This window comes from Mesorhizobium sp. P2_F7 (genome assembly GCF_056403695.1).
The window spans coordinates 1-55723 of record NZ_JBFUFA010000011.1 but is presented as its reverse complement, the minus strand read 5'-3'; the positions used below and the strand labels follow the sequence as shown (position 1 = coordinate 55723).

The following is a 55723-nucleotide window of genomic DNA, read 5'->3' as shown; positions in this document are numbered from 1 at the left end:
GACGAGGTCGACCGGGTCGAAGCGGCCTATGGCGGCAACTATCGTCGGCTGCTGGAGATCAAGCTCCGCTACGACCCGCAGAACCTGTTCCGTATGAACCAGAATCTGCGGCCGAAGGAAGGCCTGCGCGCCGCTTGAGGCGGCAGCGCGTGATCCCGAACCGGAGATCCGTGCGTGCGAATATCGGAATCGATTTTGCCGCATTGACCTTCGGTTCGGAGCGGCCCGGGGCCGGCAATCGGATGATCGGCCAAGCTTGATCCTTGCGTCATCGGCACGGCTGGCGGAGCCTTCCGAGCCGATGGCCGCAGCTTCGACCCTGTCTGGGTCCGGACAGATTTTTGCCTTGAACGAGGCCTGTTTCATTGGCACCCTTGGCCGATGCCAGCGAGGGGCGGGGCCCAATGCCAGATAGCAAGTTCAACGTCGACGCTTGGCTTTCCCGTATCGGATACGACGGGTCGCGTGATCCGACGTTGAAAACGCTCAAAGCGGTGGTGACTGCGCACGCGACGGCCATTGCTTACGAGAGCATCGACGTTCTTCTTGATATCCCTCCCGCTCTCGATCCCGTCTCGCTGCAGGCCAAGATAATTCTTGGCGGACGAGGAGGTTACTGTTTTGAACAGAACATGCTGTTTCGCGCCGGCTTGCTGGCGCTCGGATACAGGGTGACAAGCCTTCAGGCTCGCGTGGTGCGCGGATTGGAGATCGATGCGCCTCGACCCATGCTGCACATGGTTTTGCGGGTGGAACTACCGGAGGGCTCGTTCCTTGCAGATGTGGGATTTGGAAATCTTGCGCCGACGACCGCGCTGAAGCTCTTCACGCAGGAGGAGCAGGAGACTCCCCACGAGATCATGCGGTTTTTGGAGATGGGGGATGAGTTGGTGCTGCAGTCGAGGCTGAGAACCGGATGGGAGCATATCTACAGGGTTGTCTTTCTGCCTCGTGTCGATGCCGAGTACGAGATTTGTAACTGGTTCACCGCCAGCCATCCGCAGAGCCCATACCTCAACAACCTGATCGCGGCGCGTCCCGGGCCAAACAGAACGCGACTGACCCTGTTTAATTCGCGCTTCAACAGGCGATACCCGTCAGGTGAGGTAGAACGGCGTACGATAGACGGCATCGAGGGGTTTCGCGATGTGCTTGCGAACGAGTTTGGCCTCCACCTTTCCGAGACCAAATTGCAAACGGCCGTCGCTCATATGGAACAACGAGGGACGCGCGGCGCGCCTCATCCGTTCTTCGCTTAGCGTGCCGCATCTCGACGACATTATTCTCCCTACGGATTTCCGGAGCTGACGATGCTCGATTCAGAAAAGGCCAAAACCGCGTCGCGTTTGCTGGTAGGCCATTGGGACAACGGTACTCGTCTCGACGCCATACCCCAGGAATTGCGGCCGCAAACGCGGATCGAAGGCTACGCCATCCAGTCGCATGTGGTGAATCGCTCGGCGGCGCCGCTTTTCGGCTGGAAGATTGCCGCGACCAGCCTGGCCGGACAAAGGCACATCAACGTCGACGGCCCGATGGCGGGGCGTCTGCTGGCCGAGAAAGCGGTTGAGGTTGGCGGCGTCGTTTCCCTGGCGACGAGCAAGATGCGCGTGGCCGAGATCGAATTCGCCTTCCGCTTCGGCCGCCAGTTGCCGCCTCGTCCGTCACCCTATCAAATCGCTGAAGTGATGGATGCCGTTGCGACCTTGCACCCGGCGATCGAAATACCGGACTCGCGCTATGATGATTTCTGTGCTGTCGGGGCGGCGCAACTGATCGCCGACAACGCCTGCGCCAATCTGTTTGTCATCGGCGAGGCGGTAGACGACGATTGGCGCGACGTGGACCTCGCCAAGCACCCTGTGGTGGCTTTCGTTTCCGGAAAGTCGCAGCACAACGGCACAGGGGCAGCGGTATTGGGTGATCCGCGCATCGCGCTCACCTGGATCGTCAATGAACTGTCGGGCCTGGGCATAGCCCTGCAGCCGGGACAGGTGGTGATAACCGGCACCTGCGTGACGCCGATAAGCGTCGAGGCCGGCGACGAAGTCACCGGCGATCTGGGCCGGTTTGGAAGGGTCTCGGTCAGGTTTGTCTAGTGCGGCCGCTGCCTGACGACGATGCTGCGCACGGCCAGTACCAGCACCGTGATAATGATCAGGATCACCGATAGCGCCGCGATCGCCGGGTCGATGTTGTCGCGCAGGCCCATCCACATCAGCCGGGGCAGGGTGATGGCGTTGACCGATGTGATGAACAGCGTGACGCCGATCTCCTCCCAGGACAATACGAAGGACAGCAGGGCGGCGGTGACGATGCCGAACTTGATGTTGGGCATGATGATGCGCGTTGCGCGCTCCCACACGCTGGCCCCTAAGCCGCGCGCGGCGAGGTCGATGCGGCGGTCGAGCTGGCTGAGCGAGACCAGGATCAGCACGGTGGCGAAAGGCACCGTCATCACCGAATGCGCCATGGCGACACCGAGCCAGGTGTCGTAGCCGAAGAACGAGCTCATGCCCGAGATCGAGGTGAGCAGGAAGTAGAGCGTGATCGCCGAGACCACCGGCGGCACCACCATCGGCAACAGCACGAAGCCGACCAAGGCTGCCGTGAAGCGTGGCTGGAACATCCAGACGCCAAGGCTGAAGCACAGTGCCAGCACGGTGGAGATGACGCTGCTGACGATGCCGATCCGGATCGACAGCAGTATGGCGTCGAGCCAGCGCGAATCCTCGATCAACGAGCGATAGTGGCGCAGCGACAGTTCGCCCGTCGGCATCGCCAGCATGCGGCTCGGCGTCAGCGACACAGGGATGACCGCCAGCAGCGGCAAGAGCAGGAACAGCGCCACCAGCAAGGCGAGGATCAGCGAGACGGGACCGGGGCGATAGGTCGGCATCAGATCAGCTGCTTCGGTCTGACATAACGGAACAGCACCGCCATCAGCGCGCCGACGAACAGCACCAGCACCACACTGATCGCCGCGCCCAGTCCCCAGTCGGGGCTCTGGAAGATCCTGAGATAGATCAGTTCGGCGATCATCACGCTGCGGCCGCCGCCGAGGATCGCCGGCGTGACGAAGAAGCCGAGGGAGAAGACGAACACGATCATCGCCGAGCCGATGATGCCAGAGCGCGTCATCGGCACGAACACAGTCCAGAAGGTGCGCATGCGGCTGGAGCCAAGCCCGCGCGCCGCAAGCAGCACGCGCTCGTCGAGGCTGCGCATGGCAGACGCCAGCGGAAACACCGCGAAGGGAATGAGGAAATGCGTCATGCCGACGATGACGCCGAACTCGTTGCGCACCAGCGCCAGCGGCTCGGAGATGAAGCCGATCGATTGCAGCCAGGTGTTGATCAGTCCGCGGTTGGAGAGCAGCGCCACCCAGCCGAAGGCCCGCGTCAGCACCGAGATCCAGAAAGGAACGAGAATGCAGAATTCGGCGACAATGCGCTGCGCCGGGCTGCCGCGCACCCATACCATGGTAATCGCATAGGCCGCCGCCACCGAAACCACCGTGACGATCAGTGCAATGCGCAGCGTGCGGATGAACACCGACTGCACCAGCGCGTCGGTGGCGAGCGCGCCATACTGGCCGAGCCCCGGCGTTGGCAGCGTGACGCTCCATTTGACGACGCCAAGGAACGGCCAGGCATAGGCGAGCACAAGAAACAGGAGCAGCGGCGCCATCAACAGCGCCGCGCCCATCCTGTCGGAGAGGGTGCCTCTCATCTCGGTCCGATCGTGATCAGGCCGAGATGATCTTGGTGTACTCGTCGAGCGCTGCCCCGTAATTCTTGGCGTACCAGTCCATGTCGAGCGCGATCTGCTTCTTCATGTTTTCGGGGTCGACCGGGTTGATGCGCTTCTTGTCGGCGGGGATCAGCGCGTCGGTGGCCGGATTGGCCGGACCCTGTCCGAGCTTGTCGAACATCACCAGCTGCTTTTGCGGATCCTGGGCGCTGGCGATGAACTTCATCGCCGCGTCCTTGCCGCCGGGGTTGCCCTTGAGCACGGCCAGCGCGCCGGGCGAGATCAGGCCCTGGTCCCAGATGAACTTGATCTTGCCGCCCGAGTCCTGCTCGATCAGCGAGGCGCGGGTCGACCACACGATGGCCATCGAGGCCTCGCCGTTGAGCAGCACGCTCTGGCTCTCGGCGCCGCCGCCCCAATAGGCCACGACGTTTTCCTTGAAGGCGGCGATCTTGTCATGCGCGCGCTTCAAATCGAGCGGGTAGAGCGAGGCAGGCGCGATGCCGTCGGCGAGAAGGGCTGCTTCCCAGCTCGACACGCCCCATTTGTAGAGCGAGCGCTTGCCTGGGAATTTCTTCACGTCGAAGAAATCGGCCATGCCGGTCGGCGCGTCCTTGCCGTATTTCTCGGAGTCATAGGCGATGACATAGGAGAAGAAATAGGTCGACGCGGCGTATTCCCAGCCAAAGCCGTCGCGCATCTTCTTCTTGTCGACGATGGCGTAATCGATCGGCTCCAGCGCGCCCTGGGCGCCGAGCGTGATGGCGGAGAACGGGTCGACGTCGACGAGGTCCCAGGTCGGCGCGCCGCTCTTGAACTGCGCGGCAATCGCGCCTTCAGTCGGACCCGAACCGTCCATCTTGACGGTGATGCCGGTGTCCTTGGTGAAGGCCTGGCCATAGGCGGCGTCATAAGCGGTGAGCGCATCGCCACCCCAATTGACCAGCACCAGTTCCTTGGCCTGCGCAAAGGCGCCGGTAGAGCGCAACAGCATCGGCGTGCCGGCCAGCACAAGAGCCGCAAGCTGCGTGAATTGCCGGCGCGAAATCTCGCCGCGCACTGCCCTGGCGGACAGGCCGTCGATCGCTTGTTTTTTGGTTTCGTTTGTCATGTCAGTTCCCCTTTTTTCGTTGGTCGTTCCGGTGGTTGTGGCGTGCTCCAGATTCTTTGCTGGAAGACTTCGCCGGTGTGGTCGTCATCCTCCGTCCGGAAGGAGGAAACCTTTTTCCGCCGGCCAGGTCAGCCAGACGGAATTGCCTTTGCTCAGCGCCGCGGCCGCGACCTCGTTCGGCACCGACACCGTCACCTTGGCGCCCTGGCGCGTCGTCAGGTCTAACTTGGTCGCCGCACCGAGATAGGTCGAGCCGACGGCGGTGGCGGCAATGCCGTTTTCGCCGGCGGCTGCTTCGCGCGCGATCGACATATGCTCGGGCCGGATCGCAAGGATGGCGTTGCCGTTGACTGCTTCGGCATTGCCGCGCAGTGTGATCGCACGGTCCTCGCAAAGCGCCGTGCCGCCATCATCGGCGCACTTCACACCCTTCAGCGGCAGCATGTTGATCTCGCCCAAAAACTCGGCGACGAAGCGGTTGGCGGGACGGTCGTAGACCTCGTCCGGTGCACCAACCTGCAGCAATTTGCCGTGGTTGAAGATGGCGACGCGCGACGACAACGCCAGCGCCTCGCTCTGGTCGTGGGTGACGAAGACGAAGGTGGTGCCGGTCTCCTGATGCAGCCGCTTCATCTCGGCCTGCATCTGGCCGCGCAGGCTCTTGTCCAGCGCCGAGAACGGCTCGTCGAGGAGCAGCACGCCGGGCTCGAACACCAAAGCGCGGGCCAACGCCACGCGCTGCTGCTGGCCGCCCGAAAGCTGCGCCGGAAGTTTCGTCTCGTGGCCCTTGAGGCCGACGCGCTCGACCATCTCGGCGACGCGGCGCTTGATCTCGGCTGCCGACTTTTTGCGCACCTTGAGCGGGAAGGCGATGTTGGCTTCGACCGACATATGCGGAAACAGCGCATAGCCCTGGAACACCATGCCGGCGGCGCGCTGCTCGGCCGGCCGCTCGGTGATGTCGACGCCGTCGCTGAAAAGCTTGCCGGCGGTCGGCTGAACGAAGCCGGCCAGGATCATCAGGAAGGTGGTCTTGCCCGAGCCGGAGGGGCCGAGCAGCGTCAAAAACTCGCCGCGGCCGATGTTGAGCGTCAGATCGTCCAACGCTCGGAAGGAGCCGAAGCTCTTGCCGATCCCGATTGCCTTGATCTCTGCGGCCCGGCCGGGTTGCTGCATCCTGCCTCTTCCTTGGTCGTAGCATGAGCGTAGGGCAGGGCGCCGGCTCACCGCAACCGAATAGTTTTCGCCTGATCGGCAAATTTGATTCACGGATGGCGGGTGGCGCGACGCCGAAGCTGCTGATCTCCCCCACGAGGGGGGAGATTAGCTAACTTCCGACAGTTTCGCTCTTAGCCACCCCGCAAACGCCTCCAGCACCGGGTGGTTCGCCTTGGCGTGCTCTGAAACCAAAAAGTACGAGCGCGGCGAGGGGATCGCGATGTCGAACGGTTTCACCAGCCGGCCTTCGCTCAATGCCCGACGGCTGGTCAGTTCGTCGCCCATGGCGATGCCCTGGCCGGCGATCGCGGCGGAAAAGACCAGATTCATGTCCGAGAAGAAAATACCGCCTTCGGTGTCGGGGTTTTCCACCTTGGACAGCGCCAGCCAGCGCGACCAGTCCTCGGTGTCGCCGAGATGCAGGAGGTTGGCGCGGAGCACGTCGGCCGGTTTGGAAAAGCCGCCGACCTTGTTGAGCAAGGTCGGGCTGCAGAGCGGCGTGAACGAGATTTCACACAGCGGCTCGACCGCGCGGTTCGGCCAGTTGCCGACGCCGAAAGCGATGAAGGCGTCGGCGTCGGGATTGCTGACGTCGTCGAGCCGCCTTGGCGTCAGGATCGACAGCGCCACGTCAGGATACATCTGCCGGAACTCGCCAATATGCGTGCATAAGAACAGCGAAGCGAAGCCCGGCGTGCAGGAGACGGCGAACGAGCCGCCGACGCCGGTGCCGGCCTGGCGTGTCACCGCATCGCCAAGCACGGTCAGCGCCTTCCTCACATCGGCCGCATAGCGCTGACCGCGTGGCGTCAGCGCGACACCCTTGCCGATGCGCTCCAAGAGGTCGAAGCCGAGGTCGCGTTCGAGCAGCCGCAGCTGATGGCTGACGGCGCTGCGGGTCAAATGCAGTTCGTCGGCGGCGCGCCAGACGCTGCCGTGACGGGCAAAACTGTCGAGGGCGCGCAGCGCCTGGGTGGAAGGTATTCGCAAGAAGCCTCAGGTGAACCGAATTTGCACGAACCGGGAAAACATATCACTTTTTGCAAAGCCGCTTCACTGCTTTCTTGGGCTGCATGGAGAAACCGGTGACGACCTCGGCGCAAGCCACCGCGCTTGCCTGTCTCGATGGCATCCAGCCGTCGCTGTCGGCGTGGACGCGCACCATTTTCGATTTCGGCGAGACCGCCTGGCGTGAATACCAGTCGGCGGCCTGGTATGTCGCGCGGTTGAAGCATGAGGACTTTTCGGTCGAGGAAGGCTCGGCCGGCATGCCGACCGCCTTTTGCGCGCATTGGACGAACGGACCAGGTCCGACCATCGGCATGTACGCTGAATACGACGCTGTGCCTGGCAACTGTCAGGACGCGGCGACGGTGAAGCGGCCACGCGCGGGTCTCGGCGGCGAGGCCGGCGGCCACACCGATCCGCATTCCGGGCTCGGCATCGCCAGCCTCGGCGGGCTTCTGGCCACCAAGGCGGCTATGCAGCGCCACGGCATCGAGGGCACGCTGCGCTTCACCGGCGAGCCGGCCGAGAAGGTGAGAGGCTCCAAGCCCATCCATGCGGCCAAAGGCTATTATGACGGCCTTGCCGGCATGATCTCCTTCCACCCCTTCTACATGCTGCCGCTCTGCAACACGGCGCGCTGGGACACGCATTGCGGCGCTGCCTATGCGATGGTCTACCGCTTCATCTGCGACGAACCCGAGAACTGGGTTCGCGCCGGCGATGGCGCGCCGATCCCGCAGGCGCATTCGGCGGTGCGCGCGCCCGGTGCCAACGATGCGCTGATGACGATGTACATGGCCTCCAAGGCGCTGCGCGATTCCATGCTGCCGCATCAGGGCGGCTGGTCGATCAGCGAGGCGATCCTCACCGCGGGACAGGCCACGGCCGACAATCTGCCGGCGGGCCTGGCCGAGATTCAGTACATGATCCGTGTGCCGACCATTGCCATGGCCGAGCAGGTCACCGCGGTGCTCGATCGCAATGCGCAAGCCGCTGCTACGATCAGCGGCTGCCGCTATGAGCGCCACTGGGTGTCGAAGTCGCGGCCCGGTCTCGCCAATCACGTGATGGCCGGGATCGCCTATGAAGCGCTGACCACGGTCGGCCCGCCGCACTGGGATGAGGCGGCGAAGACAATCGCCCGCGAGGTGCAGGTCAATGCCGGCGGCACGGCGACCGAAAACCCGTTTATCGATGAGATGGAGCGGCTGATCGCGCCGCAAGACGCCGAAGCCATCCTGCGCCGCGATTTGCCGCCGTCGCAGATCAACTCGACTTCTGACGATTACACCGACATGAGCTGGCACGCGCCGACGGCCCGCTTCTATGTCGCCCGCCCGGCGTTGCGCTCGGCGAATGGCCATGCCTACCCGTCTTGGGCGATGAATGCGCTGGGTGGCATCTCGGCCACCATCGATCCGATGGTCATTTGTGCTGCGAAGACTGTTGCGCTTGCGGCGCTTCGCCTGCTCGAGGACAAGGCCGCGCGCGATGCGGCGATGGACGAATTTGTCACCCGCACCGGCGGCGGCGTTGGCGGCGCGAACTGGATCGCGCCGCTTTGCGACTATGACCCGCCGATTAATTTCCGGTGGCCGGAATATGTCACCACCGCGCGTGGGCGCGACTGGTGGATTCCATCCGCCGGCACCGCATGACCAACCACCGATATCACCACGAGGAGAAGCCCATGACCGTCCATGACCGCATTGTCGCCGAACCATTCTCGCTGCAGCGCCGCAACCCCGCCGGCGGCACCAAGCCGCTGACCGCATGGGGTTTTGCCAACGAGACCGACGTGCTGACCGACGTTCTGCTCGGCTCTCCGAATTTCCTGCGCCATCTCTCGACCAGCTCGCTGTCGCGCAAGCATCTGCGCGAGGCGCCCTGCAACGTCCAGATCGCGCAGGCGCAGCACAAGGACCTCGTCGCCGCCTATGAGCATTTCGGCGTCAACATCCACTGGCACGAACCGACGCCGGAACTGCCGATGCAGGTCTATTCCCGCGATTCCAGCGTCATGACGCCCTACGGCGCCTTCATCACCGCCATGGCCAACTGGTGGCGTCGCGGCGAGAACTATGCCGCCATCCGCACCTACGAGAAGCTCGGCATTCCGATCTACGACATGGTCACCGCCGGCACTTTTGAAGGTGGCGACTTCAACGTCATCGAGGAGGGTGTGGTGCTGATCGGCTGCGGCGGCGCCCGCACGCAGGAGGAGGGCGCCCGTCAGGTGCAGGATTGGTTCGAGAAGGAAGGCTGGGAAACGCGCCTTGCCTTCATCGACGAATATTACGTCCACATCGACCTGATGGTGGTGCCGATCGCCGAAAAGCTCACCGCCGTCTGCCTCGCCTGCACCGAGCCAGGCATCGTCGACTGGCTGAAGGGCAAGGGCCACGAGATCATCGACGTGCCGTTCCAGGACACGATGGCGCTCGGCTGCAACTTCATGTCGCTGGGCAAGGACAGGGTGATCGCGCCGACGTCGAGCCAGACGCTGATCGGCCAGCTCAAGGCGCGCGGCTTCGAGGTCGCGGCCGTCGACATGAGCGAAATCTCCAAGACCGGCGGCGGCATCCACTGCATGGCGCAGGCGCTGAAGCGCGAGCCGGCGTAAGAGCCGCATTTGACAAAACAGGCCCGAGAGGGGAAATTGATTCGATCAATTGAAGGGGGATTCTGTGAAAAAAGCTTATGAAAAGCCGAGCCTGGCCAAAGCAGGCAAGCTCGGATCGGTGGTCGCCTCAATCTCGTCGAAGCCCGCTCCCTGAGCGCCTGAAGGCCAAAATTCGGCTGTCCTGGCTAACGACAACCGGATCGAACTGTATAATTTGACCGCAGCCCGCCGGCTTTGAACGGCGGGCTTTTTGCGTTGGGCCAAGCGCTGTGGGCGCATCAGCCGGCTAATCCTGTTTTCCCGAACCTGAATTGAACTTGCGCCTGGCGTTTTCCAGATGCGCACGCATCGCCTGGCCGGCGGCTTCCGGGTCATGGCGCTCGATCGCCTCGAACACCGCCAGGTGGCCGGCGAAACTCTTGCGATTCTCGATCTCGGTGTTGGCCATGTGGATGCGCTGATTGATCAGCCACTCGACCAGCGCCTCATGCGCGGCGAGGAAGATCGGATTGCCGGGGATGACGGTCAGGGCGCGGTGAAACGCGACGTCGGTGACGGCGAAGGCTCGCGCCCGGGCGATGGCACGCTCGTTTTCGGCAAGTGCTGCGGCTAGCGCGTCGATCTGTTCGCGTGTCGCCACCTCGGCGGCATGGCGCGCGATCGAGACCTCGAGAAACAGCCGCAATTGCTCGAAATGGCCGATCCCGTCGGGCTGATCCATCAAAAGATGCGCCGTGCCGGTCAGCTGCTCCAGCATGTTCTTCGGCGTCGGCCGCGTCACCTTCGGCCGCTCGCCGCTGTTGATCTTCACCAGCCCCATTTTTTCCAGTGCAAACAGCGCCTCGCGCACCGAGGGGCGGCCGACGTCGAACATCGACATCAGGTCGCGCTCGGACGGCAGCGAGGCGCCGACCGGATAGACCTCGTCGCGGATCATCGCCTCCAGGCGAAGGCGAACTTCATCCGACAATTTTTTTCGAACTGGCATATTGTGCATGGTCTACCTTTTAAGCTATTAGACCAGTTGCCGCAAGCAAGGATCTTGCGCAACCGAAGGGATGGAGGTCGCCGTCTTGCCGATGGGCACGGCGGTCGCGCGACGGGCGAAGATCTGGCGCGAAATCGGCCCGAGGCATGCCTCGATTTCGGCCGGCGAAAGCAACGGGAGGAAAATTCCATGAGAAGACTGTTGATGAGCTTTCTGTCGGCGCTGGCGCTGACCTTTGCTGCCGGCGCCGCGAAGGCAGCGGACGGTGGCACGTTCCGCTCGGCGATGCGCACCGGCTGCATCGAGATGGGCACGCTGCACACCACTTGCGGCCACAGGCTCGACGAGACAGTGCTGCAGGGTCTTGTCCACATCAAATGGACGGGCGACGGCGTGCAGCCGATGCTGGCCGAGAGCTGGAAGACGCCCGACGGCGGCAAGACCTACATCTTCAACCTGCGCCCTGGCGTCAAATGGCATGACGGCACGCCGTTCACCGCCAAGGACGTGGTGTTCAGCCTCAACCTCTACGCCAATCCCAAGGTCGGCTCGCCCTGGGCGCAGAAGCTTGGCGCGGTCGCCGGATACAAGGCTTTCCAGGATGGTTCGGCCTCCTCGCTTGCCGGGGTCAAAGCCCTCGATGACATGACCGTCCAGATCGAGCTCGACAGCGCCAAGCCGCTCTGGGTCGAGCTGCAGCTTATCGCTATCTCGATCTTTCCCGAACACATTCTGGGCAAGGTCGCACCCGGCGACATCAAGGGCAACGCCTTCTGGGTCAACCGCGTCGGCACCGGCCCGTTCATCTGGAAGAAATACGAGAGCGACCAGTATGTCGAGGTCGACCGCAACCCCGACTATTTCCTCGGCGCGCCGAAGCTCGATCGCATCATCTACCAGATCTACAAGGACGTGCCGCCGATCATTGCAGCGCTGGAGACACAGGAGGTCGACGCAATGTCCTATGAGGGCGGCGGCGTGCCGGTCTCCGAACTCGCCCGCTTGCAGAAGCTCGACTATCTGACGGTGCTGCCGAAATTCTCCGCCGGCCTGCCGACCTATCTGCAGTTCAATCTGGACAACAAGCGCTTCGCCGATGCGCGCGTGCGCCAGGCGATGCTCTATGCCATCGACCGCAAGGCCATCATCGAGACGGTCAAGCAAGGCGCCGGCGAACTGTTGAACACGCTGTTCCCGCAGGACTGGGCGCGCGCCAAGGACCTCGAACCCTACGACTACAATCCCGACAAGGCCAAGCAGTTGCTGACCGACGCTGGGTGGGATGCCAGCCAGCCGGTCGACTTCATCTACTACTATTCCGATCAGATGAACGTCGACACCGTCACCGCCATCCAGAGTTATCTCGCCGCAGTCGGCGTCAACATCCAGCCGCGCCTGCTCGATCCGGCGGCGATCAACCAGGTCTATGCCGATGGCAGCTTCCAGATGGGCTTCTTCGCGCAAGGCATGGGGCTCGATCCCTCGCTCGGCTCGCCGCTGGTCGTCTGCGGTGCCAAGCCTCTCGCCATGGGCTATTGCAATCCCAAGGTCGACGAACTCTTCAACAAGGGACTGGAATCCAACGACCGCGCCGTGCGCGCTGCGAGCTACCAGGAGGCCTCGCGCATCCTCAACCAGGACCTGCCAAAAGCCTGGCTGTGGAACGAGGTGCGGCCGCTCGCCTTCAACAACCGCATCGTCGGCCTTGCCCAGCACTTCAAGGAGCAGCCGCTCGTGATCTTCAACCACCCGGTCTACAACGAAGTCGAGAAGTGGGAAGTGGCGAAATAGACGCTGCGGAACGTCCTCGCTCACCGATCATGGAGTTCCGTCGAAGCCCCTTGATCCATCGCCTCAAAAGCCTCGCTCGAACATAGGAGAGGCCGGTGCTCAGCTATCTCCTGCGAAAACTGCTGTTCAGCATTCCGGTGCTGTTCGGCGTCACCGTGATCGTCTTTGCCATTGCGCATGCCATGCCGGGCGATGCCGTGCTGGCGATGATCACGGCGGAGGCGCCGTCGAGCGAGGCGCTGATCGCCATGCGGCGCGGCGAGCTCGGCCTCGACCAGCCGGTTTACATCCAGTACCTCAACTGGATCGGCCAGATTCTGCACGGCAATCTCGGCCGCTCCTTCGTCAATGGCCGCAGCGTCGGCGACATCATAGCAGAACGGCTGCCGATGACGCTGGAACTGATGGGCGCGGCACTTCTCGCAGCCTTCATCATCGGCACCACGCTCGGCGTGATCTCGGCGCTGCGGCAATACAAGGCCACCGACTATTCGCTGACGCTTGCCGGCTTTGTCGGCGTCTCGATCCCGGATTTCTTCATGGGGCTGCTGCTGGTCTATGTCTTTGCGCTGGAGCTGCGTTGGCTGCCTTCGTCGGGCATTTCCACGGCTGGCGACAGCTTCTCGCTCATCGACAATCTCAAACACCTGATCCTGCCGGCGGCAGCACTCGCTTTGTTCCGCGCCGCCATCTTCATGCGTTATGCCCGCGCCGGCATGCTCGAAGTGCTGAACCAGAGCTATATGCGCACCGCCAAGGCCAAGGGCCTGCGCCCCAGCACCATCACGCTGCGCCACGGCCTGCGCAACGCACTGATCCCGCTGGTCACCGTCTTCGGCCTGGCGCTGCCGACCTTGTTCGGCGGTTCGGTGGTGATCGAGACCATTTTTCAATGGCCGGGCATCGGCCTTGTGTTCATCGATTCTGTGGTCAACCGGGATAGCCCCGTCATCATGGGCTACGTGCTGATCACCGCCATCATTGTGATGCTGGCCAACCTCGCCACAGACCTTGCCTATAGCGTGCTCGACCCCAGGGTGAGCTATGACTGACGCCACCGCCGCCGACATCGCGGTCACTGCTGGGGCCTCGCGTGGCCTGTGGGGCGAGGCGGCGCGCCGCTTCCTGCAGCACCGCTTGGCGACGCTCGGCCTGATCATGCTCGCCTTCATCGTGCTCGCTTGCGTGCTGGCGCCGCTGATCGCGCATTACGGCCCGAACGACATCGACCTGAGGGGCCGCAACCAGCCGCCCGGTGGCGTACATTGGCTGGGCACGGACGGCACCGGCAGGGATATCTTTGCCCGCATCCTCTATGGCGGCCGCATCTCGCTGACGGTCGGCTTCGTCGCAGTAGCGATCTCGTCGGCGATAGGCATCTTCATCGGCTGCATCGCCGGCTATTTCGGCGGCAAGGTCGATCTCTTGCTGATGGGCCTGATCGACATGGTGCTGACCTTTCCGCGCCTGGTTATCATCATCGCCTTCGTCGCTGTCGTCGGCCCCAGCATCTTCAACACCATGGTGGTGATCGGCCTGCTCAGCTGGCCCTCCATCGCCCGACTGACGCGCGGCGAGATCCTGGCGCTGCGCAACCAGGAATTCATCCTTGCCGCGCGTTCGCTCGGCACCTCGCCATCGGTCATCATCCTCGAACACATATTGCCCAATGTGCTGAGCCCGATCCTGGTGGCGATCACGCTCGATGTCGCGACCGTCATCCTGCTCGAGGCGTCGCTCTCCTTCCTCGGTCTCGGCGCACAGGCGCCGGCTGCAAGCTGGGGCAACATGCTGCGCGATGCGCGCACACTGTCCATCCTCGAGAGCCAGCCCTGGATGTGGATTCCGCCCGGCGCCATGATCGCCATGGCCGTGCTCAGCATCAACTTCGTCGGCGACGGCCTGCGCGACGCGCTCGACCCGCAGCACGTCATGGGTGGCAAATGATGGGTGCCGACGCACTTGCCGTTGAAAGGGCCGCCAAGGGGATCGGACAGCAGTCGGTGCTTTCCGTGCAAGGGCTGGGCGTTCAGTTCGGTCCGCAAGGCAACTCCGTCTATGCCGTCAACGACGTTTCCTTCGAGCTTGCCGAAGGCGAGTCGCTGGCCATTGTCGGCGAGAGCGGTTCGGGAAAATCGGTCACCGTGCAGACGCTGATGGGCCTGATCCGCAAGCCGCCCGGCCGTGTTACAGCGGGCCGGGCGCTGTTTCGCGGCCGCGATCTGCTGGCCATGCCCGACAGCGAGTTGCGCCAGATCCGTGGCCGAGACATCGCCATGATCTTCCAGGACCCGATGTCGTCGCTGAACCCCGTGCTTACCATCGGCCTGCAGCTGACCGAGGCGCTGAGCGAGCATCAGGGCCTGAACGAAGCCGAGGCTGAACGCCAGGCGCTCGACATGCTGGCGCTCGTCGGCATCGCCAACGGCCCGCAGCGCATGCGCGCCTTTCCGCACCAGTTCTCCGGCGGCCAGTTGCAACGCATCGGCATCGCCATGGCGCTGGTCTGCAAGCCGTCGATCCTGATCGCCGACGAGCCGACGACGGCGCTCGACGTCACCATCCAGGCGCAGATCGTCGAACTGGTCGCGCGCCTGCAAAAGCAACTCGGCATGGCGATCATCTGGATCAGCCATGACCTCAGCCTGGTCGCCGGCTTCGTCGACCGCGTCGCAGTCATGTATGCCGGCTCGATCGTCGAATGCGCGCCGGTCGATGCGCTCTTCTCGTCAACGACGCACCCCTACACGATCGGCCTGTTGAACTCGATCCCGTCGCTGACGGCCGACAACGCCAGGCTGGTGCCCATCAAGGGCGCGCCGCCCAATGTCACGTTGCCGCCGACCTTCTGCGCCTTCGCGCCGCGCTGCGACTACGCCGAGGCGCGTTGCCGTGAGGCGAAGCCGCCACTGGAAGCGGTTGGCGCCGGCCACACCACCGCCTGCTGGCGCTGGCGCGAGGTCGACCATCTGCCACGGCCGACGGCCGCGGCACAAAGCGCGAAGCCTGCTGCCGCGGCCGGGAAGGACGCGCTGCTCTCCGTCACCGATCTCAAAGTGCATTTCCCGATCCGGCGCGGCGTGCTCAGGCGGCAGGTCGGCGCGGTGCACGCCGTCGACGGCGTCAGCTTCGAGGTGCTGCGTGGCGAGACACTGGCGCTGGTCGGCGAAAGCGGCTGCGGCAAATCGACGACCGGCCGCGCCGTGCTTGGGCTGGAGCGGCCAAGTGCTGGCCGCATCGTGTTCGAGGGCAGGGACTATGCCGGCGCAACCGGCGAAGAATTGAAGCAGCGCCGCCGCGATATGCAGATGGTGTTCCAGAACCCGTTCGGCTCGCTCAATCCGCGCATGACCGTCGGCCGCATCATCGGCGAGGGCCTGCGCGCGCAGAAGATCGGCACCCGCGCCACGCGCGATGCAAGGGTCAGCGAATTGCTGGCGCTGGTCGGCTTGCGGGAAGCGCTGCGCAACCGCTATCCTTTCGAGCTCTCCGGCGGCCAGCGCCAGCGCGTGGGCATTGCCCGTGCGCTGGCAGCCAATCCGAAATTCATCATCGCCGACGAGCCGATCTCGGCGCTCGACGTCTCCATCCAGGCGCAGATTGTCAACCTGCTTGATGACCTCAAGACACGCCTTGGCCTGACCTATCTGTTCGTCGGCCACGATCTGTCGATGATCCGCTATCTCAGCGACCGTGTCGCGGTGATGTATCTTGGTCGCATCGTCGAGATCGGTACCACCGCCACCGTGTTCGGCAGCCCGCTGCACCCCTATATGCGTGCGCTGCTGTCGGCGATCCCGGTGCCCGACCCGAAGGCCGGCGGCACCCGCCGGCGCATCGTGCTTGGCGGCGGCGTGCCCGATCCGTCGAAGCCGCCGTCCGGCTGCCATTTCCATCCGCGCTGTCCGAAAGCGACCGACATTTGCAGCAAGGTGGACCCGCAACCGCGCGATTTTGGCTCGATCGCAGCGGGCCGGCACCTCGTTGCCTGCCACCACGCCGGTGAGGCCTGACCGATGCCTCCGAACCCAATCCGGTTGTCGAAAAAGATCATGCCGAAACAACACCATAGAGCCGGAACCGGAATCAGAGGTTCAGGCTCAGGTTTCCCCGAGACAATCCTGACAGCACCGAGGACTTAAGCAATGAGCAAAGAATTGGCGGGCATGTATGCCGCCTTGATGACCGGCCTCAGCGATGCCGGCGAGTTCGACCCGCAACGCCAGCGCAACATCAATGATTACGTCCTGCGCCAGGGCCTGGCCGGCCTCTATGTCGGCGGCTCAAGCGGCGAGTCCGGACTGCTGACGGTGGATGAATTGCTGGCCCAGCAGGAGGTGGTGTCCGCCGGCGCCGCTGGGGCGGGCGTCAATCTGATCGCCCATGTCGGCATGCCGAATCTGCGCGATTCCATCCGCCTGGCGCGGCACGCGAAAAAGCTCGGCTATCACGCGCTGTCGGCGCTGCCGCCGCATTCCTATCCCTTCTCCGACGAGGAGGTGTACGGCTATTACCAGGCGCTGGCGGCGGCGACGGACCTGCGGTTGATCGTCTACGAAATCCCGTTGCGAACCGGCCGCCCCTTGCCGCTTGCCTTGCTGGTCAGGCTTCTCGATCTCGGCAATGTCGTCGGCATCAAATACACCTCCACCGACCTGTTCAAATACTCGATGCTGCGCAAGCGGCAGCCGCAAAAACTGTTCTTCTACGGCTTCGACGAGATCTACGCCGCCGCCGGCATGCTGGGCACCGAAGGTGGCATCGGCACCACCTACAATCTGCTCGGGCGGCTCTATCTCTCGATCGACCAGGCTGTCCGCGCCGGCGACCTGGCGCAGGCGAAAACCTTGCAGATGGTGTCGCAGGATTTCGTCGAAGCGCTGCTCGAGACCGGCGTGCTGCCGGGCATGAAAGCGGCCTTCCGTGTCATCGGCGTCGATTGCGGCCCGACCCGCGCGCCGATGGCGCCAGCCGTCAAGGACGCCGAGGATCGGATGCGCGCCGTTCTCGCCCGCCCGGCGATCAGGGAGTGGCTGGCGTGACAGGCAGCCTCACTCGGCCTTCTGCCTGAACTTCGAATGACAGGCCGAGCAATCCTGCAGGATAAGGTGCAGAATATGCTCCGCCGGCAGTTTGGCCGGATCCGCTGGGGTCGCGCGCTTGCCGAGCAGGCTGCCGCCGCCCATCGCCAGACCGGCACCCATGCGCATGTCGTTGGTGATGACGGCGGGAGCGCTTTCGGCCTTGGCGGCCAGCGCGCTGGCCAGCGTCCCGATGTGATTTGCCAGCGCTTCGAAGTCCGCCCGCGACTGATCGATCTCCTGCCTGGCCTGCGAAGGTGGCCCCAGCGATGCGCTCGGAAACTCGGCAATCAGGGCAGGGCCGGTGCGTGCGCGCAGGGTTTGCGCCGCCGCCTTGAAAGTCGCGGTGTCATAGGCTTGCCGGCCGTCGAACATGCCGGCGATGGTTTTCGCCGCCGCCGCCATCTCCTTCATCGACGCTTGGCGCGCTTTCACAATCGGCCCGTCGCCGGCGGAGGCCGCCATCGTGAGGGCACAGACCAGCCACGGCAGTGCCGCTTTCACAGTCCATCTCACCGCGCCATGTCCTCGCCGCCCCATCCATCCGTGATCAGCCAGCCGCAGCAGGAGTTCGATTTGAGGTCGGATTCTTCGGTCGTGATGGCGATACGCATCGATAAAAATCCGTCGTCGGAGGCCTCTGTCTCGGAGACGGATAGACCTTCCAGCCACCGGAAGGTCAACTGCTTGAAACAGTCGATCGGCGGGCAGTCAGCCCAGGCTTGCAGAGACCTGACGCAGCGTTTTCTTGACTTGGATCACAAAAACGGGCAGCAAGGGCGAGGTGAGGGAGAGCATTTCTACCGTGGCAGAGACCATGGAGATCTCTTTTTTCGTATCGGGCACCGTATAATCGGTGGCTGATGGAGGGATTGGTTAACCAACTTTGTCCATCTTTTGATTCAATCGGCAACAGACGCGAAAGGTGCAGGGGGCACCAGCGAACTGTGGATGTCACGGATGCGAGGGTCGCAAGCCTGCATGCCGATTGAGAGTGGTTGTATGGCGTTTTTGCGTTTGAAAAACCGGGGCGACAATCCTGAACGGGATTTGACTTCGAAGAGATCCGGCCAGCGCTGGGTGGTGGTGCCGGTCGTCGGCGCGGCCCTTGCGCTGTGGTCGGTGGCGACCATGGCCGGCCTCTATTCGCTGGGCACCTCGCTCACCGCCGCGTCCAGCAGCCTTCCGCAAAGCCTGCTTCTGCCAAACGCTGCACTTGCCGATTCGCGCCGCAGCCTCGCCAATTCGTGGGCGCCGCGGCTTTCGGCGCAAAAGTTCCAGGCCTCGCTGCTCAGCCAATGCGACGCCGGCTGCAGGCGCGCTGCCGCCAGCTTCGCGCATGACGGTAAGACGGCGCGGCTGCACCTCGCCGCCCACGATGCAGCGCCGGCCGCCACAAACACGATCGCTGCAAACACCGGCGCCGCACCAAACACCAGCATCGCATTTGTCACCCCGCGCGATGCGCGCTTTGACGGCGTGGTGGCCAAGGCAAAGCTGTCGCCGCAAAAGCTGGCCGCAGCCTTCGCCAAGGCCTCGAATGCGCCCTTCATGCTTGCCAGCCTTCCGGCCGCTGCCCGTTTCGCCGAAGTCCGCATGCCCGACCAGAATGGCCCGGCCTCGGAGCGCTTTGGGCCGGAAGTGGCCGAGGTCGAACGCTCGTCCCGCCTGGCGCTCGCGCTCGCGAACAGTCTGCCGGAAGGCGCTGATATGCTGGCGCCGCCGCCGGCCGTCGCGGCAATCGCCAGTGCGCAAGATCCTGAGCAGGCCGAGGTTCAGGTCGCTTCGTTGCCGCCGCAGGACGATCTGCCGGGCAGCATTGCGCTGCCGGGTCGGCGTCCGCGCGCCGAAACCGCTCAGCCTGCCGAGGCGCCCAGCAAACCCAGGGCACAAGCGGCCAAGCCTCAGGCGGCCAAGCCACAGACCGACAGGGCGGCCGGGACCGCGGCATCCCAGTCGCCAGGCTTTGTGTCACCGCGCTCACCGCGCAATTCCCAGGACGTCGCCGCACTGCCGGGCGTGCCAGGCAGCGAGACCATTCGCACCAAGCCGGGCAAGCGCGTGAAGGCGCAAGCCGGCGAGATGCTGGCCTATGCCAAACCGGATGTCCCGGCTGGCGGTGTCGGCCGGGCCTTCAAGGATCTGTTCGCCACGCCCAACATGGGCAACGGCGTCGCCATCTACGATATCTCGGCCAAGACCGTCTACATGCCGGACGGCTCGCGGCTCGAGGCGCATTCGGGAATTGGCGCGATGGCCGACCAGCCGCGCTACGCCAACCGTAAGAATGTCGGCCCGACACCGCCCGGCACCTATGACTTGAAGCTGCGCGAATCGCGCTTCTACGGTGTCGAGGCGATACGTCTCACCCCAACCAGCGGCAGCAACCAATATGGCCGCGCCGGCCTGCTCGCCCACTCCTACCTGCTGCGCGGCGGCCGTGCGGAATCCCATGGCTGCGTGGCCTTCAAGGACTATGCGCGCTTCCTAGCCGCCTACAAGAAGGGCAAGATCAAGCGCCTCGTCGTGGTGCCGCGCATGTCGAAAACGCTGAAGCAAGTCGCCTCGAATGGCAGCCGCGCCTGAATCGGTTTAGCAGGATGAGCCTCTATCATCCTGTTTAAAATGGTATTTTCCGCAAGGCTACTCCGAGATCGATGATCTCGACGTTCTCCGCAATTGTCAGCAGCCGGCATTGAAAGCGTTTTCAATTCCGGCTGGGGATACTATGAGTGGACCGCGGCGGCTCCAGCTTCAAACAGTCAAGAGGACATCATGACAATACGCGCTGTCGTTTGGGGCGAGAACATCCATGAGCGGACCAATGAAGTGGTCGCCGCCCTCTATCCCGAGGGCATGCACACGACCATCGCCAAGGCGCTGAATGCCGACAAGGCGATCTCCGCCTCGACCGCCACGCTCGAACAGCCCGAGCATGGCCTGCCGGCCGATCGCCTGGCCGAGACCGACGTGCTGGTCTGGTGGGGCCACAAGGACCATGGCGCGGTTGCCGACGAAGTCGTCGAGCGCGTCGCCCGCCGTGTCTGGGAAGGCATGGGGCTGATCGTTCTGCATTCCGGCCATTTCTCGAAAATCTTCAAGCGGCTGATGGGCACGCCCTGCACGCTGAAATGGCGGGAGGCAGGCGAGCGCGAGCGGCTCTGGGTCACCAGCCCCAGCCATCCGATCGCCGAAGGCGTTGGCGAGTTTTTCGAGCTTGAGAATGAAGAAATGTATGGCGAGCAGTTCGCCGTGCCGGAGCCGCTGGAGACGGTCTTCATCTCCTGGTTCCAGGGCGGCGAGGTGTTCCGCTCAGGGCTGACCTACCGTCGCGGCGCCGGCAACGTCTTCTACTTCCGCCCGGGTCATGAGACCTATCCGACCTATCATGACGCCACTGTGCACAAGGTGCTGCGCAACGCGGTGAAGTGGGCGCACAACCCGCAAGGCACCAAGTCAGCCATTCTCGACGCGCCGAATGTGCCTGTGGAGAAAGCGCTGGAGCCGATCGTCGAGCGCGGCGGCAAGCTGCATGCCTCTGGCGAGGCCGGCTTCCGCTAAAACAACCCCAGGAAAAAGGCGCGGCGGCTTCCCTATGGATTCGGCTAGACCGCGTTTGTCTCATATGTTTGAATCGAACCAATTCGCTCGGAGTGTAAGAAAATGCGGCTTTTGATACTCGGTACCGGCTGGATGGCGCAGGAACATGCCCGGCAGTTCGGCAAGATCAAGGGCGTCGACCTCGTCGCCGCCGTCGATGTCGACGCCAAGCGTGTCGGTGAATTCGCCGACGGCTTCAAGATTCCGAAACGCTTCACATCGCTGGAGGAAGCGCTTGCCTGGGGCGGCTTCGATGCCGTGGCCAACGTCACGCCCGACCGCATCCACCATCCGACAACCATGGCGCTGATCGCCGCCGGCAAGCCGGTGCTGTGCGAAAAGCCGCTGGCCGAAAACTTCGGCAAGGCGAGCGAGATGGCTGACGCGGCGCAAGCCGCTGGCATCGTCAACATGGTCAACCTCACCTATCGCAACGTCGCTCCCCTGCAGAAGGCGCGGCATATGGTGCTGGCTGGCGACATCGGCACCGTCCGCCATGTCGAGGCGTCCTATCTGCAGAGCTGGCTGGTGTCGAAATTCTGGGGCGACTGGCGCACCGATCCGAAATGGCTGTGGCGGCTGTCGCGCAGCCACGGCTCCAACGGCGTGCTCGGCGATGTCGGAATCCACATCCTCGATTTCGCCAGCTATGGCGCCGCACTCGACATCGACCACGTCTTCTGCCGGCTGCGCGCCTTCGACAAGGCGCCGGGCAACCGCATCGGCGAATACGACCTCGACGCCAATGACAGTTTCGCCATGACGCTGGATTTTTCCAACGGCGCCTTTGGCGTCGTGCATGCCAGTCGCTGGGCGACCGGCCATATGAACGAACTGCGCCTGCGCATCTATGGCGACAAGGGCGGCATCGAGGTCGTGCACAATCTGGAGGGCTCGGAGCTGAAGGCGTGCATCGGCGAGGATATCGAGACCGCCAAATGGCAGGTGATCGACGCCGGCACCGTGCCGACCAACTACCAGCGCTTCGTCGATGCGGTCGCAAGCGGCGTGCAGACCGAACCGTCATTCCATCATGCCGCCGAACTGCAGAAGGTGCTGGATCTGGCTATGATGTCGGAAGAGAAAAGGACCGAGCTCAGGGCCGGCGCCGACACGCAGTAACGTCCTTCGAGGGAGGAGCAAGCCATGGTCACGCGCCGCGCGCAATGTCTCTGCGGCCAGTTGTCAGCCGTCTGTTCGGGCGAGCCGGTGCGCATCTCGGTCTGCCACTGCCTGGACTGCAAGCGCCGCACCGGCAGCGCCTTCAGCTACAATGTCCGGTTTGCCGAAGCCGATGTAACGGTCGAAGGAAAGTCGACGCAGTTCATCCGCACCGGTGAGCAGGGCGGCCGCGTCATCTACGATTTCTGCCCGCAGTGCGGCGCCAGCGTCCACTACCGGATTGACACGCAGCCCGGTGTGATCGCCATTCCCGTCGGCGCCTTCGCCGATCCGTCCTTCCCGCCGCCCTTCCAGTCCTTCTATCACGACAGCCGGCGCTGCGACTGGGTCGAGATCAAGGCAGAGCCGCTGTCGACGTTTGACTGAAGACGCAGTCAACCCGGCGGTGGGACCGCGACCCCGGCGTAGTGACTTCCCAGCTGCCAGAAGAGCAGCGGAAATCGCCGGCGCTCCCCATGGACGAGCCGAAAGCCGGCCCCGCCGACCAGACGCAATGGATCGCGATTGAGCTGGCAGCCGCCGGCGAGCACTCCCCACATCCGGTTCAGGCGCTCCTGCCACCTGCGGCAACGCGGCCCCTCGGCCTGGCCGTGCTCGATGAAGATCAGCTGGCCGGTTGACTTCAAGATGCGCCGGATTTCGCTCAGCGCCGCTTCCGGGTCCGGAATGGTGCAGAAAGCGTAGGTGACGACGACCGTGTCGGCAAAGTCATCGGCCAATGGCAGAGTTTCGCCTCTGGCCCGAAGGCATTCGACATCGAAGGGCATGGAACGGCTCTTCGGTTCGGCCAGGCCGAGCATCGTGCCGTCGGGATCGACGCCCACCAGCCGCTCCACTTTGGCCGGGTCGTAGTAGGGAAGGTTCAGGCCAGACCCGAAGCCGACTTCCACAACAATGCCCTCTGCCTGCGGGATCATGCGCCTTCGCATGTGGGCGAATGCGTTGGCCGAACAGCCGGCGTGGACAAAGTAGGGAGCAACGCAGCGTGCGTACCAGGAGAGACAGGATTGGCACATGTCTCAGCCTCCTTGCCCGGTGTTCGATACCCCGACAGGGCCGCCAGCCTCGGGTATGCGTTGACAGGTGAGAGTATTGACCAGTGACATTTATCGCTCCAAGTCTGTCTTCAGACGGGCCAAATCGGCCCAACGTCGTGGGGATGGATAGAAGGCCTGCGTCCCCTCAACGTCCCCGCTCGACGCATACGGATCGATGGAGCGATTAGAGTTCCGACTTCTGGGTTTCCCGGAGTTCCGTCTGAACGGGCGGCGGGTGGAGCTTGCCTTGCGCAAGGCAGCCGCGCTCGTCATCTACCTTGCCGAGGCCGGTAGGCCCGTGGCGCGCGAGGTTGCCGCTACACTGTTGTGGCCCGAAACCGACGAGGAAGCCGCACGGGCACGGCTTCGGCGCACGCTGTATAAAACCCGCATCGCATTCGGCAGGGATGTTATCGCCGCCAGCGGCACATCGCTCAGCCTGCACCCGGCGCTGTCCGTCGAGGTCGACTCCAGGGTTTTCGAGCATGCCTGTGATGTCGGCCCTCTCGACGCGGCCGCCGACACCTACAAGGGCGACTATCTCGCCGGCTTTTCACTGCCGGACTGTCTGGAATTCGAGGAATGGGTCTTCTTCAGGCGCGAGGCCCTGCGCAGCCGGTTGGTGCAGGCGCTGGAGCGGCTCGTCGAAGCCAAGATCGCCGGCGGCGAGCCGCGCAGCGCGGTCGTGCACGCGACGCGCCTTGCGGCACTGGACCCTTTGAGCGAAAGCGCGCACCGCCACCTGATCCGCGCATACCTGGCGGCCGGAGACAGGGCGGCAGCCGAGCGCCAGGCCGAGACCTGTGTTCGCTTGCTGCGCGAAGAACTCGGCATAGCGCCGGACTCCGCCACGCTTGCCCTGCTGCACGAGCCAACGCGCGATATTAGCCTGGACGTGCCCAGAACCCGCTATGTCGACGTGGACGGCGTCCATATCGCCTACCAGATCGTCGGCAGCGGCCCGATCGATATCGTGGTTGTTCCGGGGTTCATTTCGCATGTCGAGCGGGTTTGGGAAGACAGAAGCTGCCGCTCCTGGATCACCGCGGTTTCGCGTCTCGGCCGCCTTATCCTTTTCGACCGGCGCGGCATGGGACTTTCCGATCGCGTCGGTGCCCGCCCGACTGTTGAAGCGACGGCGCAGGATATTCTGTCGGTCATGGATGCAGCCGGTAGCCGTAGGGCCTTGCTCATCGGCGCATCGGAGGGTGGGCCGGGTTGTGTCCGCTTCGCCGTGGACCACCCCGATCGCCTGGTCGGCCTTGTTCTGTGGGGGTCCCTGGCGAAGGGCAGCCGCACACCCGACTATCCTTTTGCGCTGACCGCCGCGCAATACGATTTGTGGAAGCAACGCCTGCTCGCCGGCTGGGGTGGCCCGGCGGAAATCCAGACATTCGCACCGAGCCTGGCCGAAGACCGCCAGGCGCAGAGCTGGTGGGCCGGATTGCTCAGGGCAGCCTCCAGTCCCGGCGCGGTCGCAGGCCTGCTCGAAGCGCTGCGTGATACCGATGTCCGCCATCTCCTGGCAAAAGTCTCGGCGAGGACGATGGTTCTGCACCGCTCCGGCGACCGCGCCGTGCGCATCGAGGCCGGACGGTTCCTCGCAGCCAAAATCCCGGACGCACGTTTCATCGAGCTTGCCGGTGACGACCACTGGTTCTGGGTCGGCGACCAGCAGCCGCTGCTCGACACCATCAGCGCGTTTGCACGAAACAGCTGACGCGCAGCCGGGGACGATCAGGGGACACTCCCTGTGCAGGGTGACGCTCACAACTCTCGATGTCGGTTGTGAAGCACAGCGCTCTACAAAGGAATGATCATGTTTGCTGTCTCAGGAGACGGAACCCGCATTGCCTATGAGGTGGTCGGGACGGGAAGACCGCTTGTGCTGCTGCACGGCTTTACAGCAGATCTCACGATCTGGCGTGAGGCAGGCTACGTCGAGCGGTTGGCAGGGCGGCAACTGATACTGATCGACGGTCGCGGTCACGGCAGAAGCGACAAGCCGCATGCGCCCGAAGCGTATGACCTCGCACGATGCGCGACAGATGTCGCTGCTGTTCTGAATGACATCGGCGCAGCGAAGGCGGACATCTGTGGGCATTCCTTGGGCGGCACGATTGCGCTGGCGTTCGCTGCCCATCACCGGAACCGGGTGCGCTCACTTGTCGTCAACGGCGCACATCCCTTCGGTCAGGATCTGAGTCTGCTCAGGGCGGTCACGAGCGTCGACATGGAACCCTGGATCTCGTATCTGCGCGCCCAGAACTGGCCGTTGACAGACGGGAACATCAGGCAACTCAGAAGCAATGATCTTGAGGCCTTGCGAGCATCCGTTGCACTGGACCGGCCCGATCGGTCGGCGCCGTTTGTCGGCTTTGATCGACCCATTCTTGCGATCAGCGGCGAGGCGGATTCGATGTGTCCGAGAGTCCGTGATTTTGCCGCCCTTGCCGGCGCCGACTATCTCGAACTCGTCGGATGCAATCATTTCCAGACGTTTTTGGCGGTTGACCCGATATGCGCGCGCATGGACGAGTTTTTGTCTCTCCTCTAGTGCCTCAAAATCTTGCTCAGAAAAGCCCGGCTGCGGTCGGTCTTGGGGGCGGAGAAGAACTCCTCCGGCGTGCCGCTTTCGACGATGGCGCCGGCGTCCATGAACACCACGCGTTGCGCCACCTTGCGGGCAAAGCCCATTTCGTGCGTCACCACCATCATGGTCATGCCTTCTTCGGCCACCGCGACCATCACGTCGAGCACTTCCGAAATCATCTCGGGGTCGAGCGCCGAGGTCGGCTCGTCGAACAGCATGATCTTGGGCCGCATGCCGAGGCAGCGCGCGATCGCCACGCGCTGCTGCTGGCCGCCGGACAGCTGTGAGGGATAGGCATTGACCTTGTCGGCGAGACCGACCTTGGCCAGCAAGTCGCGCCCGGCCTGCTCGGCTTCGGCGCGGGGGATCTTGCGCACATGGATCGGCGCCAGCGTGACATTCTCCAGCGCTGTCTTGTGCGGGTAGAGGTTGAACGACTGGAAGACGAAGCCGATCTCGGTGCGCAACTGCGTCATGTTGGTGGCGGGGTCGCCGAGGCGCTGGCCGTCGACGATGAGGTCGCCGTCCTTGATCGCCTCCAGGCCGTTGATGCAGCGTATCAGCGTGCTCTTGCCCGAGCCGCTCGGGCCGCAGACGACCACCACTTCGCGCGGCTCGACGCTCAGCGTGATGTCCTTCAGCACGTTGAGCGCGCCGAACCATTTGTTGACGCCGCGAAAGTCGATCATGCCCGTTGTGGTCAGGTTTGGTTTGGCCTGGCTTGGCGTGCTCATATTCGTGCACCCTTTGGGGTTCGATGTCACAGCTGCACCTCGCCATGCGCCGCGCCCATGCGGCGCTCCAGCCGGCGGGCGAGCATGATCAGCGGATAGCAGACGATGAAATAGCCGACGCCGACGAGGAAGAAGACCAGCAGGCCGTTCGGCACGCGCTGCACCACCAGCCAGCCGACGCGGGTGAGGTCGGTCAGGCCAATGGCGGAGACGACGGAAGAATCCTTGATCAACAGCACATATTGCCCGACCAGCGGCGGCAAAACGATGCGCATCGCTTGCGGCAGCACCACCTGGCGCATGCGCTGCCAGCGTGACAGGCCCGACGCAAGCGCTGCCTCGACCTGGCCGGTCGGCACCGAGCGGATCCCGGCGGCGACGATCTCGCAGATGAAGCAAGCGGCGAGATTGGTGAGCGCGATGATGCCGGCGGTGAAGGCGTCGAGCTCGATGCCGAATTCCGGCAGGATGAAGAAGATCAGAAAAATCTGCACCAGGAACGGCGTGCCGCGGATCAGGTCGACCCAGGCGCCGATGACGCTTGAGATCAGCCGGTTGCCGCCGGTGCGCAATATGCCGAGGCCGAAGCCGAGAGCCGTGCCCAGCACCAGGCTGATCAGCGACAACATCACGGTCATGCCGAGGCCGCGCAAGGCGAGGGGATAGCTGCCGGCGAGGCTTTGCAGCTGCTGCCAGATCATGTGCTGCTCCTTGCCGGCTGCAAGCCGAGCCAGCGACTGGACAGCGCCGCCAGTCCTTTCAGTCCGTAGTAGAGCAGCAGATAGAAAGCGGCGATGGTGAGAAAACCTTCCGCCGGCATGAAGCGGTCGGACGCCAGCAACTGGCCGGCGCGCGTCAGTTCGGACACCGAGATCAGCGACAGCAGTGCGGAATCCTTGACCAGTACGATCGCCTGGCCGAGCAGCGGCGGGATCGTCACCTTGAACGCCTGCGGCAGGATGACGAGGCGCATGCGTTGGACATAGGTCATGCCCGAGGCGACACCCGCTTCGACCTGGCCGCGCGGGATCGACAGGATGCCGGCGCGAATGATTTCGGCGACATAGGCGCCGCTGTTCAGCGACAGAGCGATGATGCCGACAACCAACTCGGGCAGGACCAGGCCGAGACGCGGCAGGCCGAAATAGAGGAAATAGAGCTGCGCCAGCAAGGGCGTGGCGCGCACGGCGTCGATATAGGCCTTGGCCGCAATCCGAAACAGTTGGCCGCGTTGCAGGTTCATGGCGGCGAGAACGATGCCGACTGCAAGCGCACCGGCAAAGGACAGCGCCGACAGCCAGACGGTCGTGATCAGACCCTGCCCGAACAGCGGCAGATACTCGACGATGGTGCGGAAGCTGAAGTTTTCGAGCATGGGCTGTGAATGGGGAATAGGCAGTAGGCAGTAGTGAGTAGGTTTTAGGAACGGATAATTGATGCTCCCTACTGCCTAGCCCCTACTGCCTACTCCCCAATTCCTATTCCTCAGTGATCCTTCTTCCAGGCGTCGGAGTTGACCCAGTAGTCGAGGTTCTTCTGCAGGCGGCCGTCGATGGTGACCTGGTTGAGGAACAGGTTCATCCAGATCAGCAGGTCCGGCTCGTCATAGCGGGTGGCGAAGGCAAGCGGTTCCTTCGACAGGAGGTCCGGCATGATGGTGAAGGTGCCGGCGGGATAAGCGGTAGACTGACCTGTGACCGCCGAGACGTCATTGACGCCGCAATCGGCCTGGCCGTTGTTGACGGCGTCGAGCAGCAGCGGGCCGCCGCCCTTGTAGCTCTTGATGTCGGCGTCCGGGAAAGCGTTCTTGGCTTCCTTCTCGCCGGTGGCGCCGAGCAACACGGCGATCTTGGTGCCCTTGGCCTTGCAGTCCTCGGTGGTCTTGAACTTGCTGTCGGCCTTGGTGAAGACGGTGCTGCCCGTATACATATAGGGCGTGGTGAAGGCGACCTTCATGCCGCGCGCCAGCGTCGGCGTCATGTCGGCGACCAGCAGATCGGCCTTGCCCGAAAGCAGCGCCGGGATCAGCCCGTCCCAGTCATAGTCGAGGAAGGTGACCTTGACGCCCATTTCCTTGGCCATCAGCTCGGCGAGTTCGACCGAACTGCCGGTGCGTTCGCCATTGGCGCCGACCAGCGAGAAGGGCGGTCCCTGTGTCTGCACGGCGACACGCAATTCGCCGCGCTTGGTGATCTCGTCCAGGGTTCCGGCACTGGCCGCCGTGGTGAGCCCGGCGAGCGCAAGTCCGGCGATAAAAAGCTTTGCAATTTTCATGTGGCATTCCTCCCGTTGTGGTTGTCATTTTTCGCCCGCGAATTCCCGTGGGCTCTTTTTGAGCGGCAGCACCGTTGCCGGCGGCGCCACCGTTCGAAAATCGTCAGTCCCAGGACACCGTTTCGGAAACCCTGATGCCGCGCCTGCCCAGCTCATCGAAGAAGCTGGTGTCGGGCACATGCTGCAGCGGGTTCAAAAGCCCTGGCGTGGTGATCTCGCGCCGCGCCAGCATCTGCGCCACGATGCTGGCGGGATAGCCGACGCCGAGGCTCATGCCGAACAGCCCCGAGGCAAGATTGCGTTCGATGATCAGGTCCGATGTCACCGTCTTGCGGCGACCGCCTTCGAGACCGGAAAAGACATTGCGCATCACGCAAAGGTCCTTCTCGCCGGCGCCATACTGGAGTTGCGGGCCGAGCAGCCGGCCGAGAAATTCGCGCGGGCTGGCGCCGGTGCCGGGCACCTTGTCTTCGGAGAGGAAGCCGAGTTCTTTCAGCGGCGCCCAGAACGCCGACCAGCCCGGCCAGCGCAGCGTGTAGCGGCCCGAGCGCCGCAAGCCTTTGGCCGCGGGAAGCATCTCGACATAGTGCAGCGCGTCGCCATTGGGGAAAGCCTCCAGCCGGCCGAGGCTGGCGACGTCGATCTCGTGGATGAAGCGGTTGTCGTGCTGCTGCCTGGCCGACACTTCGACGCGTTCGCCATCCTCGATCATCACGCTGTCGCGGTTCTGGCTGACCAGAACCATGTCGAAGTTCCAGCTCACCTTGTAGCAGAGCGGCTTGGCCATCGCCTTCGGCTCGGGGATGCCGCCGCAATAGGAATCGATCGAGGAAATGCTGTCGAATTGCTTTGCGGCGCGCGCGTAAAGCACGAGGTCGATGCCGGGGTCGAGCCCGCATTCGGTCATGATCGAAACGCCGGCCTGTTGGGCTGCGGGGGCCAGATCGGCGATGGCCTTGCCGTAATTGGTGGTGACCAGCGGCGTGCGCGTCGCGATCGCGGCCTGCACCGCTTCGCGCATCAGCGGTTGCGGCAAGAGATCGATGACGGCGTCGACATCGGCCAGCACAGTGGCCAGCGCCGGACCGATGGCGCCTTCGGGCGCCATGAAACGCACGCGAGAAAGATCGGTCAGGCCGCCGAGCCGGGCAGGGCCGTCAGCGGCTGTGTCGACGCAGACGATTTCCCCGACGCCGGCGCTGGCGACGAGATCGGCGATGGCTGCCCGGCCCTGCAGGCCGAGGCCGCCGAGAACCGCTATTCTCATGCCGGCTCCTTGCGCGCCGGGGCGTCTTCCGACCAGCAGCCTTCGGGAAGGCTGACCCATTTGTTGCAGGAGCCCATGACGACGAAAGTCTCGCTGCGCACGACTTCGCCGGGAATACCCGCGCCCGGGATCAACTCGCTCGTGATGCGATAGAGGTCGGCGACATCGCCGGCGACGGTGACGTCGACAATGATGTCGAAGCGCCCGGTGACCACCGAGGCCGAGTTGACGAAAGGCAGTTCCGAGATTCGCTGCGCCAGCTCGCGGGCGCGGCCGCGCCCTTGCGCATTGATGCCGACAATGGCCGAGATCAGCTCCGGGCGCTCTGTCAGATTGAGCAGCCCGACGATTTTCAGCAGGTTGCGATCAAGCAGATTGCGCAGCCGCGAGCGCACCGTCGGCACCGAGATCGCCATCGTCTCGGCGAGCTTGTTGATGCCCGGCTGAGCATCCTGCGACAACAGCTTGACCAGCCGTCGATCGGTTTGATCGAGATGTTCACGCAAAAGGCCAGGCTTTCATAAAGGAGAAAAATTGGAGGAAATTTCTTGCATATATGAAAACAGCCTATGAGAAATTTTTAATAACAGCAAGAGGGGAGTTGCGGCTCGCTCTTGTGCCAGCTTCGGGAACATGGCGATCTCCCTCGCGAGGGCGAGGTCAGGCGCTATCGACGCATTCGTCAGCCGCTACGCCGATCGGCTGGCCCTGAAGATCGCCACCGCGGCCGCCACCAGCGCCGCATTGCCGGAGGCCACCGTGCCATCCGGCAGGTCCTTGCCGTCTTCCAGCCCGACGCGCGTCGACCAGTTGCGCTGCGCGGCGCGGCGCACGAAAGGCCAGACCGTGGCGTCGGACCCATGCAGCAGGATGGCGCGGCTGATACCGGCACGTTCCAGTACCTTTTTGATGCCGTTCGAAATGGCAAAGGCTTCGTCCAGCGTTTGCTCCGAAATCTCGATCAGGATGCGCAGCACGCGTCCGCCATGGTCGAGGCTGACGAGACGCTCGGCGTCGGCGATCGACGCCAGACCCGCCTCGATGCCAATGCCGCGCTGGCGCAGGCTTTCCATGACGATGGGCGCCGCCGTCTCGCTGAGATTGACCGAGGCATAGTCCGGCAATTCGCGCCAGCCGGCGATGGCGACCAGCGTGCTGGTATCGTCGTTCTCGATCCAGGCGCCGGTGGAGACGCCGATCAGCGTGCCGGGGCAGGCGCGGCGAAGTGCTGCGATCGTCGGATCCATCGCTGCCGGCGAAAGGCTTTCGCGCCTGTCGGCTCCGCGCGCATGGACGTGCAGTTCGGCCGCGCCCGCGGCAATCGAAGCCGCCCCGTCGCGCGCCATGGCTTCGGCGTCGAGCGGCAGAGTGGGATGAAAATCGGCGGCACGCGCGCCGTTGATGCAGGCCTGGACGATCATGGTTCTCGCGATCCTGTTGCGGATGAAGCGAGCCTAGCAAAGGGCAAGGCGGAGAGGGAACGGGCGCGGTGAAGGCTCCTGACAGGCGCATCGGCAATTTGAGCCAGGTAGCGTTCCTTCGCGCCCCCCTCTGTCCTGCCGGACATCTCCCCCACTTGGGGGGAGATTAGCAGCTTCGGCGCGCGGCCATCTTCTTGCAACGCTGATGATTAAGTGCGATCACCGCATCGAAGTCGGCCATCGCGTGGTCGTCATCGCCTCTAGCGCCGAAGACGCTGCCGCGCTTGTAATAGGCGGTTGCGCGGTTATCCGGCGGCTCTGTCGGGTCTTCGATCATGCGCGTGCAGGCGGCAATCCGCACCGCCGGCTCGACCTCGTAGTCGCTGACGCAGTCACTGCTGGCGGCAAGCGCGGGAAGCGTAGAGACAACTAGGACAGCAAGGCCGGCGGGCGCCAGCCGCGGCAGCCTGCGCCAATCCTGAACCAGACGACCCAACGCGCCCTCCCAATTCATCAAGAAGTCCGGCTCCTGTCTCACGGCGCCCGGAGCGCAGCTTCGGCGGCGATGTATTCGTAATAGTCCCTGGGGCAATCGCTGGCAGCGAGCCGGTAGAGCCGCAAGGCTTCGACGTTGTTTCCCTGCAACCGGTTGAACTCGGCGGTGAACAGGTTCGCTTCGCACAGATTGCCGCGCTTCGTGATCGGGTCCGGATCGTCGGCAGCCGCCTCCATCTCCGCCGGCGTCTGTTGGCCAAGCAGCATACGGACAACCGGCGCCGGCCATTTCGTCATGTCGAGCTTGTCTGCTGCCCGCTGCAAATGGCCGGCCACGCCGTTGCGCCGCTCGGCCATTTCAAGCCAGATCGCAAGATAGGCATTGTCGGGCTCGATCGCTGCGCCCTGTTCGAAGTCGGCCTGTGCGTCGGACAAAGCGCCTGAATAGAAACGGACAATGCCTCGACCGAGATAAGCGTAGATGTGTTTTGGATCGAGGCCGATTGCCTGATCGTAGTCGAGAGCTCCGCGGGCGTAGTCGCCTTTCGTCGACCAGACATCGCCCCGGCCGCTGTAGGCAACGGCGCTTTTCGGGTCGAGCAGGATCGCCTGGTCATAGTCGGCGATAGCGTGCTCTAGATCGCCCTTTCTCTGCCAGATGCGGGCTCGGCTTCGGTAGGTTGCGGCATCCGCCGGATCGATCGCGATCGTCTGGCTGAAATCGGCAAAAGCGCGGTCGTACTCGCCCTTGTGCGTCCAGGCGATTCCACGGCTGTCATAGGCGTTGGCGTGTTTCGGGTTGAGGCTGATGGCTTCCGTGTAGTCGGCGATGGCGCGATCATAGTCCCGCTTTTTCGCCCAAATGTTGCCTCTGTTGTAGAAGGCGCTGTCGTCTTTCGGGTCGAGGCCGATTGCCTGCGTGTAGTCGGCGATGGCGCGGTCATTTTCCCCCTTCTTCGCCCAACTGTTGCCTCTGTTGTAGAAGGCGCCGGCCTCTTTCGGGTCGAGGCTGATTGCCTGGTTGTAGTCCTCGATGGCGCGGTCATGCTCGCCCTTGCGTGCCCATGCCAGTCCGCGATTGTTGTAGGCACTGGCATCTTTCGGATCGAGGCTGATCGCCTGGTTGGAATCGGCGAGGGCGCGGTCGTAGTCACCCTTGGCTTTCCAGGCCAGGCTTCGATTGTCATAGGCATCGGCGTTCTTCGGATCGAGACTTATCGCCTGGCCGTAGTCGGCGATCGCACGGTCGTAGTCGCCTTTCTTTTTCCAGGCCAATCCTCTGTTGACGTAGGCTCTGGCGTTTCGGGGATCGAGGCTGATCGCCTGGTCGTAGTCGGTAATGGCGCGGTCGTAGTCACCCTTGCGCGCCCAGGTTGCGCCTCGGCCAATGTAAGCGTCGGGATCCTTGGGATCGAGACTGATCGCATGATCGTAGTCGGCGATGGCGCGATCATTGTCGCCCTTCCTTCTCCAGGTCAGGCCTCTGTTGTAATAGACGTTGGGGTCTTTCAGGCCAAGGCTGATCGCTCGATCGTAGTCGGCAATGGCGCGGTCATTGTCACCCTTGTGCGACCAGGCGATGCCCCGCTTTGCATAATTATAGGCATATTGGGGATCGAGGCTGATCGCTTGATTGTAATCGGCAATGGCGCGATCGTAGTCGCCCTTCTGCTCCCAAGCCGTGCCGCGATTGCTATAAGCCCTGGTCTGTTTGGGATCGAGACTGATTGACTGGGTGTAGTCGGCGATGGCGCGGTCGATATCGCCCTTTTTTCTCCAGACGATGCCACGATTGTTGTAGGCATTGGAATATTTCGGATCGAGGCTGATGGCCTTATCATAATCGGCGATAGCTCGGTCGTAGTCGCCCTTGTTCTCCCACGCTCCGCCCCGGCTGTTGTAGGTGCTGGCATATGTCGGATCGAGACTGATCACCTCGCCGAAATCGGCAATGGCGCGATCATTGTCGCCCTTGTCCATCCATGTGAAGCCTCTCACATAATAGGCGCCGGCAAGTTTCGGATCGAGCTCGATCGCCTGGTCGAGATCGGCAATCGCCCGGTCGTAGTCGCCTTGCGATTCCCGCGCACCGCCGCGTTTGTAATAGGCGGTCGCGCGGTTGGCGACGGGTTCTGTAGGGTCTTCGATCATGCGCGTGCATGCGGCAATCCGCACCGCCGCATCAACCTCGTCGTCGCTAACGCAGTCGCTGCTGGCGGCCAGCGCCGGCAGGGCAAGGACAAGTAAGACCGCAAGACCAGCCAGCAACTGCCAGAAAAGCCACTTCCGAACCAGCCCGCTCAACTCGCCCCCCAACGTCATCGACGGCCTCGCAGCGACAGCTGCTGCGCAGACTGACTGTAATCGATGGGATTTTTTGGGCAATCGCCGATGGCGTCGCTCGGGCTGCCTTCAGTCGATTTCCTCGCTCCAGATCAGCCGCAACAGGCGCAGCAGCGTTGCGCGCTCTTTTTTCGTCAGCCGCTGCAAGAACCGGTCCTCGTGCCGGCGCACCTGCCTGCGCCATGCCGGCATGGCCGCCTTGGCTGCCTTGGTCAGAGCGAGCACCTGCACGCGCTTGTCCTGCGCATGGTCGTCGCGTTCGACCAGCCCGCGCTCTTCGAGTTCGGCAAGCAGGGGCGCCATGTTGGCGCTCTTCATGCCGAGCAGGCGGCACAGCTCGGCGGCACGAATGCCGGGCCGTTCGTCGATCAGCGCCAGCATGCCGTAGGTGACTGGGCGCAGCGCCGCATCGTCCATCTCGACCGCGAAATCATTGAGCGCCAGGGCCGAAGCACGCCGCAGATTGTAGCCGATCTGCGCGTCCAGCCTGTCTTCGGGCGCGACCCTCTTGCCGGATTTGGTGCGATCTGCCGTGTCGTTCATGCTGCCAGCGATCACCGCGATCAAAGCTCTTGTCAAGGAGAAAATACTATGCGACATAGCAACTATGAAAGCTATGTCACATAGCTATTAACGCAAGGCAGGTCAGGGAGGAGCGCAGCTCCTGGCTCGTCACGCAGGACTGCAAGCGGGAGGAGAGTTGCCATGACCGACGAGACCGTTGCCTTCGACATCGAGGACGGCATCGCCTGGGTGCGCTTCAACCGGCCGGAAAAACGCAACTGCATGAACCCGGCGCTCAACCGGCGCATGATGGAAGTGCTGGATGGGCTGGAGTACCGCGACGATGTCGGCGTGCTGGTGCTGTCGGGCGAGGGCAATGCCTGGTCGGCCGGCATGGACCTCAAGGAGTATTTTCGCGAGACCGAGGCCAAGGGGCTGGGCGCCGTCCGCAAGGCGCAAGGCGAAGCCTATGGCTGGTGGCGGCGGCTGCGCTGGTATCGCAAGCCGACCATCGCCATGGTCAATGGCTGGTGCTTTGGCGGTGGCTATGGCCCGCTGTTTGCCTGCGACCTCGCCTTCGCGGCCGACGAGGCGCAGTTCGCGCTGTCCGAGATCAACTGGGGCATTCTGCCCGGCGGCGGCGCCACCAAGGTGGTGGTCGACCTCCTGTCGATGCGCGACGCCATGTACCACGCGCTGACCGGCGAGCTGATCGACGGCAGGAAGGCGGCGGCCTGGAAGCTGGTCAATGAAAGCCTGCCATTGGAGAAGCTGAAGGCGCGCGTCACCGAGGTGGCGAACATGTTGCTGACGAAAAATCCGGTGGCGCTGAAAGCGACCAAGGACGCCATCCGCCGCGTCGCCGAGATGACCTACGACAATGCCGAGGACTATCTGGTGCGCGCGCAGGAGGCGGCCAATTCCTACGACAATGACGGCCGCAAGGAAGGCATCCGCCAGTTCATCGACGAGAAGAGCTACAAGCCCGGCCTCGGCGCCTACGACAAGGCAAGGTAAGACATCCGAGCGAGGAGATGCGAGATGCCGGCCTGGACGACGCCCGATCCCGTGGCCTTGCATGCGGCAACGCAGCCCGAGCGCCTCGCTTGCGTCGACCTCGCTTCCGGGCGGCGCTGGACCTACAGCAGGCTCGACGAAGCGATCCAGCGCACTGTCGCGGTGCTCGAACGCGGCTACGGCATCGAGCCGGGGCAGCGCATCGCCACCGTCGCCCGCAACAGTGCCGACCTCCTGATCCTGCAGCAGGCCGCCATGCGGCTCGGCGCTGTCTTCGTGCCGGTGAACTGGCGCCTCGCTGCGCCTGAGCAGCAGGCGATCCTCGCCGATTGCGATCCCGCGCTGCTGCTGCACGATGCCGCGCTCGATGCGGTGCTGCCCAAGAGCTGCATGCCGGTCGAGGTCGCTGCCTTCGTGGCGGCGGTGGAAGCGCAGGCGCCGGCGCCGCGCCGGCCCTTGCCTGCGGCCGACCAGCCATCGATCATCCTCTACACCTCGGGCACATCGGGTCGTCCCAAGGGTGTCATCATCACCGAGGCCAACGCCTTCGCCACCGCGGTCAATTTCGGCGTCCTGGGACGCGTAGGCAATTCAAGCGTCTTCCTCTGCGACGCGCCGATGTTCCATGTCATCGGCCTCATCACCAACCTGCGTCCGCCCTTGCTGCAAGGCGGCACCGTGCTGATCTCGCCCGGCTTCGAGGCCAGCGCCACCAACCGCCGGCTGGCCGATCCGGAACTCGGCATCACCCACTATTTCTGCGTCCCGCAAATGGCCAAAATGCTGCGCGAGGACGCTGCGTTCGCGCCGGCGAACTGGACCACGCTCACCGCCATCTTCACCGGCGGTGCCCCCAATCCCGCCGCCGATATCCTTTGGTGGCTGGAGCAGGGCGTGCGCATGGTCGACGGTTTCGGCATGACCGAGGCCGGCACCGTGCTCGGCATGCCGCTCGAGGCCGGCCAGATCGCCCGCAAGGCAGGTTCCGCCGGCCTGCCGGGACCTTCGGTCTGCCTGCGCGTCGTCGACGAAGACGGCCAGGATGCCGCAGCCGGCGAGGCGGGCGAGATCTGGCTCAACGGCCCCAACGTCACGCCGGGTTACTGGAACCGGCCGGACGAGACGGCGCAGGCCTTCACATCAGATGGTTGGTTCCGCACCGGCGACATAGCGCGCCGGGACGATGACGGCTTCGTCACCCTGGTCGACCGCCGCAAGGACATGTTCATTTCCGGCGGCGAAAACGTCTATCCTGCCGAGGTCGAGATGGCGCTGCTCGACCATCCCGACATCTCGGAAGTCGCAGTCATCGGCATTGCTGACGAGCGCTGGGGTGAGGTCGGGCGCGCCTTCGTCGTGCTGAAGGCCGGTCGTGTCCTCGACCCGGCAGCGCTCGCGGTCCACTGCGCCGGCCGCATCGCCCGCTACAAGGTGCCGAAGGATTTTCGGCTCACCGACACCCTGCCACGCACCGCGTCCGGCAAGATCCAGAAACACATTTTGCGCGGGTGGCGGTGAGCTGGAGCATCGCCGCCAGGCTTCATTGCGCACGCGCCTTCGCAACGTCCGCTGGCGTGATGGCGGATTGCCTGCCGCCGAAATGCGCCAGCACATAATTGCCGAGCGCCGCGATCTCGACATCCGAATAGGCATTGGCGAAGGCCGGCATCGACTGTTTGCCGAGCGTCGTCGTCGTATGGGCGCCCTTGAGCATGACCTGAATGAGGTTGGTGCCATCGGGGTCGTTGACCGTGCGGCTGCCGCGCAGTGCTGCATAAGGTGTCTGCAACCCTTCGCCATTCCATCCATGACAGCTGGCGCAGGCGCCTTGGAACAGCTTGAGGCCGAGCCCGCCTTGCGCTGCCGCGTCTGCGGCCGGCGCATAGGCAGTTGAAGCCTTCAGCGTAGCCGGCTCCGCTTCGACGATCGCCTTGTCGCTGCTTGTCTGCGGCGGAACGGTTTTCACATAAGCGACGATCGCCTTGATGTCTTCCGGCGTCAGGTGGCGCAAGCTGAAGTCGACGGCTTCGCCCATGCTGCCGGTGGCGGAGCCGCGGCCATCGGCATGACCCTTGGACAGATAGTCGACGAGTTGCTCGTCGCTCCAACTGCCGATGCCGGTCGTCTTGTCCGAGCTGATATTGTAGGCCTTCCAGCCTTGCAGTTCGGCGCCGGCGAATTTCTTGCCGTTGTCGAGCCCATAGAGCAGATTGCGCGGCGTGTGGCATTCGCCGCAATGCGCCATGGCTTCGGTGAGATAGGCGCCGCGGTTCCACTCCGCGGTCTGCTTTTCGTCTTGCGGCAACGGCCCGTTGGGAACGAACAGCAGGTTCCAGAACCGCAGGACATAACGCTGGTTGAACGGGAAGCCGAGATCGTTCTTGGGCGCCTCGGCGTGCACCGGCGGCAGGCTGAACAGATAGGCCTTGATCGCCAGCGCATCTTCCGTGGTCATCCGCGCATAGGCGGCATAGGAAAACGCCGGGTAGAGATTGCGGCCTTCTCTGTCGATGCCTTGATGCAGCGCGCGCACGAACTCCGCGTCGCTCCAGTCGCCAATGCCGGTCTCCTTGTCGGCGGTGATGTTGGGCGAATAGACGGTGCCGAACGGCAGCTTGAAGGCAAGGCCGCCTGCATAGGGCTGGCCGCCTGATGTCGTGTGGCAGGCAACGCAATCGGCGGCGCGCGTCAGATATTCGCCGCGATCGATCAGCGTCTGGCCGGTCGGCAGCTTTGCCGCAGCCGCCGAAACATCAGGCAGCGGCGCCGGCTTGAACAGGAAAATCGCAACGCCGACGGCGACGACGACCACGATGGCGAGGAGGATGCGGACCAATCGTTTCATGGCTCGGTCCTCACAGCGTTTCGGCTTCGGTTTCGACGCCGCTCTCGGCGCGCTCCTCGCTATTTGCCAGCGCCGCCAGCACGGGTACTGCCAGCGGCGGCATCATCGATACGCTGGTCTTGTCGGCGCCTTCGCTCTTCAGCTGGTTGCGGTTTATGGGCAGGCTGCGCAGGCGTTTTCCCGTTGCGGCAAAGATCGCGTTGGCAAGGGCAGGGCCGGCCGAAACCGTTGCCGTCTCACCGATACCGCCGGGCGATTCCAGGCTCTTGACGTGATAGACCTCGATCTTAGGCGCCTCATTGTTGCGCAGGATGCGGTAGTCGTGAAAATTGCTCTGTTCGACGCGGCCATTGCTGAAGGTGATGCCGCTGTAGAGCGCCGCCGACAAGCCGAAGATCAATCCGCCTTCGATCTGGGCCTCGACCGTGTTGGGGTTGATGGCGATGCCGCAATCGACGGCGACCACCGCACGCTGCAGCGTGATTTCGCCGGCCGGTGACACCGAGATCTCGAGCACCGCGGCCATGAAGCTGCCGAAGGCATCGTGCACGGAAATGCCGCGGCCGCTGCCCGCCGGAAGCGGCGAGCCCCAGCCCGACTTTTCGGCCGCAAGCTCGAGCACACCCGCGGCTCGCGGTTGGTTTTTCGTCAGCGCCCGGCGATACTCCACCGGGTCCTTGCCCGCCGCATGGGCGAGTTCGTCCATAAAGCTTTCGACCACGAAGACATTGTGCGTCGGCCCGACACCGCGCCACCAGGTGATCGGCATCGGCGGGTCCTCGCGCACCCAGTCGACCTGAATGACGGGCAGGTCGTAAGGCGGTTTGGCTGCGCCGTCGACGGCGTCGTCATCTAGCTTGTCCTGCGGCCAGCCGCCCGGAATGTAGTTGCCGAGCACCGAGCCGCCGGCGACATGGTCGATCCACACCGTTGGCAGGCCGTCGGCACCGAGACCGGCGGAGAGGCGATCGAAATAGGTGGGCCGGTAAAGGTCGTGCTGGATGTCTTCTTCACGCGTCCAGATGACCTTGACCGGATAGCTCACCTGTTTGGCGATCGCCACCGCCTGGCCGACATATTCAGCGACGAGCCGGCGGCCGAAACCGCCGCCGATCAGATGATTGTGCACGATGATCTTGTCGAGCGGAAAGCCCGTGACCTGGGCGGCCCAGCCTTGCGCCTGGGTGGGGACCTGGGTGCCGAGCCAGATCTCGCATTCATCCGCGCGCACATGCACGACGCAGTTGATCGGCTCCATCGGCGCATGCGCCAGGAACGGCAATTCATAGCTTGCCTCGACCGTTTTGACGGCGGCTTTCAGCGCGCCGGCGACGTCGCCTTCCTGGCGCGCCATGATCGGCGTCTTGTTTTTGGACGCCGCTTTCAAGGTGTTCATGATGTCGGCGGTTGAAAGCGTGGCGTTGGCGCCTTCGTCCCAGGTGATGGTAAGGGCGTCGAGGCCTTTCTTGGCCGCCCAGAAATGATCGCCGATGACGGCGACCGCGTTGTCCAACTTGACGATGTCGCGCACGCCGGGGACGGCACGCGCCGCCGCCTCGTCGACAGCGCCGAGCTTGCCGCCGATGACCGGGCAGGCGGCGACCGTCGCCACCTTCATGTCGGGCACGCGCACGTCGATGCCGTAGATCACCGCGCCATTGACCTTGCCTGCCGTGTCGACCCGGCGCAGCGATTTGCCGATCAGCTGAAAGTCCTTGGGATCCTTCAGCTTGACGTCGCTCGGCACCGGCTGCTTGCCCGCTGCGTCAGCGAGCGCGCCATAGGCCAGTTGCCGGCCTGTCGGCTGATGGGTGACCACACCAAGCTTGGCGCTGCATTCCGAAACCGGAACCGACCATTGCGCGGCTGCTGCCGAAATCAGCATGGTGCGGGCTGCAGCACCTGCCTTGCGCAACGGCTCCCATGTGGCGCGCATCGATGTCGAGCCGCCCGTCGCCTGGCCGCCCAGCAGCGCGGTCGTATAAAGCTTCTCGTTGGGCGGCGCGTCGACGACCTTCACCTGGTCGAGGCCGACTTCCAGTTCCTCGGCAATCAGCGTCGCTTCGCCGGTGTGGGTGCCTTGTCCCATCTCGATATTGGGCAGGATGAACGTGATCTTGCCGTCGCTGTCGACACGGATGAAGGCATCGGGTGAAAAGGCGGCGGTGACGTCGCCCTCGACGGGCTCGGCCGCGGCAAAACCGGGCCTGATGCCGGCGCCCAGCATCGTGAAGCCGAGCAGAAGTCCGCTGCCTTGCAGGAAGGCCCGGCGCGAGGTGACTTTTTGGGTGGAGGACGGCTTGCTCATGGCTGGCTATCTCCCTCAGGCCTTAGCGGCCTGTTTGATGGCCGCTCTTATGCGTGTGTAGGTGCCGCACCGGCAGATATTGCCGGACATCGCCGCATCGATATCGCTGTCGCTCGGGTTGGGGTTGCGGTCCAGCAGCGCCGAGGCCGACATGATCTGGCCGGACTGGCAATAGCCGCACTGGATTACTTCGAGGTCGAGCCATGCATCCTGTACCTTCTTGCCGCTTGGCGTCGCGCCGATCGCTTCGACCGTGGTGACATGGCGCTGGCCGACAGCAGCCACCGGCAACACGCAGGAGCGCACAGGTTGTCCGTCAAGCTGCACCGTACAGGCGCCGCACTGGGCGATGCCGCAACCGAACTTCGTGCCGGTCAGGCCGATGACGTCGCGCAACACCCACAATAACGGCATGTCGTCCGGCACGTCGACGCTGCGATCCTCGCCGTTTACATTGAGCGCAATCATGGGTCACTCCTCGGTTATCCGCATCCCCGTGGATAAGGCAGTAGGCACAAATTTGCCTTTTGTGTCTAATCAAATGCGTTGTGTTTTCCGAAGCATAACGCGTGTGCGACCACGGTAGCTGGAGCATCGCCGGACTGCCAGCTAGCCGGCGGGCTAGGTGTCATTCGATCAGCAGCAAGCCGCGCTTCTTGTCGCCGTCGCTGTCGATTGTGTCCATGGCGGAGAACAGGCGTTCACGCTCGATCAGCCAAGGCTTGTAGCGCTCGTTGACGTCGAGAACGAAGACCAGGTCCTCGGCCTCCAGATAGCCGCCGATCGGGGAAAAATGACCACTGCCGGCGCCAAATATCGTCTCTCGGGTAAAGTTGATGATGTAGCGGCGGCCGGGGTCGTTGGCGTGCTTCATGTGCTCGCGGAACTCGTCGGCGCTCAAATTCCGAAGCACGGAGACTTTGCGCCCGGTTTTCGCCTGAGCGACGTCGGCAAGCTCGTCCAGCGTCAGACCGACGATGCAAAAGCCGGTCCAGCACTTTCCGGTTCCCGCGAGCACTTCGGCTTCGGTCGTCTCCTCTTCGCCGATCGAGCGGAATGTGTTTGCAACACTTGCCGGACCGCAGCGCGACCCGTTCGATTGCCAGTCAAGGTTGGCATTGAAGGTAGCGGCCACGGGCAACTTCCAGGCCCTGTCGATCAATGCCGGGGTACGAACAACCGACGACTGGATGGCGTCTGGCGAGACTGGGGACGCACCGACAATCAAAAATGCGGCACCGCAGAGCAGGCCAACGCCGGCAATCACAGCCAAAATGAAACTGCGCTTCATTGCTGAACCTCGAAGCAGACGATTGTTCGTCGGTCGATGTTGCGATGTCGGCCCAGAGACTACCATATACCGGCATTGCGTGGCAGGGCGCGCCGCCAGGCGGCTGCGCCTTGCATCTTGCCCGGCCCGAAAGGATAGTTGAAATGGCGGAACTCAAGATCAGGACCCGTGTCACCGGCGCGACGGCGACACTGCAGCCGGGCGGCTTGCCTTCCATCACCACGCCGACCGGCGGCGCGATCGATGTCGTCACCGGGGTCAGTGCGCCGGGCTTCAATCCGCTCGACCTGCTCTATGCCTCGCTCGCCGCCTGTATCGTGCTGAGCGCCCGCATTGCAGCCTCCAAGCTTGGCGTTGCCGCCGAGCTTGGCGAGGTGCGCGCCGAGGTCAGCGGCGAGAAGGCGAAGGACGAGCCGTCGCGTGTCGAAAGGTTCAACATCAGGCTCGACATCTCAGGCGATCTCGACGCGGTGACCAAGCAGCGGATCGTCGACGATGCCGAGGCGATCTGCACGGTGTCCAACACGCTGCGCACCGCGCCGGAACTGCACGCGACGCTTGGGTGAGGTTCCTCGCCCGCCGCCAACCAAGGACCATCCGATGGCCATGATTCCGCCGATCGATTACGCCACGGCATCGCCCGAAATCCGCGCCGAGCACGACAGGGAGCTTGGCCTGCGCGGGCGCATGACCAACATGAAGCGCATCTTGCTGCATTCGCCCGCGGCGCACCGCATCTATGCCGAATGGTTCACGCTGCGCGATCTGCTAAGGCCGACGCTCGACGACCGCGCCATCTGGCTGTTGTCCCTGGCGATCGCTGAGATGTGTCGCGCCGAGATTCCCGTCACCTTCTTCCGCCGCGCGCTGATCGACGGCGGCTTGGAGCCCGAGGCTGTCACGCCCAGCACCGATGAAGCGCTGCTGATCGCCTTCGGCAAGGCGGTCGCGGCCGGCGGCAACGCGGTTCCCGACGATATCTGGGCGGCACTCAAGACCCGCTACGACGACACGCTGCTGGTCAATCTCGCCGCCTTCGCCGGTATCATGGTGGCGACCTGCGTGTTCACCAACGCGGTGCGTGTTGATCTCGACCCGGAGTTGGAAGCGTATCGGAAGCGGTGAAACCGCCAATCTCCCCCCTCGTGGGGGAGATGTCCGGCAGGACAGAGGGGGGCGCTGTCCCGCCGGCCTATCAATCCATCACAGTGTGCCCGTCAGGCCTGGAACAGGCGAGGTAGGCGATCCTTCGCGCGCCCCTCTGGCCTGCCGGCCATCTCCCCCACTTGGGGGGAGATCGGCAGTTCCACCTCCGCATGAAACGGGTGGCTCTCATCCGCCATCCGCCCCACTTTGATCGTATCAAAGGAGGCGACCATGACCGTCCATTCCCTAACCACCCAACGCGTAACCCGTTCGGCCGAAGCGCGCGTTGCCGCGCAGGACTGGCGCGCGCTCGTCGCCGAACTGAACAGCTATGGCAGCGCCGTCATGCCGGCCTTGCTCTCACCTCAGGAGTGCGCCGACATCGCCGCGCTCTATCCGCATGAGGAACATTTCCGCAGCCATGTGGTGATGGCGCGTCACGGCTTCGGCAAGGGCGAGTACCGCTATTTCCGCTACCCGCTGCCGGATCTTATCGGCGGCCTGCGCACCGCGCTCTACCCCAGGCTGGCCGCCGTCGCCAACGACTGGAACGAGCGCATGGGCATTGCCCAGCGCTATCCCGAGGATCACGCCGCCTTCCTCCAGCTTTGCCACGAAAACGGCCAGACGCGGCCGACGCCGCTTCTCCTCCAGTACGGTCCCGGCGACTTCAACTGCTTGCACCAGGACCTCTATGGCGATCTCGCCTTTCCTCTGCAGGTGGCGGTCCTGCTCTCCCAACCGGGCGAGGATTTCACCGGCGGCGAATTCGTGCTGACCGAGCAACGCCCGCGCATGCAGAGCCGCGCCGAGGTAGTGCCGCTGACCCAGGGCGATGCGGTGATTTTTGCTGTCCACAACCGGCCAGTGCAAGGCACGAAGGGCCACTACCGCGTCAATCTCAGGCACGGTGTCAGCCGCCTGCGCTCGGGACGGCGGCATACGGTGGGGATCATCTTCCACGACGCGAAGTAACGTCGTCCGCTCCGGCGCGGCTCCTTCGTTTCGCTCCGAGACAGGCGAAGGCTCACACTTCGTCGACGTCGAACAGCAGCATCGTCAAGTCGTCGTCTCCTGGCGCGAGTATCCGCCGGTCAGCGGCGCAGGCAATGCCGATTTCGGTGGCAAATGCGCTCTGCATATCGGCGAGGCTGTCGAAATAGAGCGTCCCCACCAGATACGGCATCTCGCCCGCCGAGCGCTTGATGATGGGCCGCCTGCTGATGTCGTAGCGCCGCAGGCCGGGAAGCTTCTTGGCCAGCGGCACATGAACCTCGAAATAGTGCCGGTCGAATGCCTCCGGATCGGCCGGGGTTTTGTAGATCACGAGCATCTTGGCCATCGTCATATTCCTGCCCTGTTGGTGTCGCTGTTCGGGGGCCCTGCAGGCCGCCGTGCCAATGTCGTTCCGTGACGGCAGTTTTCGACAATCGCTGGATTTTTGTTTTCGGGCGCGATGACGGGGTCCTCGCCACCATCTGCGGCGCTTCTGCCTCTTCCCTCCTTGCGCTCATTCGCGTATGGCCCCGGGCAAATCCCTCAACTTTGCACCAACTCCCCCGGACCGCCCCATGATCCGTCTTGAAAGCATCGGCAAGCAGAACGGCCGCCAGATCGTCTTCATCGAGGCCTCGGCCGCCTTGCAGAAAGGCGAGAAGGTCGGCCTCGTCGGGCCGAACGGCGCCGGCAAGACGACGCTCTTTCGCATGATCACCGGCCAGGAGCAGCCGGACGAGGGCCAGGTCCAGGTCGATCGCGGCGTCACCATCGGCTATTTCAGCCAGGATGTCGGCGACATGGCGGGCCATAGCGCCGTCGCCGAAGTGATGAACGGCGCTGGGCCGGTCAGCGACGTGGCGGCCGAAATGGCCGAACTCGAGGCGGCCATGGCCGATCCCGACCAGGCCGACCGGATGGACGAGATCATCGAACAATATGGCGAGGCGCAGCATCGCTTTGAGGAACTCGACGGCTACGCGCTGGACGGCCGTGCCCGCGAAGTGCTCGACGGCCTCGGCTTCAGCCAAGAGATGATGGACGGCGATGTCGGCAAGCTCTCCGGCGGCTGGAAGATGCGTGTCGCACTCGCCCGCATCCTGTTGATGCGGCCCGACGTCATGCTGCTCGACGAACCGTCGAACCATCTCGATCTCGAAAGTCTGATCTGGCTGGAGCAGTTTTTGAAGGGCTATGACGGTGCGCTGTTGATGACCTCGCACGACCGCGAGTTCATGAACCGCATCGTCAACAAGGTGGTCGAGATCGATGCCGGTTCGCTCACCGCCTATTCCGGCAATTACGAATTCTACCAGCAGCAGCGGGCGATCGCCGACAAGCAGCAGCAGGCGCAGTTCGAGCGCCAGCAGGCGATGCTGGCCAAGGAGATCGCCTTCATCGAGCGCTTCAAGGCCCGTGCTTCGCATGCTGCACAGGTGCAGAGCCGGGTGAAGAAGCTCGACAAGATCGATCGCGTCGAGCCGCCCAAGCGCCGCCAGATCGTGAATTTCGACTTCCAGCCGGCGCCGCGCTGCGGCGAGGATGTCGTGACGCTGAAGAACGTCCACAAGTGCTATGGCAGCCGGTCCATTTATGAAGGGCTCGACTTCCAGGTCCGCCGCCGCGAGCGCTGGTGCATCATGGGCGTCAACGGCGCCGGCAAGTCGACGCTGCTGAAGCTGGTCGCCGGCGCGTCCGACCCCGATGCCGGCACGGTCGCGCGCGGGCCGAGCGTGAAGATGGGCTATTTCGCCCAGCACGCCATGGAGGTTCTGGAGGGCGAGCGCACCGTGTTCCAGACACTGGAGGACGCGTTTCCGCAGGCCGGCCAGGCGCCGCTCAGGGCACTCGCCGGCTGCTTCGGCTTTTCCGGCGACGAGATCGAGAAGAAATGCCGCGTGCTGTCGGGCGGCGAGAAGGCGCGGCTGGTGATGGCGCTGATGCTGTTCGATCCGCCCAATCTTCTGGTGCTGGACGAACCGACCAACCATCTCGACATCGCCACCAAGGAGATGCTGATCACGGCGCTGTCGCAGTATGAAGGCACCATGCTGTTCGTCTCGCACGACCGCCATTTCCTGGCAGCCCTCTCCAACCGCGTGTTGGAACTGACTGCGGAAGGCATCCACACCTATGGCGGCGGCTACACCGAATATGTCGAGCGCACCGGGCAGGAAGCGCCGGGACTGCGGAGCTAAGAGCGCCGGGCCAACCCTTTCTGCTTCACGGCCGAGCAAGCATTGGCCTACCCAGAGCCGGCCTGTACTATGGCAGGCGAATACAGGGGAGGAGGCGCGAGCGTGCGGCTGGATCGGAATCTCTGCCATTGGAGGATTTGGGCCTTCTTCGCCGTAGTAGTGCTTTGGCCGCATGCGGCGGCGGCCGACACAATCACGCCTGAGCGCATCACCGCCGCCATGTCGAAGCTCGAAGCGCTCGCCGAAGGCGCCGTCGCGGACGGTGCCGTACCTGGTCTCGCCATCGGGATCGTGCATGGCGACGAGGTGATCTTCCTGAAAGGGTTCGGGCATTGCGATGCCGGCAAGCCGGAGGCGGTCGACGCCGACACGGTGTTCCAGATCGCCTCCCTGTCCAAGCCGGTCTCCGCCACGGTGGTGGCGGCACTGGTCAGCGACGGGATTGTGTCTTGGGATTCGAAGGTCGCCGACCTCGATCCGGCCTTCCGGCTGGCCGAGCCCTATCCGACCAGCGAACTCACGGTGCGCGACCTGTTTTCGCACCGCAGCGGCCTTCCGGGCACCGCCGGAGACGACCTCGAGGATATCGGTTACGACCGCGCCGAGATCCTGCATCGCCTGCGCTTCGTGCCGCCATCGTCGAGCTTTCGCGCCGGCTACGCCTACTCCAATTTCGGACTGACCGAGGGCGCCATTGCTGCCGCCAAGCAGACAGGCAAATCCTGGGAGGATGTCGCCGAGGAGAAGCTCTACCGTCGGCTTGGAATGGCCTCGACCAGCTCGCGCCATGCGGATTTCGCCAAACATGCCAACCGCGCCGCGCTGCACGTCAAGGTCGATGGCGTCTGGGCCGCGAAGGTAAGGCGCGATCCGGATGCGCAGGCACCCGCCGGCGGCGTCAGCTCCACCGCGCGCGATCTCTCGCAATGGGTGCGCCTCATAGTCGGCAACGGGGTCTATGACGGCAAGACGCTGATTGCCGCCGATGCGCTGGACCAGACGCATGTTCCCCTGATGGCGCGCGGCAAAAACCCCGTCTCGGGCGGCGCGTCATTCTACGGCCTCGGATGGAATGTGGAATTCGGTCGCCACGGCCTTAGCTGGGGTCATGCCGGCGCCTTCAGCGTCGGCGCCCGAACCCTGGTGACAATCTTCCCCAAGGAGAGGCTTGGCATCGTCATCATCGCCAACGCCTTTCCGACAGGGTTGCCGGAGGGTCTGTCCGACAGCTTCGCCGATCTCGTCTTCGAGGGTTCTGTCGAGAGGGACTGGATCAAGGCATGGGACGGGATCTACGCCAGTCTGTTCGGTCCGGCGGTCGAGGCGGCCAAGGCCACTTATGCCGCGCCGCCGTCCCCGGCAAGGCCGGCCGCACCGGCCAGCGCCTATGCCGGCCGTTACGCCAACGACTTCATCGGCGATGCTGTCGTGGTGAGCGCGGGAGACGGCCTTGTGCTCAAGGTCGGCCCGGCTGGCGCCCGGTCCTATTCCTTGACGCATTACGACGGCGACCTGTTCCTGACCTTCCCCGATACCGAGACGCCGGATCGGCCCACCGGCGTGAGCTTCGTCGTCGGCCCCGACGGCAAGGCGTCGGCCATGACCATAGGTTTTCTCAACGACAATCATCTCGGCACGCTGCGGCGGGTGGGTGACTAGCCACCAGGTACGGGGCCGTACTGGAGCAGTGTGAAGCAATCGCCGCTGCCCGACTTTGACTGCGTCAGCAGTGGTTTCGACCGCTCGATCCATTCCTGGTGCGACTTGGTATCGGCTTCAATCTCGTCGGCCGGTCGAAGGGTGACGAAGCTCTTCCCCTTGCTGAACAGCCAGCACGCGCGGCCGAGAAATCGCCTGCTGCGCTGGCGCAGCAGGTCGGCATCATAGAAGATGTCGAGCACCTCGTGCTTGATCCGGCGCTCCTTTTCAGGATTGGCGACCGCAACCTCAATCGACTCGCCGCCGATCGCATCCTGCAGGTCCTTGTAATCGAGGGCGAGCTGGGTGGTGGCATATTTGATCTCGCTCTCGTCGCGCACGATGTTGAACCACAGCGTCGGATCGAGCTCGTTGACGACGAACGAGGATTCGAAATCGCGCGACAGGTTAAGGAGATCGAAGTCGCGCACGTCGACATCGCGCTCGACCAGAAGTATCTCGCCGACCTGCTTGCCGAGCTCGGTTCCCTGGGCGCTGACCGCGGCGTTCGCTCCCCCAAGCACCGGACTGACATAGGGCCCGCCTTGATCCAGAAATTCGTCGAATTCGCCAAGCGAGCCGGCGACAGGGGCGCCGCGGGCAATGCGTGCCGCCAGCTTTGCCATGACCTGCTGCAGTTCCGTCTCGCGCCTGCGCTGGTCCTGATAATTCTGCTGGAAAAAGAAGATGAACAAGGAGACGCCGATGCCGATCAGGATCACGCCGAGCTGCGAAAAGATGTTGCGATAGTATTCCAGGAGCTTTTCACGATGGCGCACGTCGTCGCGCACGCTGTGTGCCACGCGAAGATTGACGATCAGCGACAGGATCAGCAGCCCGGCGCCGACCAGGATGAGACCGCCGATGAGGAGGTAGCCATGCCCTGTGCCGAAATCCATTCCTTTGCCCCAAGAACCCGTACTGCGCAGATTAATACCAATTCGCTCAAACACCTATGTTTCCTGACACGCCGCTGGTCGATCGGGGGCCAGCCTGCGAGAAGCCGCATTTCCAATGCGAAAACTCGCCGGTGCCGCGTAGAGCAATTCCAGGAAAAGTGTGAAGCGGTTTTCCGTCCGGAATTGCGTCAAAACAAGGAGATAGAGCGGTTCTGCGTTTCCGTGAAACGATGAACCGCTCTAGGGTTGCTGCTCATACGCGGCAAGTGCTTTGGCGACACCGGCAACGAGATGTTCCACATCACTTGCATGTTCGTACGCAATCCCGGTCTGCGCAAACTGCATCGGCGAAAAGTCAGGTGCTATCCGCTTGACCTCTGCCATAACGCGCTGGGCTTCCTTCAGTTCGCCGAGTTGCGCGTGGCACCCCGCCAGCCTTGTCAGTCGCCAGGGCGACTTCGAGGGGACCTTGCACATGCAGACAAGCGCGGCCTTGTAGTCTCCAGCCGAGTATAGCGCGATGGCGCGATCATAGTGGTACCAATCAGGATGGATCGGGTTGATCCGTATCGCACTGTCAATCGCCGCGAGCGCTTCAAGAGGCCGGCCTCTCATCGACAGCAAGAACCCCATTTGCGCAATCGTATCGGCGTCATAGGGATTGAGGTCGAGCGCGCGCTGAAGGTGATGTTCGGCCGCGTCGAACTGACGGGCAGAGATTAAAGCCTGGGCGAGCACGCGATGGCAGCGCGGCTCTTCCGGCGCCAGGGTCACCGCACACTCTGCGCGATCGATCAGCGAACCAAGCAATGCCGGGGATGCCTCGGCATAGCCACCGATAATGAGATCGGCCAGCGCGATGTAGGAATGCGCCAGGGCATAGGTCGGGTCCTTTTCGACCGCAGCCTGGAAAAGATCGCGCGCAGCCTTATTGTCATCATCGCCATAACCGCGCAGCCGGGCCAGTCCACGCAGGAGAAGCTCATACGCGGCCAGGCTGTCGGGAGGCTTTGGGGTGGCTTGCTTGACGCCTGCGTCGTCGAGCCGAGCGACCAGCCGGTTCACCACACGGCGAGCGATTTCTTCCTGAATGTCGAAGATCTCGCCGCCGGACGCGGAAAAAGTATCGCTCCAGAGGACTCCACCCGTCGAGGCAGCAACGAGGCTGATCGTGACCCGCATGCCGTCTGGGCGAGTCGTCGCTCGGCCGCGGACCAGATAGGTTGCGCCTAGGCTGTCGCCAACGGCACGCCAATCGGAAGCGGAATCCGAGACAAATGCAAATCCGGAATTGCGCGCCAGCACGACGACCGTTCCGAAGCGAGCCAACGCATTGACAATGTCTTCGGCGAAACCGTCGATCAAAGGGGTATCTTCCGGCGCACCTTCATTGCTGAAACGCAGTACCGCAACGCTCGGCTGCCCGGCGCGCTCTTGCTCCGGCATATCGAGAACGGAGAGGATGTAGCCGCGTTTGGCGACCGTGCGGATAATAGTTTGGCTTTCGTCGTGCAGCGCCTTTCGCAACTCCCTGACCGCCTGCGTCAGTGAGTCCTCGGTCACAAAGACATCGGGCCACACCGCTGACATCAGTTCCGACTTGGCCGCGACACGCCCGACATTCCTGCTGAGATAGGTCAACAGGTCAAAAGCCTTGGAGCGCAGAGCAACAGGTTTGCCGTCGCACAGCAGCAGCCCGCGGGCAAGATCAAGCTCGCAACTGCCAAGTGCCAGTGGCACGTGCCCTGGGTTTTCTCGCGACATTCAATGCCGATCTGACCAGTTCGACCAAACGCTGCCTGATTGGGGTCCCAATCGGCGCGGACGTCAAGGGATCAGGAGAATTTGATCCACCTTCACTTTGGCTGGAAGTCATGCGCCTCTCCACGGCCATGATCTCCAGCATTTCGAACATTGTTCCAGGCATGGGCGCACAAGGGGACCCAGCCATGACGGTGGATGCAAATTCCAGGAGTTCCTGCCGGGCGGCTTGGCGCGTGTTCTCATTCAGTGACATGTTCGACCTCCTCCGGTTCGTTGCTGAGAACAATGAAGCCAAGGAACGGGCGCGTACCGGCAGATTTCTGAAATTCTGCTGAATCTCTACGTCGATCCACATGTCAAGCGCACGGGGCAGAGTGCGCCGGGGCTACGCAGTTAGAGCAATTTCAGGAAACGGTTCTGCGCCAGCGATTGCGGCCAGCAGGGTTTGTCAGCTCGCCGCCAGCCATTTGCGTGACTGGGCGAACGTCTTGAAGGCTTTTGCGTCCATCGGGTAGCCGAACAGGAAGCCTTGCAGGATATCGCAGCCAAGCTCTTTCAGGATCTGGGCGTGCTCCATCGTCTCGACACCCTCGGCGACCACTTCGATACCGAGCGACTTTCCGATGTCGATGATGGACGACACCAGCTGCCGCTGCGCGGTTGAGCTGGTGATGGGTGTGACCAGCTGGCGATCGATCTTGAGGCGACGCGGCCGCAACTTCAGGAGCGAGACGATCGAGGCATGTCCGGTGCCGAAATCGTCGATCTCGATGTCGATGCCGAGCCCCTTTATGTGCTCGATGTTCCAGGTGACCAGTTCGTCGTTCTCGTCGAGGAAAATCGACTCCACCAGCTCGAACGACACGGTCCCCTTCTTGATGGCAAGCTTGCGCAACCCTTTGATCAGTCCCTTGTCCTCCAGCCGCCTGGCGGAGACGTTGACCGACACGCGCGGGATGTTGAGGTGGCTACGCGACCAGCGCTCGAAATTATCAAGCGCCTGCGTCAGGACTGTGCGATCGATAAGCGCCACGACATTGAGTTCTTCAGCCGCCTTGATGTAGGCGTCGGGGGTCAGCACGCCGCGTTGCGGATGATCCCAGCGCGACAGCGCTTCGACGCCGACGATCTCCAGCGTCCTGGCGTCGAACTGCGGCTGATAGTAGACAACGAATTCGTTGCGCTCGAGTCCGCCCAGAATCTCGTCGGCGGTCTGCTTGGTCCGAACGATCTCGCTCTGCAGCTCTTCGTTGAAAAACTCGTAGCGGTTGCGGCCACGGCCTTTCGCCCGGTACAGCGCCAGATCGGTATTGACCAGCAGCTGTTTGGCATCGACGCCGCTGTTGGCTGCAATGCCGATGCTGACGCCGAACCGGCACTGGTGACCCAGATAGTCGACCGGCTGGCGCATGGCGTCGATGATGTGGTCGGCAAGCGCGGCGAGTTCCTTGTCGTCGCGTCCATGGCTCAGCACGACAAACTCGTCGCCGCCGATGCGCGCAACGAAATCGGAGCTGCCGACGCTGGCCTTGATGACTTTCGAAGCATGCACCAGCAATGCATCGCCTGCTGCGTGGCCGAGCGTGTCGTTGATCTGCTTGAAGCGGTCAAGGTCGAGATGCAGCAATGCTGCGCGGCCCTCGGCTTCGGGGTTTTCGGCAAGCATCTCGTCCAGATACCGACGGTTGGGCAGGCCGGTCAGCGAATCGTGCAGCGCGACATGCTCGATGCGGGCCTTGGCCATATTCAGTTCGGCATTTTTCGATTCTGAAAGGCGACGTTCGCGCACGAGATTCTCGTTGAGTAGCACGTCCCAGGTCACGTCCCATTCAGCGCCGATCATTTTCGATCCGCCGTTGATGTCCTGGAAGAAACTGGCGCGTGTGCGGACATGACGAATGGTGCCGTCCGGTCGCAGTATCCGATACTGCGAAGAGTAGGGGCCTTGTATCGCGGCAGCCGAATCGAAGTCCGCTTTCGCCCGCTCGAAATCTTCAGGGTGGATCGCCAGCGCCCAGTCGTCATAGCCGCGGGTCTTGCCGTCGGCGGGCTTGCCATAGATTTCGTTGATGCGGTCGTCCCATACGAGCTCGTTGCTGACGAGGTCGTGCTCCCAAACGCCTATCCCTGAGGCTTCCAATGCCAGCTCCAGCCGCCTCGACAGGCGCCTCAACTCGGCGTCATTTTTCTGTCGCTCACCGAAAAGACGTCCTGCCGCGAGGATCGGCAGCACCACCAGCGCGCCGGCGAGCGCCATGAGCCCCCGCAACAGCCACTCATTTTTCGGACCGGTCGGCCAGCCGCCTTTCGGTATCGCCGAAATCTGCCAGGAGCCTGAAGGCAGTTGCACCTCTGCCGTCACCGGATTGCTGGCCACGACATTGTCGCCGCCGAAGAACAGTTCGCCACCGCCCCCCAGCGCATCCTTGCCGATGAGCGCCACATCGATATCCAGGTCGGGCTCGGTCAGACCGCTCGCGCTGTAGAGCCGGTCGATATCGATCACGGCCGAGACAATCCCCCAAAAACGGTCGCCGCCACCCGCCGTCGGCACGAAGACCGGGATACGGCCGATGAAGCCACGCCCGCCTTGCGCCAGTTTGACCGGCCCGGCGAGCACCAGCGCGCGCTGGTCGCGAGCCCGAAGCGCAGCCATGCGTTGCGTATCGCTCTTGCGGTAGTCCAGCCCGATGGCTTTTTCATTGCCTTCCAGCGGGTATATCAGCGCGATGACGAGATCGGGCGCGCCGGCAACGTCGCGCAACTGCGATTTTTGCTCGAAGAGATTGCGGGCGAGTGCCGCAAATCTCTGCTGGCCCATATAGGGCTCGGTAACGATCGTGGATACGAGACCCTGAACCAGTTGGAGATTGCCGGTAATGTTGCCTTCAAGCTTGGCGCGTATGATGTTGACCTTGGCCAGGACGCCAGCGCGCGCCAACTGATCGGAGACTTCGCTGTTCCTCTGGTCGGCAACCAGGGCGCAGACGAGAAGCACAACAAAGGCAATCGCCGCCGGCAAGTTGGCGGAAGAAAAAATGGCCCGTTTCAACCGGCCGGGATTGAATTTCGCTCCTGCCAATTCGATCCGAATACCTTTCCAGGACAGTAGTCCGTCGGTCGACCGTAGTAGCTAAAGCTTAAATTTGGACTTCAAGGCGACCCTGAGAATAAACGTTGAGGTCTCGGTTGTCAGCATAGGTGCGAAAGCTGACTGGTCCCAGACAAAAACAAAGGTCGGTTCCCTGAACGATGAATTGAGCCAGCGGCATCGGACGGCCGCTCGCATCCTTCGCATCCAAATCGAAAAAGCCGACTGACCTTGCCGCGCAGGGCCTGTCCCGAAGCCTTACTTTCCCGCCATCTGATCGGCCAGCGCCTGCGCCTGGGCAAGCAGCGCCGGAAAGGCCGGGTCTCCCGGCAAATGTTGGCCCATGCAGGCGCGGTAGTCGCTGTCGCCCTTGTCCCAGGCTGCATTGGAGGAATCGAATGCTTTTTCGTCCTTGAGGTCCGAAGCCTGGTAGGCCTCCTGGAATTTCTGCGCAGCAGCGTCCGCAGCAGCCCAGACGGCGTCGCAGGTGGCGATCTTCGCAACGGCAGGGGCCGCCGGCGCCGCCATGATTCTAACGCTGTCGCCTTTGACGAGCGTAACGATGACTTCCTGCTCGTAGATCGGCCCGACATCCTGCGTCCAGCCGCCGAGCCGGGCGAAGGCGATGTCGGCGCCTTGCGGGGTCTTCAGCGGGAAGTCGAGCGTTCCCTCAAAGGCGGCGTCGCTGTTGATCGCCTGGGTATAGAAAGCATCCACCTTCAGCGCGGCATCGATGCCGGCGGGCAGTTTGAAACTCTCGTCGGTCTCGGCGGCTTTGGCCTTGAGCCAGCGCTCCAGCAGCCCTCGCGTCGTTGCCACCAGGCTGGGGCCGTCGTCGCCTTTGGTGTAGCGCAGTCCATCGAGCATGCCGGAGCCGATGTCGGAGTCGCTGAGGCTTTCGATATCGATCGTACCGCTTGCCGGAAAGTCCTTGACCGCCAGCGGGCCGATGATGCCGGCAAGCCTCTGTTGCAGGTCGGCCAGCGCCTTCTCGTTCTGGGCGTCGATCGTTTCGATGGCCGCATTGGCGCTGTTCAGCGCAGCGATCGCCGCAATCGCCTTGTCGCGCGCGGCGATATAGTCATCCTCCGGCGAAGCCGCGAAAGCAACGCTGCTCACGAGCGCGAACAGAAACGTCCAGACCATGCGCATGATTTAAACCCCGCTCTACGTTCGATTCCAAGGATACATGACAACATTGGGCCGAAAAAAGACGGCGTCGGAGCTGCAGATCTCCCCCTTGAGGGCAGGGGAATCGCATATGCGGAACAAAGATGGAATCTCGCGACGTTTGTTCTCGACGCGATTCCGATTTGTTCGCCGTTCGATTCCTCGAAAGAGTCCATATGCGATTGCCCTGCCCTTGAGGGGGAGATGGCCGGCAGGCCAGAGGGGGTCGTTGCGCGTGAAGCGCTGACTCCTTTTGCAGCGCGAGACGACGTTTGCG

The 55723-nt window shown here is 63.4% G+C and carries 53 protein-coding genes (1 of these 53 cut by a window edge); 24 read left to right on the top strand and 29 right to left on the bottom strand.

Annotated elements, in window-relative coordinates; translation table 11 throughout:
* From AC1DZ8_RS26475 to AC1DZ8_RS26465, 3 genes are all read left to right on the top strand, one after another.
* On the top strand, positions 1 to 138 hold the 3' portion of the coding sequence (locus AC1DZ8_RS26475) for an FAD-binding oxidoreductase (protein ID WP_477301750.1). Its footprint begins 1302 nt before the window's first position; the window shows 138 of its 1440 coding nt (coding positions 1303-1440); its start codon lies beyond the left edge, outside the window; its stop codon occupies positions 136 to 138.
* 266 nt (positions 139 to 404) lie between these two features.
* A complete protein-coding gene (locus AC1DZ8_RS26470; RefSeq protein ID WP_477301748.1) occupies positions 405 to 1259 on the top strand; it encodes an arylamine N-acetyltransferase family protein in 855 nt (284 codons plus the stop codon).
* 51 nt (positions 1260 to 1310) lie between these two features.
* Positions 1311 to 2099 carry a 2-keto-4-pentenoate hydratase gene (locus tag AC1DZ8_RS26465; protein WP_477301746.1) on the top strand — a complete coding sequence of 263 codons (789 nt, stop codon included), beginning with the start codon at positions 1311 to 1313 and terminating at the stop codon, positions 2097 to 2099.
* Here AC1DZ8_RS26465 and AC1DZ8_RS26460 read toward each other — a convergent pair.
* From AC1DZ8_RS26460 to AC1DZ8_RS26440, 5 genes are all read right to left on the bottom strand, one after another.
* A complete protein-coding gene (locus tag AC1DZ8_RS26460; RefSeq protein WP_477301744.1) occupies positions 2096 to 2899 on the bottom strand; it encodes an ABC transporter permease in 804 nt (267 codons plus the stop codon). The two genes, AC1DZ8_RS26465 and AC1DZ8_RS26460, sit on opposite strands and share 4 nt — an antisense overlap.
* Positions 2899 to 3732 carry an ABC transporter permease gene (locus AC1DZ8_RS26455; RefSeq protein WP_477301742.1) on the bottom strand — a complete coding sequence of 278 codons (834 nt, stop codon included), beginning with the start codon at positions 3730 to 3732 and terminating at the stop codon, positions 2899 to 2901. Before AC1DZ8_RS26455 ends, AC1DZ8_RS26460 begins: the two co-directional genes overlap by 1 nt.
* A gap of 16 nt (positions 3733 to 3748) precedes the next feature.
* Positions 3749 to 4864, bottom strand: a complete 1116-nt coding sequence (locus AC1DZ8_RS26450; protein WP_477301740.1) for an ABC transporter substrate-binding protein — start codon at positions 4862 to 4864, stop codon at positions 3749 to 3751.
* Between the two features lie 84 nt (positions 4865 to 4948).
* Positions 4949 to 6040 carry an ABC transporter ATP-binding protein gene (locus AC1DZ8_RS26445; RefSeq protein ID WP_477301738.1) on the bottom strand — a complete coding sequence of 364 codons (1092 nt, stop codon included), beginning with the start codon at positions 6038 to 6040 and terminating at the stop codon, positions 4949 to 4951.
* 147 nt (positions 6041 to 6187) lie between these two features.
* On the bottom strand, positions 6188 to 7072 hold the full coding sequence (locus AC1DZ8_RS26440; RefSeq protein WP_477301736.1) for a LysR substrate-binding domain-containing protein: 885 nt from the start codon (positions 7070 to 7072) through the stop codon (positions 6188 to 6190).
* Positions 7073 to 7155: 83 nt separating this feature from the next.
* On the opposite strand from AC1DZ8_RS26440, the gene AC1DZ8_RS26435 reads away from it, so the two are divergent.
* Entirely contained in the window at positions 7156 to 8748 is a 1593-nt protein-coding gene (locus AC1DZ8_RS26435; RefSeq protein ID WP_477301734.1) for a zinc-binding metallopeptidase family protein, read from the top strand.
* A gap of 32 nt (positions 8749 to 8780) precedes the next feature.
* Positions 8781 to 9713, top strand: a complete 933-nt coding sequence (locus AC1DZ8_RS26430) for a dimethylarginine dimethylaminohydrolase family protein (protein WP_477301732.1) — start codon at positions 8781 to 8783, stop codon at positions 9711 to 9713.
* Between the two features lie 286 nt (positions 9714 to 9999).
* On the opposite strand, the gene nanR is transcribed toward AC1DZ8_RS26430, so the two are convergent.
* Positions 10000 to 10701, bottom strand: coding sequence for a transcriptional regulator NanR (nanR, locus tag AC1DZ8_RS26425; protein WP_477301972.1), 702 nt, complete (start codon positions 10699 to 10701; stop codon positions 10000 to 10002).
* 189 nt (positions 10702 to 10890) lie between these two features.
* Here nanR and AC1DZ8_RS26420 point away from each other — a divergent pair, with 189 nt between their 5' ends.
* From AC1DZ8_RS26420 to AC1DZ8_RS26400, 5 genes are all read left to right on the top strand, one after another.
* The gene (locus AC1DZ8_RS26420; RefSeq protein ID WP_477301730.1) at positions 10891 to 12492 is read left to right on the top strand and encodes an ABC transporter substrate-binding protein; all 1602 of its coding nucleotides are present in this window, start codon (positions 10891 to 10893) and stop codon (positions 12490 to 12492) included.
* Between the two features lie 95 nt (positions 12493 to 12587).
* A complete protein-coding gene (locus AC1DZ8_RS26415; RefSeq protein WP_477301728.1) occupies positions 12588 to 13544 on the top strand; it encodes an ABC transporter permease in 957 nt (318 codons plus the stop codon).
* A complete protein-coding gene (gene opp4C / locus AC1DZ8_RS26410) occupies positions 13537 to 14439 on the top strand; it encodes an oligopeptide ABC transporter permease (RefSeq protein ID WP_477301726.1) in 903 nt (300 codons plus the stop codon). The genes AC1DZ8_RS26415 and opp4C overlap by 8 nt, the downstream gene beginning before the upstream one ends.
* Positions 14436 to 16505, top strand: a complete 2070-nt coding sequence (locus AC1DZ8_RS26405; protein ID WP_477301724.1) for an ABC transporter ATP-binding protein — start codon at positions 14436 to 14438, stop codon at positions 16503 to 16505. Before opp4C ends, AC1DZ8_RS26405 begins: the two co-directional genes overlap by 4 nt.
* 132 nt (positions 16506 to 16637) lie before the next feature.
* Positions 16638 to 17534 carry a dihydrodipicolinate synthase family protein gene (locus AC1DZ8_RS26400; RefSeq protein ID WP_477301722.1) on the top strand — a complete coding sequence of 299 codons (897 nt, stop codon included), beginning with the start codon at positions 16638 to 16640 and terminating at the stop codon, positions 17532 to 17534.
* 9 nt (positions 17535 to 17543) lie between these two features.
* On the opposite strand, the gene AC1DZ8_RS26395 is transcribed toward AC1DZ8_RS26400, so the two are convergent.
* Together AC1DZ8_RS26395 and AC1DZ8_RS26390 are read right to left on the bottom strand one after the other, a co-directional pair.
* Positions 17544 to 18089, bottom strand: a complete 546-nt coding sequence (locus AC1DZ8_RS26395) for a cytochrome c (RefSeq protein WP_477301721.1) — start codon at positions 18087 to 18089, stop codon at positions 17544 to 17546.
* 195 nt (positions 18090 to 18284) lie between these two features.
* Positions 18285 to 18419, bottom strand: a complete 135-nt coding sequence (locus AC1DZ8_RS26390; protein WP_477401860.1) for a hypothetical protein — start codon at positions 18417 to 18419, stop codon at positions 18285 to 18287.
* A 204-nt stretch (positions 18420 to 18623) separates the two neighbouring features.
* On the opposite strand from AC1DZ8_RS26390, the gene AC1DZ8_RS26385 reads away from it, so the two are divergent.
* From AC1DZ8_RS26385 to AC1DZ8_RS26370, 4 genes are all read left to right on the top strand, one after another.
* Complete coding sequence (locus AC1DZ8_RS26385) at positions 18624 to 20159, top strand: DUF2778 domain-containing protein (RefSeq protein ID WP_477301719.1); 1536 nt, start codon at positions 18624 to 18626, stop codon at positions 20157 to 20159.
* 189 nt (positions 20160 to 20348) lie between these two features.
* Positions 20349 to 21134, top strand: a complete 786-nt coding sequence (locus tag AC1DZ8_RS26380; RefSeq protein WP_477301717.1) for a ThuA domain-containing protein — start codon at positions 20349 to 20351, stop codon at positions 21132 to 21134.
* 102 nt (positions 21135 to 21236) lie between these two features.
* Positions 21237 to 22295, top strand: a complete 1059-nt coding sequence (locus AC1DZ8_RS26375) for a Gfo/Idh/MocA family protein (RefSeq protein ID WP_477301715.1) — start codon at positions 21237 to 21239, stop codon at positions 22293 to 22295.
* 24 nt (positions 22296 to 22319) lie between these two features.
* Positions 22320 to 22721, top strand: coding sequence for a GFA family protein (locus tag AC1DZ8_RS26370; protein WP_477301713.1), 402 nt, complete (start codon positions 22320 to 22322; stop codon positions 22719 to 22721).
* An 8-nt stretch (positions 22722 to 22729) separates the two neighbouring features.
* Here AC1DZ8_RS26370 and AC1DZ8_RS26365 read toward each other — a convergent pair whose 3' ends face one another.
* Positions 22730 to 23272: a class I SAM-dependent methyltransferase gene (locus AC1DZ8_RS26365; RefSeq protein ID WP_477301711.1), complete on the bottom strand. Its 543-nt coding sequence runs from the start codon at positions 23270 to 23272 to the stop codon at positions 22730 to 22732.
* Between the two features lie 295 nt (positions 23273 to 23567).
* On the opposite strand from AC1DZ8_RS26365, the gene AC1DZ8_RS26360 reads away from it, so the two are divergent.
* Entirely contained in the window at positions 23568 to 25112 is a 1545-nt protein-coding gene (locus AC1DZ8_RS26360) for a bifunctional AfsR/SARP family transcriptional regulator/alpha/beta hydrolase (protein ID WP_477301709.1), read from the top strand.
* A gap of 99 nt (positions 25113 to 25211) precedes the next feature.
* Positions 25212 to 25949, top strand: coding sequence for an alpha/beta fold hydrolase (locus AC1DZ8_RS26355; protein ID WP_477301707.1), 738 nt, complete (start codon positions 25212 to 25214; stop codon positions 25947 to 25949).
* Here the strand turns inward: AC1DZ8_RS26355 and AC1DZ8_RS26350 are convergent.
* From AC1DZ8_RS26350 to AC1DZ8_RS26305, 10 genes are all read right to left on the bottom strand, one after another.
* Positions 25946 to 26674 (bottom strand): amino acid ABC transporter ATP-binding protein, encoded by a 729-nt coding sequence (locus tag AC1DZ8_RS26350; RefSeq protein ID WP_477301970.1) that lies wholly within the window; start codon positions 26672 to 26674, stop codon positions 25946 to 25948. The genes AC1DZ8_RS26355 and AC1DZ8_RS26350 overlap by 4 nt on opposite strands.
* A 71-nt stretch (positions 26675 to 26745) precedes the next feature.
* Entirely contained in the window at positions 26746 to 27420 is a 675-nt protein-coding gene (locus AC1DZ8_RS26345; protein ID WP_142869840.1) for an amino acid ABC transporter permease, read from the bottom strand.
* On the bottom strand, positions 27417 to 28094 hold the full coding sequence (locus AC1DZ8_RS26340; protein ID WP_477301705.1) for an amino acid ABC transporter permease: 678 nt from the start codon (positions 28092 to 28094) through the stop codon (positions 27417 to 27419). Before AC1DZ8_RS26340 ends, AC1DZ8_RS26345 begins: the two co-directional genes overlap by 4 nt.
* Positions 28095 to 28204: 110 nt before the next feature.
* Entirely contained in the window at positions 28205 to 28993 is a 789-nt protein-coding gene (locus AC1DZ8_RS26335) for an ABC transporter substrate-binding protein (protein ID WP_477301703.1), read from the bottom strand.
* A 103-nt stretch (positions 28994 to 29096) separates the two neighbouring features.
* Positions 29097 to 30260: a saccharopine dehydrogenase C-terminal domain-containing protein gene (locus tag AC1DZ8_RS26330; protein ID WP_477301700.1), complete on the bottom strand. Its 1164-nt coding sequence runs from the start codon at positions 30258 to 30260 to the stop codon at positions 29097 to 29099.
* Positions 30257 to 30766: an Lrp/AsnC family transcriptional regulator gene (locus AC1DZ8_RS26325; protein WP_477301699.1), complete on the bottom strand. Its 510-nt coding sequence runs from the start codon at positions 30764 to 30766 to the stop codon at positions 30257 to 30259. The genes AC1DZ8_RS26330 and AC1DZ8_RS26325 overlap by 4 nt, the downstream gene beginning before the upstream one ends.
* 183 nt (positions 30767 to 30949) lie before the next feature.
* Positions 30950 to 31681: a 3-keto-5-aminohexanoate cleavage protein gene (locus AC1DZ8_RS26320; RefSeq protein WP_477301697.1), complete on the bottom strand. Its 732-nt coding sequence runs from the start codon at positions 31679 to 31681 to the stop codon at positions 30950 to 30952.
* A 166-nt stretch (positions 31682 to 31847) separates the two neighbouring features.
* On the bottom strand, positions 31848 to 32198 hold the full coding sequence (locus tag AC1DZ8_RS26315; RefSeq protein ID WP_477301695.1) for a tetratricopeptide repeat protein: 351 nt from the start codon (positions 32196 to 32198) through the stop codon (positions 31848 to 31850).
* A gap of 17 nt (positions 32199 to 32215) precedes the next feature.
* A complete protein-coding gene (locus AC1DZ8_RS26310; RefSeq protein ID WP_477301693.1) occupies positions 32216 to 34498 on the bottom strand; it encodes a tetratricopeptide repeat protein in 2283 nt (760 codons plus the stop codon).
* A gap of 90 nt (positions 34499 to 34588) precedes the next feature.
* The gene (locus AC1DZ8_RS26305; RefSeq protein WP_477301692.1) at positions 34589 to 35062 is read right to left on the bottom strand and encodes a MarR family winged helix-turn-helix transcriptional regulator; all 474 of its coding nucleotides are present in this window, start codon (positions 35060 to 35062) and stop codon (positions 34589 to 34591) included.
* Between the two features lie 162 nt (positions 35063 to 35224).
* On the opposite strand from AC1DZ8_RS26305, the gene AC1DZ8_RS26300 reads away from it, so the two are divergent.
* Positions 35225 to 36040, top strand: a complete 816-nt coding sequence (locus AC1DZ8_RS26300; protein WP_477301691.1) for a p-hydroxycinnamoyl CoA hydratase/lyase — start codon at positions 35225 to 35227, stop codon at positions 36038 to 36040.
* Between the two features lie 24 nt (positions 36041 to 36064).
* Positions 36065 to 37558: an AMP-binding protein gene (locus AC1DZ8_RS26295; RefSeq protein ID WP_477301689.1), complete on the top strand. Its 1494-nt coding sequence runs from the start codon at positions 36065 to 36067 to the stop codon at positions 37556 to 37558.
* A gap of 22 nt (positions 37559 to 37580) precedes the next feature.
* Here the strand turns inward: AC1DZ8_RS26295 and AC1DZ8_RS26290 are convergent, their stop codons facing one another.
* From AC1DZ8_RS26290 to AC1DZ8_RS26275, 4 genes are all read right to left on the bottom strand, one after another.
* Positions 37581 to 38885, bottom strand: a complete 1305-nt coding sequence (locus tag AC1DZ8_RS26290; protein WP_477301687.1) for a c-type cytochrome — start codon at positions 38883 to 38885, stop codon at positions 37581 to 37583.
* 10 nt (positions 38886 to 38895) lie between these two features.
* Positions 38896 to 41193: a xanthine dehydrogenase family protein molybdopterin-binding subunit gene (locus tag AC1DZ8_RS26285; protein ID WP_477301685.1), complete on the bottom strand. Its 2298-nt coding sequence runs from the start codon at positions 41191 to 41193 to the stop codon at positions 38896 to 38898.
* A gap of 15 nt (positions 41194 to 41208) precedes the next feature.
* Entirely contained in the window at positions 41209 to 41661 is a 453-nt protein-coding gene (locus AC1DZ8_RS26280) for a (2Fe-2S)-binding protein (RefSeq protein WP_477301683.1), read from the bottom strand.
* Between the two features lie 160 nt (positions 41662 to 41821).
* Positions 41822 to 42484, bottom strand: coding sequence for a phytochelatin synthase family protein (locus AC1DZ8_RS26275; protein WP_477301681.1), 663 nt, complete (start codon positions 42482 to 42484; stop codon positions 41822 to 41824).
* A 143-nt stretch (positions 42485 to 42627) separates the two neighbouring features.
* Between AC1DZ8_RS26275 and AC1DZ8_RS26270 the strand changes: the two genes are divergently transcribed.
* Both AC1DZ8_RS26270 and AC1DZ8_RS26265 read left to right on the top strand, forming a co-directional pair.
* Complete coding sequence (locus AC1DZ8_RS26270) at positions 42628 to 43050, top strand: OsmC family protein (RefSeq protein WP_477301679.1); 423 nt, start codon at positions 42628 to 42630, stop codon at positions 43048 to 43050.
* A 34-nt stretch (positions 43051 to 43084) separates the two neighbouring features.
* Entirely contained in the window at positions 43085 to 43609 is a 525-nt protein-coding gene (locus tag AC1DZ8_RS26265) for a carboxymuconolactone decarboxylase family protein (RefSeq protein WP_477301677.1), read from the top strand.
* Positions 43610 to 43701: 92 nt separating this feature from the next.
* Here the strand turns inward: AC1DZ8_RS26265 and AC1DZ8_RS26260 are convergent, their stop codons facing one another.
* The gene (locus AC1DZ8_RS26260) at positions 43702 to 43863 is read right to left on the bottom strand and encodes a hypothetical protein (RefSeq protein ID WP_477401852.1); all 162 of its coding nucleotides are present in this window, start codon (positions 43861 to 43863) and stop codon (positions 43702 to 43704) included.
* Between AC1DZ8_RS26260 and AC1DZ8_RS26255 the strand changes: the two genes are divergently transcribed.
* A complete protein-coding gene (locus AC1DZ8_RS26255) occupies positions 43862 to 44605 on the top strand; it encodes a 2OG-Fe(II) oxygenase (protein WP_477301675.1) in 744 nt (247 codons plus the stop codon). The genes AC1DZ8_RS26260 and AC1DZ8_RS26255 overlap by 2 nt on opposite strands.
* 52 nt (positions 44606 to 44657) lie before the next feature.
* Here the strand turns inward: AC1DZ8_RS26255 and AC1DZ8_RS26250 are convergent, their stop codons facing one another.
* Positions 44658 to 44972, bottom strand: coding sequence for an EthD family reductase (locus tag AC1DZ8_RS26250; RefSeq protein WP_202302901.1), 315 nt, complete (start codon positions 44970 to 44972; stop codon positions 44658 to 44660).
* A 229-nt stretch (positions 44973 to 45201) separates the two neighbouring features.
* Between AC1DZ8_RS26250 and AC1DZ8_RS26245 the strand changes: the two genes are divergently transcribed.
* Positions 45202 to 46824 carry an ABC-F family ATP-binding cassette domain-containing protein gene (locus AC1DZ8_RS26245; protein WP_477301673.1) on the top strand — a complete coding sequence of 541 codons (1623 nt, stop codon included), beginning with the start codon at positions 45202 to 45204 and terminating at the stop codon, positions 46822 to 46824.
* Between the two features lie 102 nt (positions 46825 to 46926).
* Positions 46927 to 48483, top strand: a complete 1557-nt coding sequence (locus AC1DZ8_RS26240; RefSeq protein WP_477301671.1) for a serine hydrolase — start codon at positions 46927 to 46929, stop codon at positions 48481 to 48483.
* Here the strand turns inward: AC1DZ8_RS26240 and AC1DZ8_RS26235 are convergent.
* The gene (locus AC1DZ8_RS26235; RefSeq protein WP_477301669.1) at positions 48480 to 49421 is read right to left on the bottom strand and encodes a hypothetical protein; all 942 of its coding nucleotides are present in this window, start codon (positions 49419 to 49421) and stop codon (positions 48480 to 48482) included. The two genes, AC1DZ8_RS26240 and AC1DZ8_RS26235, sit on opposite strands and share 4 nt — an antisense overlap.
* Positions 49422 to 49661: 240 nt before the next feature.
* Positions 49662 to 51161, bottom strand: coding sequence for a winged helix-turn-helix domain-containing tetratricopeptide repeat protein (locus AC1DZ8_RS26230; protein WP_477301668.1), 1500 nt, complete (start codon positions 51159 to 51161; stop codon positions 49662 to 49664).
* Here AC1DZ8_RS26230 and AC1DZ8_RS26225 point away from each other — a divergent pair.
* A complete protein-coding gene (locus AC1DZ8_RS26225) occupies positions 51155 to 51520 on the top strand; it encodes a hypothetical protein (RefSeq protein WP_477301666.1) in 366 nt (121 codons plus the stop codon). The genes AC1DZ8_RS26230 and AC1DZ8_RS26225 overlap by 7 nt on opposite strands.
* Before the next feature lie 113 nt (positions 51521 to 51633).
* On the opposite strand, the gene AC1DZ8_RS26220 is transcribed toward AC1DZ8_RS26225, so the two are convergent.
* Positions 51634 to 54237, bottom strand: a complete 2604-nt coding sequence (locus AC1DZ8_RS26220; RefSeq protein WP_477301968.1) for a bifunctional diguanylate cyclase/phosphodiesterase — start codon at positions 54235 to 54237, stop codon at positions 51634 to 51636.
* 297 nt (positions 54238 to 54534) lie between these two features.
* Complete coding sequence (locus AC1DZ8_RS26215; protein WP_477301665.1) at positions 54535 to 55428, bottom strand: hypothetical protein; 894 nt, start codon at positions 55426 to 55428, stop codon at positions 54535 to 54537.
* Positions 55429 to 55723 lie beyond the last annotated feature (295 nt).

What these genes read in the sequence shown, in the direction of transcription:
- AC1DZ8_RS26245 (WP_477301673.1), top strand. Translation starts at nt 45,202, where the DNA reads ATGATCCGTCTTGAAAGCATCGGCAAGCAGAACGGCCGCCAGATCGTC.
- AC1DZ8_RS26465 (WP_477301746.1), top strand. Translation starts at nt 1,311, where the DNA reads ATGCTCGATTCAGAAAAGGCCAAAACCGCGTCGCGTTTGCTGGTAGGC.
- AC1DZ8_RS26305 (WP_477301692.1), bottom strand. Translation starts at nt 35,062, where the DNA reads ATGAACGACACGGCAGATCGCACCAAATCCGGCAAGAGGGTCGCGCCC.
- AC1DZ8_RS26285 (WP_477301685.1), bottom strand. Translation starts at nt 41,193, where the DNA reads ATGAGCAAGCCGTCCTCCACCCAAAAAGTCACCTCGCGCCGGGCCTTC.
- AC1DZ8_RS26420 (WP_477301730.1), top strand. Translation starts at nt 10,891, where the DNA reads ATGAGAAGACTGTTGATGAGCTTTCTGTCGGCGCTGGCGCTGACCTTT.
- AC1DZ8_RS26370 (WP_477301713.1), top strand. Translation starts at nt 22,320, where the DNA reads ATGGTCACGCGCCGCGCGCAATGTCTCTGCGGCCAGTTGTCAGCCGTC.
- AC1DZ8_RS26435 (WP_477301734.1), top strand. Translation starts at nt 7,156, where the DNA reads ATGGAGAAACCGGTGACGACCTCGGCGCAAGCCACCGCGCTTGCCTGT.
- AC1DZ8_RS26255 (WP_477301675.1), top strand. Translation starts at nt 43,862, where the DNA reads ATGACCGTCCATTCCCTAACCACCCAACGCGTAACCCGTTCGGCCGAA.
- AC1DZ8_RS26405 (WP_477301724.1), top strand. Translation starts at nt 14,436, where the DNA reads ATGATGGGTGCCGACGCACTTGCCGTTGAAAGGGCCGCCAAGGGGATC.
- AC1DZ8_RS26350 (WP_477301970.1), bottom strand. Translation starts at nt 26,674, where the DNA reads ATGATCGACTTTCGCGGCGTCAACAAATGGTTCGGCGCGCTCAACGTG.
- AC1DZ8_RS26345 (WP_142869840.1), bottom strand. Translation starts at nt 27,420, where the DNA reads ATGATCTGGCAGCAGCTGCAAAGCCTCGCCGGCAGCTATCCCCTCGCC.
- opp4C (WP_477301726.1), top strand. Translation starts at nt 13,537, where the DNA reads ATGACTGACGCCACCGCCGCCGACATCGCGGTCACTGCTGGGGCCTCG.
- AC1DZ8_RS26360 (WP_477301709.1), top strand. Translation starts at nt 23,568, where the DNA reads ATGGAGCGATTAGAGTTCCGACTTCTGGGTTTCCCGGAGTTCCGTCTG.
- AC1DZ8_RS26310 (WP_477301693.1), bottom strand. Translation starts at nt 34,498, where the DNA reads ATGACGTTGGGGGGCGAGTTGAGCGGGCTGGTTCGGAAGTGGCTTTTC.
- AC1DZ8_RS26250 (WP_202302901.1), bottom strand. Translation starts at nt 44,972, where the DNA reads ATGGCCAAGATGCTCGTGATCTACAAAACCCCGGCCGATCCGGAGGCA.
- AC1DZ8_RS26430 (WP_477301732.1), top strand. Translation starts at nt 8,781, where the DNA reads ATGACCGTCCATGACCGCATTGTCGCCGAACCATTCTCGCTGCAGCGC.
- AC1DZ8_RS26470 (WP_477301748.1), top strand. Translation starts at nt 405, where the DNA reads ATGCCAGATAGCAAGTTCAACGTCGACGCTTGGCTTTCCCGTATCGGA.
- AC1DZ8_RS26460 (WP_477301744.1), bottom strand. Translation starts at nt 2,899, where the DNA reads ATGCCGACCTATCGCCCCGGTCCCGTCTCGCTGATCCTCGCCTTGCTG.
- AC1DZ8_RS26335 (WP_477301703.1), bottom strand. Translation starts at nt 28,993, where the DNA reads ATGAAAATTGCAAAGCTTTTTATCGCCGGACTTGCGCTCGCCGGGCTC.
- AC1DZ8_RS26265 (WP_477301677.1), top strand. Translation starts at nt 43,085, where the DNA reads ATGGCCATGATTCCGCCGATCGATTACGCCACGGCATCGCCCGAAATC.
- AC1DZ8_RS26330 (WP_477301700.1), bottom strand. Translation starts at nt 30,260, where the DNA reads ATGAGAATAGCGGTTCTCGGCGGCCTCGGCCTGCAGGGCCGGGCAGCC.
- AC1DZ8_RS26215 (WP_477301665.1), bottom strand. Translation starts at nt 55,428, where the DNA reads ATGCGCATGGTCTGGACGTTTCTGTTCGCGCTCGTGAGCAGCGTTGCT.
- AC1DZ8_RS26290 (WP_477301687.1), bottom strand. Translation starts at nt 38,885, where the DNA reads ATGAAACGATTGGTCCGCATCCTCCTCGCCATCGTGGTCGTCGTCGCC.
- AC1DZ8_RS26375 (WP_477301715.1), top strand. Translation starts at nt 21,237, where the DNA reads ATGCGGCTTTTGATACTCGGTACCGGCTGGATGGCGCAGGAACATGCC.
- AC1DZ8_RS26365 (WP_477301711.1), bottom strand. Translation starts at nt 23,272, where the DNA reads ATGATCCCGCAGGCAGAGGGCATTGTTGTGGAAGTCGGCTTCGGGTCT.
- AC1DZ8_RS26380 (WP_477301717.1), top strand. Translation starts at nt 20,349, where the DNA reads ATGACAATACGCGCTGTCGTTTGGGGCGAGAACATCCATGAGCGGACC.
- AC1DZ8_RS26340 (WP_477301705.1), bottom strand. Translation starts at nt 28,094, where the DNA reads ATGCTCGAAAACTTCAGCTTCCGCACCATCGTCGAGTATCTGCCGCTG.
- AC1DZ8_RS26320 (WP_477301697.1), bottom strand. Translation starts at nt 31,681, where the DNA reads ATGATCGTCCAGGCCTGCATCAACGGCGCGCGTGCCGCCGATTTTCAT.
- AC1DZ8_RS26450 (WP_477301740.1), bottom strand. Translation starts at nt 4,864, where the DNA reads ATGACAAACGAAACCAAAAAACAAGCGATCGACGGCCTGTCCGCCAGG.
- AC1DZ8_RS26355 (WP_477301707.1), top strand. Translation starts at nt 25,212, where the DNA reads ATGTTTGCTGTCTCAGGAGACGGAACCCGCATTGCCTATGAGGTGGTC.
- nanR (WP_477301972.1), bottom strand. Translation starts at nt 10,701, where the DNA reads ATGCCAGTTCGAAAAAAATTGTCGGATGAAGTTCGCCTTCGCCTGGAG.
- AC1DZ8_RS26260 (WP_477401852.1), bottom strand. Translation starts at nt 43,863, where the DNA reads ATGGTCGCCTCCTTTGATACGATCAAAGTGGGGCGGATGGCGGATGAG.
- AC1DZ8_RS26445 (WP_477301738.1), bottom strand. Translation starts at nt 6,040, where the DNA reads ATGCAGCAACCCGGCCGGGCCGCAGAGATCAAGGCAATCGGGATCGGC.
- AC1DZ8_RS26295 (WP_477301689.1), top strand. Translation starts at nt 36,065, where the DNA reads ATGCCGGCCTGGACGACGCCCGATCCCGTGGCCTTGCATGCGGCAACG.
- AC1DZ8_RS26270 (WP_477301679.1), top strand. Translation starts at nt 42,628, where the DNA reads ATGGCGGAACTCAAGATCAGGACCCGTGTCACCGGCGCGACGGCGACA.
- AC1DZ8_RS26275 (WP_477301681.1), bottom strand. Translation starts at nt 42,484, where the DNA reads ATGAAGCGCAGTTTCATTTTGGCTGTGATTGCCGGCGTTGGCCTGCTC.
- AC1DZ8_RS26235 (WP_477301669.1), bottom strand. Translation starts at nt 49,421, where the DNA reads ATGGATTTCGGCACAGGGCATGGCTACCTCCTCATCGGCGGTCTCATC.
- AC1DZ8_RS26280 (WP_477301683.1), bottom strand. Translation starts at nt 41,661, where the DNA reads ATGATTGCGCTCAATGTAAACGGCGAGGATCGCAGCGTCGACGTGCCG.
- AC1DZ8_RS26400 (WP_477301722.1), top strand. Translation starts at nt 16,638, where the DNA reads ATGAGCAAAGAATTGGCGGGCATGTATGCCGCCTTGATGACCGGCCTC.
- AC1DZ8_RS26455 (WP_477301742.1), bottom strand. Translation starts at nt 3,732, where the DNA reads ATGAGAGGCACCCTCTCCGACAGGATGGGCGCGGCGCTGTTGATGGCG.
- AC1DZ8_RS26300 (WP_477301691.1), top strand. Translation starts at nt 35,225, where the DNA reads ATGACCGACGAGACCGTTGCCTTCGACATCGAGGACGGCATCGCCTGG.